This is a genomic window from Rhodococcus sp. DN22 (genome assembly GCF_036669995.1).
Classification (GTDB): Bacteria; Actinomycetota; Actinomycetes; order Mycobacteriales; family Mycobacteriaceae; genus Rhodococcus_F; species Rhodococcus_F erythropolis.
Genome location: NZ_CP133326.1, coordinates 1,299,017 through 1,356,687, shown reverse-complemented (window position 1 = coordinate 1,356,687; position 57,671 = coordinate 1,299,017). Strand labels below are relative to the sequence as shown.

Sequence of the window (57,671 nt, the reverse complement as noted above, 5' to 3'; positions counted from 1 at the left end):
ACCGAATGGCGAAGGCCACCACCCGTAATGCCGGCAGACCAACGCAATAAGCGGAACAACGGTGAATGCCAAAAGAATCGGCCCCGGTGGCTTGGACGACTCCGGAGGGTCAGCTACCAACCATTCACCCAGCGACTTCGGCCTTCTCATCACCCCACCGTATCTGCAGGTCATGGCAAACTCAGCTACACGGCGAATACCTTTGCAGTACAAGCACTCTCGTTCCACTCACAACAACCAACGCAGCGATCGGCACTCTCGGCGCAACCGACACAGATGGACAAACCTCACAATCCGCAGATTCAACGTGCCGATCATGCGACAATCGGACGGTGAACGAGACCGCGAGTGGAGTTTCGCACCCGTACCGATCGCGACTGTCGACCGTCGGCATCCTCTTCGCCGCCGGCCTGCTGTGGTCCACTCCCCTCTCCGCAGCCACGCCCACCGAAACCGGGCCGGCCAGTTGCGTACCATTCGGAACCGCCCAACTGCCACCCGGCGCACCCTCGGGAGGCGGACGAGTCGGGTTGGAAAACCTTCCGTTGTTCAACGGCACGGCGACCCCCTCTTCCATCGAGATTCGGACGCCAACAACTCAATTCAATCGATTCTGGGACTTTGCACTGGTCGACCACGACTTACTCGCTCGTCCGCGGGCACCCGGCGAACCAACGACCGAGCCATGGCGTTTCGTGCCGATGCCCGAATGCCTACGTGGACGACTGGTCGGGATATCACTGGACGACGACGAACTCGTCGTAGTCGACGACAACGGCTGGATTTACACGATGGACAACGCCTCCCAGGACCCGCTCGTGTGGAACTGGACTTCCGCGTGGGGTGCGCCCCTGTGGAGTGGTCCAGGCCGACAACTTCCGGGAGACCGGCCGAACGGGTGGGCGCTGAGCGTCTCGTCGCCTTGGGACAATCAAACTTTCACCGACATCGCGGGACGGATTCACTTCGTCGGACTCGCCAAGATGACGATGATCCCCACGCTGACCGCGGACGGCAGCCGAATAACCTACGCAGACCCGTGGCTGCCCAACGACGACAGCTACGAGATCGGCGGCCCCCTCGGCGGGCGATTCCAGGCGGACTCGCTGTCGGCGGCCGGATCAACCACTTTCGTGATGAACAAGTACGGCGACATGTACACCCGCACATTTGATTTCGATTCTTCGGGATCGGACTCGATCTTCTTCCGCTACACCTGGGAAGATCAGTCGGACAAGCCGTCGGCACCCAACCTCGTGGCCGAAACGCTGGACCGCAGCACCGCAGCGATCCAACTTCCGGCACCGGACTGGGTGCACCAGCCCAAGATTCCCGGTGAAGTCACATCCGCGATCAGTGTGCACTCACTCGGCCCCGGCCCGAACCGGCGGGAGTTGCGTGTCGAGGGCCGCCGCGGCGCCGAATCCGGTTTCTGGCACAAGGATCTCGTCGGGGATGCTTGGGAGTTCACGCCGACCGGCGCGTCCCTCCTCGGCACACTGATCGAAAACGCGCCGACAGACCGGTCGACGGATACCCTGTCCCCCGCTGCCCCCTGGCACTTGTCCACGACCTTGCCCGCCCGCGACGGCGCCATCGACGGTCAGACTCTGATCGACATCGGGTTTCCGTACTCTGTGGTGGATCCGCGCATGCTCGACGCGATCGGCCAGCACGCACAACCGTCCGGATACCGACTGGACGTGGACCATTTCGACCCGGTCGCCACCACCCGGACCGCGACCGTGACTGCATCGGATGGCACGGTTCTTCCGGTCGTCCTGCACACCGCCGACGGACTACGGATGACTCCCCGCGCATCCGGCCTCGATGCCGATCCGCGCCACCTCGTCGGGGCAATCGAGATCCCGTCGGACGCGTACGCGGATCGGGCATCGAACCCCGCTCTGGACGCGTTCGTGCAGGACTGGATGCGCGGAAACCACATTGCCGCGATCACGCTCAGCGCCACCGACCACGACTTGGTGATCCGCTAGCCGAAACCAGCGTCGTCCACCGTGTCGCCTCGATAAGCTCAGCAGAGGGTCGACACCACATCCCGCAAAAGGCCAGTTTCTCGAACCTCCTCCGATTTCGAATCAGGACGTTCCTACACCGGCCGATCCGATCACGGCCACTACTAGGCACAATCGGCACCACTAGATCTATCGCGTCCGTCAACGCCCAGACCGCTCCGGTCGTGCCGGTTGGCAAAGTGCGGGAGGCACATTGAACGATGCCTACCTCGTTGCAGCGGGCACCGGACTGCGATTCATCCTCGAAGATCGCGGCGAGTCCATTCTGAAAACGATCGCCGTTCCGGTCCCCGTCTCCGTCACAGCGATCGGTGACGCACGCAACGCCGTCGGATTCATGATCATCGAGCTCCCATTTCAAGAAACAGACCTGGAACGTGCCGTCGCAATCGTCGCGAAGCAAACTTCGGTCTCAAGCCGTCTCCACGTGCGGCAGGAACAACCTTTCCGCTCACGCTCGAGGCCGCGCTCGTCTAGCGCTGGCCACTTGGCCCGTTGGCGGGCAATGCCCGCGTCGGCTTCACGGCGGCGTGTTGCAACGACAACTTCTGGATCGGAATCCAGACAGATGCCGAGCTTCTCCCTCCAGCCGGCGAAATCGCCCACACCGTCGAGCGAACCATCGCTGAAATAGCAAGCCCTGCAGGCTGACTGTGCCGACAAGTGAAGTCCGGACGTCGGACCACACGCCACTGAGCGCAGGTCCGCACGCACGGCCGCACCTGCCGAGCACCGGAGTCCGAGCGCCCGGTCTAGCTACCACCCAGTAGTAATTTTGTGAGCCTTGACACATCGGCAACACACTCAATACTGTTCAGCGGACGATAGTCGTCTCTTATTCGGTCGACTCCAAATCTCCCGCAGACAAGGAACCGAGAACTGATGCGCAACAACCGAACCCGCAGTGGGCTTATCGCCGGAGGGCTCCATTGACCACACCGAACGTCCAGTCGGGTATTGCCACTGCGCCTCTCCAGGCCGGAGGACTAGCAGCGGTTGGGTTCCTCGCATTTTCGGAAGTCACCAGCGGAATGTTGCAGTCGTGGTATATACCGCTCATTCCCAAAATCGGGCAGAGGCTCGACGTCAACCCGGCACAACTCAACTGGGTCCTGGCGTCATACCTACTCTCCACCGTAATTTTCGTCCCATTGCTAGCCAAACTGGGCGACAGATACGGTCATCGTCGCATGGTTTTGATTGTGCTTGGCTCCGTAACCCTCGGAACGATCCTGACAGCAGCAGCTCCGTCCTTCGGAATCTTTCTGTTGGGCAGGGTAATTCAAGGATCCCTGGGAGCTCTACTTCCGCTGGAACTTGCAATTCTCCGAGAACGAGCGGGAGCTAATTCAGGCCGCGCAATCGGAATTCTCGTCGGGTGCCTTGGCGCCGGAGGAGCGGCAGGAACCCTTTTGGTCGGAATGCTCGGCACCAACGCCGACCTGACTCTGGTCCTCTTCGTACCCGCCGCACTCGCACTGGTAAGCCTTGCCACCATCGCGCTGTTCGTCCCCGAAACCTCCACCCGTGCAGCTGGGTCCATCGATTGGACAGGTGCAGCGCTGCTTGGCATCGGCCTCGCGATCTTCCTTGTCGGGATCAGCAACGGAAGCAAACTGGGGTGGACTTCTGCAACAACGCTCATGGCGATTGGTGGCGGCTTGGCGCTACTTGTCGCTTTCGTCGCGCTCGAGCAGAGAATCAGCGCCCCACTGGTCGATGTGAGCTTGTTGACCAAGGGCGGGGTGGGATTTCTGATGGGATTGACGGGACTATTCGGCTTACAATTTTACGGAGCGGCCACCGTCTCAGTACTGTTCTTCGCATCCAAACCCGAAGCCGTCGGGTACGGATTCGGTCTCGACTCAGTGGGCGTGGCGTTTGCTATCAGTCCGGTGCCGATTGCCCTGATGATTTCGTCGTCCCTCGCCGACAGCGTTTCGCGACGATTCGGAAATCGAACCACGCTACAGATGTCTTCCCTTTTGATTGCCATCTGGTTCGTTGGGCTGATTACATTTCGACACAATCTATCCGTTTTCATTTCGATGGGTGCTATTGGTGGTATCGGTGTCGGTTTTATCGCGGCACTCCTCCCCGCCCTCATCGTTTCTCGTGCACGTCCAGAAGACTCCGCAATCGCCGGCGCTCTGTACAACACCTCTCGAACGATGGCTGGGGCCGTCGCCGGCGCCACGTTCGCTGCAATCATGTCCAGCATGCTGATCAGCGGGTCGCAAATACCTAGCGAGAGTGCTTTCATAACGATCTGGGCCATCTGTATCGGTGTTTCCGTTCTGATCTTTGTTCTCGCCCCATTCCTCAACAAACTGGGCGGAAAGGCCTACCAGCCAGAGACTCCGGAGCAAATGATCAATCTTCCGGTCCGAGAATCATCATGATTCGGAACGAGAGCCTTTGGCCGCAGTTCCGAACAAGGGAGCACACTGAACCTCGCAACTACACCAGGCTAGACCGGAACTGACGAGATGCCCTAAGGAGATCGCCAGGTGGTGCGTGGCATGATGGAGTCATGCCACGCGCCGCCTCACAACCGTCTGGGCGCGGCCGCCCCATCGACCCCGACATAGAAACACGTCTTCTGTCCACCACTCTGGAATTGTACGGGGATCTAGGGTGGGCAAGATTGAATCTCGATCTCATTGCGCGACACGCCAAGGTTGGAAAAGCCGCCCTCTACCGGCGATGGCAAACCAAAGAACAGATAATGTCAGCCGCGTTGCGATTCAGTCAAAGATCTCTCGGTGACTTGGATACTGGAACACTGCGGGGGGACCTGGTGGCCGTCGGCCAAGAAACTGCAGAGCGGTTGTTCGGGAACCATGGCACAGTACGGATGCGGGCCATGATCGACGCCAAAGTCTTTCCAGAACTATTCGAAGGCGAAATCGCTGGGGTGCGCGCTGAAGGCATAACCGGCGGTCGCGAAATCATTTTCCGCGCGATTGAACGCGGAGAGATAGCGAAGGGAACTTCGCCAGCTCTGATACTTGATGCCGTCGCAGGAACGATCGAACACCATTATTTGATGACCCCGAATTCGAAACTCAAAGAGTTCGAAGCCGGAATCGATAAATATATCGAGTCGGTCGTCGATCTAGTCCTCGGGGGCGTCAAATCTCAAAGCAGTTCTGCTGACAGGTAGTCGCGCCTACGGTTCATCGTCCTGACTCACCACTGAACGAACGACTAGTTCATATCGCCGAAGTTACTGCCGCACAATGAAATTGAATGCACAAGATTGGTCGGACCGATCGAACACGGTCGGTACCACAGGAAAGAAGCGAGCCACAGTGGACATATCGGAGAACACTACCGCCACGTCACTGAGATGGTCAGTGAAAGATTCCTTACTGCAATATGTTCGAGCCCTGGGCGAGATTTCATACGCTTACGGCCTAGCCGAACAAGGTGACGAACTCCACTGGCCACTCGTCGCCGATCGCCACGACCCCGATGGGGCGCGAATTTCCCAGTACCGTGGTGAGATTCACCTCCGGGCCCACGACGGGCTTCTCGACATCGTCATTGCCGATCCCGAGGTTCGTATCAACGACAAACAGGGTCAACTAAGCGTCAGGACCACCCTCGACGGTTCGGACCACATCGTGATTGCGACCCTCGATGTTGTCGAGAGCCCAGCATCAACCGTGTGCGCCGAGGTCAGGGTTACCCCTGCAGGTTCGATGATGTTCGGCGCGAATTATCCTTCGGGTGCGAAGCTTTCGCCGTTGACTGTCGGGGTCGGACCACAGCGACCGTCACCCTGACGGCCGCGGCACTGCAATCGGCGGTCTAGGGCCAATACCCACAGATCGATACCAATGGGTCAATCGCGTCTGTCTTCCGGGATCAAGAACTCGATCTTCGCTCGCTCCCCGTCCGCATCGAAGTCGTTGTCGCGGTCTGAGACACGCGCGATCAGTTCCGTCAGTGCCGCATGGATCGTCGTGTACAGAAATGCACGCGGGTCGGACACCCCCATCACGTCGTCAGTGTTCATCTGTACCTGCGCCGTAGCGGTACGCCTGCCCAGAAACACACGTGGAAGCCGGATCCCGGTCGGATCGGTCACCACGGTGATGTCGCCACCAACGACAACAAACAGATCGAAGTCGTACTGCATCGCGATGCCCCTCAGCCGGTGTCTGAGCCGTGTCAATTCCTCGATGAAGTCGAGCGGCACCGACGGTCCACCGAATACTGTTCTGAACGTGACCCCGCGAGTCATCGATCTGCCCCCTTTACGAATCATCCATTTCAGGATCGAGGGCCATACCCTCTGTGTCCCCCACGCCGAGTGCTCGGGCATATCGACCGGCATACCGCTCCAGTGCGACTGCGGAATCGACCTCACCTGCCCATTGATCCGGAATCGCGGCGCCGTCACCCGTTGTTCGCGACACTCGCGCCTCGGAGAACTCGACAGCGGTCCGGGTGAAGGAACACCGCACAAAACTCGTGGCCGCCGAGAATCGTGAGCCGCCGAAAGTGCACTCCACGAAAGAGGTATCGGCGAACTGCGCACCAGGCAGGTCTGTGTCGTCGAATGCACATCGTTCGAACACAGTATTGGGCACGGAGCGGAGCCCGCGTGCTTTGGCTCCAGTGAAATCGCAATCGACCACCCTCGGTCCGAGCGCCAGACGCGAGAGCGTGGCACCCCGGAAACTGCACCATTCGAATCGGCGATTGAAACGGGGCTGTCCGGTCAGTGCCACGAAATCGAAACGGCAGTCGAATAATTCGGATTCGAAGGCGGAGATCGCACCCCGAGCGAAACTCAGATCAATCCGTTCCAACGTGAGATACCGGATGTCCAATCCACCGCTACCCGCTGTCAGGCCACGCACATCGATCAGCCCGCCATCGGTCTCCGCCCATGGGGAGACGAGAGTGTGGGGCGGCTTGACGATCCGCGACTGATCGAGCAGCTGCGCCCGTAAATTGTCGACGCCCTCATCTGACCAACGTCGACGTAGGGAGGTGATCGCGGACCGGTTCACGGGCTCAATAGTATCGGCAAGATCCCCCGCGATTGGCCGTGGCTGCCCAAGAAGCGAACCGCCACGCATCAGCACTTCGGTAGGAATCACTTCTCGGAGCGCGCAAACAGCCGGACCGTGAAATACACGGCCCGGCTGCAGCGCTCACACGCACCAACTGGAACTCGGAGTTAACTCGGGTACTGGAACCGGTCGTATACGAATCTTTGACTCATCCCAGGATCAGTATCGAATTATCCACTCTCACAGATTGATTACGTCGCCCACAAAGATCTGGTCGGGATCGGCGATCTGTGGATTGATGTCCCACAACTGCTGCCAGGTGAGACCTCGTTCTGCAGCGAGGTCGAACAATGTATCACCGGCCGCAACGACTACCTCTTCGCCAGACGCTGGAGCCTTCGACTCCGGAATGCTCTCTACCGGTGCAGATTCGGCTGCCTCAGAGTAGACGACGGGAACTGGTGCCGGTTCCGGTGTGGATTCGGGTGCTACTTCCGGTGCCGGCACGGGCGCGGGTGCGGGCACGATACTCGACCCGGTATCGCACGCCCCGATCGAACTCAGGAAGGACATGGGATCGACGGCGCCACCACTGTGAATGCGGAGGTGCAGATGTGGACCGGTGGAGCTACCGGTGTTACCCGTTGCCCCGATCTGGTCGCCTACCTCGACGTGCTGCCCCACACCGACCCAGGTTTCGGAGAGGTGGCCCATCTGAATCTGCTCGCCACTGTCCGCTTCCAACTGGATGTACGTTCCGTATCCACCCGGATCATTGGGTCCGGCAACAGAAATCGTGCCCGATGTCGGCGCGTGAAGCGCGGTGCCGACGTTGACAGCGAAGTCGACTCCGTCATGTCCCGCGTGGTACCCCTGCGAAAGTGATCCGCTTACCGGCCACTCCCAACTGCAACTCGCCGACCAGCCCTGCGCACCGGCGGTACCTGCATTGACAACTGCTCCGGCCCCCACAAGGGCGCCCAGTCCTGCAGTTACGGCGATGAATCGTTTTGTGCTGGAAGGCTTGTGTTTTCTGTGCTTACTCATATTTTCCTTGACTGATGTGCTCGGAGCCGGCGCAGGCTCTACCGCCAGACAGCACTCAGAACGTGCTGAGCTACGCGGTGCATCGCACCGAGACTCCGTTGGAGTGAAATTTTCGGATTGCGCCATGGAGAGAAGTACGGTGACCACTCTCGAACGCGATCGCGCGCATAGACCCGCAGGTCTGTATCTCCTGGTGACAGCACAGGAGATACGGGTTCTACATCGAGGCAGTGCCTGAATCGATCGTTGATCGAGGACTACGAATGCCGGACCGAACTGAGGGCATTTTGTTCGAAGATCGACAGGGTGGGTGTCTACCCGGATGGTCGGAAATGGGGTGGAACATGGAGATCCTTGCGTTGCGGATGAGGAATCACCTCATACGCTGTCGCTTCACGACGCTCCACGCCACGGTTGAATTACCTGGGTACGTACCTGTTTTCGCGCTTTCGACCCGACCGGTCGATATCAGGCGCCACTTCATTCCACGGCATCTGGTGAAAAAATCAGTGCCTCACATCACTTCTGGAGACGATACCGCGCCTCGGTCACCCGGCACGTCAGCGTTACCGAGATGGGACATACAGCTGGCATTGCTGCTACACGCCGAACGGGAGACCAGTGCACGTTCCGGCATCGGAAACGCGCGCTGATCTCCCGTCAGGTCGATCTACTAGCTAGTGCATCTACGGTTTGAGCTACTTCTCTGCTGCGTGATGGGCCGCGATGTATCCGTAAACCAGCCCCTGGCCGATCGTCGCGCCGGCGCCTGGGTAGGTGTGACCGAATGCGTTGGCCGCGGTATTGCCGATCGCGTACAGGCCGTCGATGACGCTGCCGTCCTCACGAAGCACGCGTGCATGCTCGTCCGCCTGCACACCGCCGCAGGTGCCCAGGTCGCTGAGCGTCATCTTCACCGCATAGAGGGCGCTCTTGTCGAGCTGGCGCAGATTCGGGTTCGGAGACACTGTCGGGTCGCCGTAGTACCGATCGTATGCGCTGCCGCCGCGACCGAACTCCGCATCGCTACCTGCAGCAGCGGCCTCGTTGAACTTCTGGAAGGACTCGGCAAACGCATCCTCGGGGAGACCGACCTTGCGGGCGAGTTCGGCCGGACTGCTCGCCTGGTGCGCGATGCCGGACTCGAAGAATGCCTGCGGAAGGGGCTGACGGGGGAAGATACCGCCTGCGAACACGTAGCTGTTGCGGTACTCCTGGTCGAAAACAAACCACATCGACTCGGCCGGATCGCCAGCCTTTTCCCGTTCGAGCACGCGCTGGCCGAACGACATGTAGTCCGTCGCCTCGTTCACGAATCGACGACCGGTCTGGTCGACGATGAAAGAGCCGGGCAGCGCACGCTCTGCGAGCATCACCATCGGCGGGCGGCCCTTGATGCTTGCCACCGCGGGGAACCACCAGGACTGATCCATCGATCCGATACCTGCACCGAGCTCTTGTGCTGCCTCGATCGCTTCGCCGGTGTTGCCCTCTGCGCCCAGGCTCTCATGCTCACCGAGGCTCTCCGACTGGTACTTGTGGCGCCACTCCATGTTGTGGTCGAACCCGCCGGCTGCCAGGACGACACCGCGCCGAGCGGTCACCGTCACTTCACGTCCGTCTTGCACCACAACTGCACCCGTTACGCGGCCGTCTTCGGTGATGAGCCGAACCAACGATGTTTCCGTCCACACCGGGATACCGGCCTGGACCACACCGGCGAACAGTCCGGCGGCGAGCGCCTGACCGCCCGCGATGTATTCACGCTTGAGGACGTACTTGCCGTAAACGCCTTGCGCCAGGCGGCGGATGATGCGGGGAAAAGCCTTGCTCGGCTTCTTCACCATCAGGTTCATCCACTTGTAATCCGCACCCGTCACCGGCATCGGCAGTCCGGCTTCCATCAAACCTGGGCGCAGGCGACCGCGTTCCGCTCCCAGTACCGACGCGTCGAACGGCAGGCACTCGCAGGTACGTCCGGCGGCGCTACCGCCCGGCAGTTCGGGGTGGTAATCGGAGTATTCCTTGGCCCAGAAGAACTTCATGGGCGTCGTGCGGTAGAGCATGTCGACAGTGGCCGCACCGTTGTCGACGAATGCTTCTCCTCGTTGGGCAGGGGCAGTATCACCGACCACCGAACGCACGTATGTCTTCGCTCGCTCAACGGTGTCGCCCGCACCGGCTTTCGCCAAGATCGGGTTGGCAGGCATCCAGAACGCACCACCGGACCGCGCCGTCGAACCGCCGACGTACTGCGTCTTCTCCACGATCAGCGTGGACAAGCCGAGTTCGTTCGCGGTGAGGGCGGCAGCCATGCCGGTACCGGACCCGATCACCAGTAGATCGACAACGATGTCCTTGGCTTGTGTCGCGGGGGGTGCCTGATTCTTAGCCATTGAACAAATCCCTTCACGTGGTTATCGACGTAGAACGCTAAGGCAGTCGCGGCGCAGAAGGTTCCGGATGCCCAGTCAGCGGGACATTGCGAGTGGATTGGCGAAAAACAGCTCCTGCCACGGTTCGGACGTTGTGGCCGTCTCAGCAGAACTACGCCTTGCCCTCGTCGACCTTTAGGCTGCTCTCGTGACGACAGACTCCGGCTTCGGCATCACTGACGAAGCGCTCGGCACCCTTGTCCGCGGGCACTACATCTTGTCCGACGGTGAGCGATTGGACGACGACTACTACAGCCTGACCTGCAACCTCGACGGGCGAGCCGTCGGATTTATCGCCCACTCACTCGAGCCTGACGCCGTACGCGGCATGCTTCCCCGCCTACGCCACGTCTTCGACCAGCACGAGGCTCTTCATCGTCTGGCTGTCGAAGCGATTGTCAACGAATTCAGCGAAGAAGCTCCGTCACGAGGCGAAGTGATCGATGCACTGCGCGATTTGGTGCTCGAGTCCGTCGAGGTCTTTCCCGACAACCACGTCGTCCTTGGTCTGACAGACTCGTGCGGTTTGCATTTCATGGACGGGTACTGGCCGGCGGTTCGTTTCAACGGCGACGATGGCGTCGTCGAGGTGACTGTCGAATCCTGACCGCGATCCTCGTCTCGGACTATCTGCTGATGTTCCTCGGCACCGATGAAGAATAATCATCTACATGAAATGGAACACCCCTACAGAGACCGGCTGGTTCGTGAACCTTGCCGAAGGTGGTTCGGCCGTATCGATATTCGATCCGTCGGGGAGCGTCCAAGGCGAACTGATTCCCGCACCCGACGACGAATTGGAGAGCGTTTCCGGCGGGCGGAAGAGGAAATCGTCAACAGCCGAGCAGGATCGACCAAGGCTCGCATTCCGCAAGGGCCGACCTGCATCACTTCGATTGTCCGACGGAACGATCGGGACTCTGATCGACCAGAGACCCAAGGCCATGCGCCGCAAGAACAAGCTGTGCGAAGTCGATATCGCGGGCAGAAGATACCTCTTCGTTCATTCATCGGGCCGAAAGGCAACAGCCCGACGTGACGGAATCGCATTGGCTCACATGGAACGTGGGCGATGGTCCGGTAGAAGTATCGTCACCAGAAGAACCCTCACAGCAACGGACACCCTTGACGAATGTGTCCTGACACTGTTTCAGAAGGTAGTGACACCTGGACGTACCGGTGCCTTCGATCAGGTACTGACCGACCTCAGCAACATATGACGTACGCCACATTCGGTGGATCTCAACCGCACTCGAGATACTAACTTTCAACTCTTAGGTCCACGGACATGCCTTGGACACAATGAGTTTCACATCTCGGATCGGAAGGCTGAAGCCAGATCATGGTCAATGTCGACGCTTTGAACACGCTCGCCCAGCGATTGTCGCCGGGTGCGATGATCACAGATCCAGATCTACTCCAGTCCTATCGTCAGGACTGGAGTTTCGATCCCGCAGCCGGCACTCCGATCGCCGTCGTACGTGCTTCGACGACGGCAGATGTCCAGGAGACCTTGCGCTTCGCCAACAGTCACAATGTCCCGGTCATTCCACGGGGCGCCGGCACGAGCGTCGTCGGCGGATCCACCGCCGTCGACGGCGCTATCACCCTCAGCCTCGAGCGAATGAAATCTATTCGAGTGGACGTCTCGTCACGAACCGCGATCGTCGAACCAGGGGCAATCACCAATGACGTCAAGGCTGTTGCCGCACGCGAAGGTTTGTACTATCCACCAGACCCGTCGTCTTATGAAATCTGTTCCATCGGCGGTAATGCCGCCACCAACGCAGGCGGACCGTGCTGCATAAAATACGGCGTCACCAGTGATTACATCCTGGGTATGACGGTTGTGCTGCCTGATGGATCCGTCGCCGAACTGGGCGGAAAACGGATCAAAGACACCCCAGGGCTTGCATTGACCAAGCTATTCGTCGGCAGTGAAGGAACGCTCGGTGTGATAACCGAACTGTCGCTGCGACTCATCCCTCAGCCTCCGACTCCCCACACATTGGTGGCCTTCTTTCCACTCATGGCCGACGCAGTTGCCGCTGCCCGAGATATCACAAGTTCAATACGCCCTTCAGAACTCGAAATCCTCGACAACGCAGCCATCAAGGTGGCGGAAGAATTCCTCAACATGGAACTGGACACCGATGCGGGAGCACTCCTGATCGGGCGATCCGACGCCGGTAACGGCGCAGAGACAGAGATGAAATTGATGAGCACTCTCTGCGAAAAGCATCGAGCCACAGCTACATACGCTACCGACGACCCTCACGAAGGCGAACTGTTCATCCGCCCCCGCTATGCCGTTTACGAAGCCTTCGAGCGGAAAGGTGTGGTCATCGGCGACGACGTCGCGGTACCCATCGACAGACTCCCCGAGCTCACCGACGGTATAGCCGACATCGCGAAGCGCTACAGCACCACCATCGTCAGCTACACCCACGCAGCCGACGAGCTCACGCACCCAGTCCTCAACTACCCCATCGGAGACGTGGCCGCCGCTGAATCCGCCTCCGCGGCGCGACAAGAAATCTATCAACTCGTGAGCACTCTGGGCGGATTCGCAGCAACAGAATATGGTGTAGGACAAGATAAGCGAGATCGCTTGTCGAACTCGCTCGATCCCGTCGTCAGCAAACTGAACAGGACCATCAAGAACGCTGTCGACCCCAACAACATCTTGAATCCGCGCGTTCTGATCCCCTCGAGCGGTTCGACGGACGGCATCTGAGGCCGCTACAGGTATCGAATAGCGACGAGTACCTGAATTCTCCTGTGCAACCGGATATGGTGAGGCTGTCGTCTTCAATGCGGCGGTGCAAGAAGGGAAGTTACGACCAAGACGTTATGTCGGGGAATAAGCAAATCGCCTGGATATGGCTGGAGGCCTCCGTGATGAATCTCGTTCGCCGACTGAGCGTCTGCACATCCGTCGTGATCACGTCGGCTCTGACGTCGGTAGCGCTCGCATCCGCTGCGGTGACCATTCCATTCCAGATCAACCCTGCGCCGTACGGCAACCCGAACGGCAGCTTCGACGCGCCGGCAGTCCGCTGCGTAGCTGTAGTCGGCGAACTACCCGGCACGGTGACGATCACCGGAGGCAAGGAAGACCGCTGGGGATGCCTGCTCTCATCCGAAGTGCGCTGGCTGAACCTTTCGACCGGGGCCTCCGGCTCCGCTCGTCTCTCGGACGGCCTGAACGGAGTCCCGGCAGGGGCGATCGTGCAGACCGGGACCGGTCAAGTCGCTGTCGCCGTGATGTCTGTGGCCGGATCCATCATCACCCCAGGTGTCGCATCGTTCTACGTGCCGTAGCACCAGAACTCCGCATCGCGGACGCGGTGGGGCCTAAGGTCCTGTTTACCGACCCGTCATCCCGGTTAGCCTGAAAAGACGCTACCGAGAGGACTCTCATGACCTCGTCAGTGCACGCAACGATCGCAGTGGATCTGGATTTGATCGACCTGTACAAAGACCTCCACGGCAACCCGGAACTTGGATTTCACGAGCATCGAACATCCAGTCTGGTGGAAGGACATTTGACAGCACTGGGATTCGACACGACTACCGGCGTCGGGACAACCGGAGTCGTCGGAGTCCTGAAGAACGGAGCGGGCCCCACAGCGCTGCTGCGTGCGGACATGGACGCCCTCCCGGTTCGGGAAGAAACCGGATTGGACTACGCCAGCACCGTGACAACGACCGACGACCAGGGGAAGACCGTCTCGGTCAGCCACGCGTGCGGCCATGACCTGCATACGACCTGCTTACTCGGTGCAGCCCGGATCCTCTCGCAGGACACGACGACCTGGTCCGGCACTCTTGTCCTCGTCTTCCAACCGGCGGAGGAACTTGGCGCGGGTGCGCAAGCCATGGTCGACGACGGACTGTTCGAGCGATTCCCGAAGCCCGACATCGTTCTCGGCCAACACGTATCGCCGCTACCGGCAGGCACGATCGCCGGGCACGCCGGCCCCTCGTATGCGGGATCGGACTCACTTCGTGTGAGACTGGTCGGAAAGGGCGCCCACGGATCTATGCCGGAGAACTCGGTCGATCCCGTGGTCATGGCGGCCGAAACCGTGTTGCGTTTGCAAACTGTCATCTCACGCGAGGTCCCGAGTACTGCAACAGCTGTCCTCACCGTCGGCTCCATCCATGCTGGAGATGCCGCCAACGTCATTCCCGGCGAAGCAGAACTGCAACTCAACATCCGCAGCTACGACGCAGTTGTGCGTCAGCGCATCCTGGACAGCGTCGACCGCATCGTCCAGGGCGAAGCGGCCACCGCCGGCGCACCCACCCCACCGACCATCACCGAGACGGAGCACTTTCCGATCGTCGTCAATGACCCGGCGGCGCTGGACAAGACACTTGATGCGTTTGCCGAATGGTTGGGGACGAACAAGATTCTCGATCCCGGCGCAGGAGCAGGTAGTGAAGACGTCGGCATTCTCGCGACCAGTGCCGGTGCGCCACTCTCATACTGGTTGTTGGGCGGTACCGACCCTTCACTGTTCACGACAGGTGACATGACCGATCCGGCTTTGCGAACCGTGCCGTCGAACCACTCCCCGCACTACGCTCCCGTGATCGAGCCGACCCTGACCATCGGTGTGAACGCCTTGGTCGTCGCGGCCAGGACGTGGCTCCCAACTCCCTAGGGTGTTGCGGGTCCGCAATCGATCGACCGTCCATACGATCAAGGCTGCAAACGCATAGGCGCCGCCGAGAATACTTGCAGCGCCCCACCCTGCCGCGTCGAAAACCATAGTGGTGGAAACCGCTCCAGCCGCGCTGCCCAACGAATAGAACACCATGTAACTACCGATGGTCCGCCCGGCCGATTCCGGTTCATCCGCGACGATCAGGTTCTGGCTCGAGACATGAACAGCCTGCACGGCGAAGTCCAACGCAACAACACCGACTACGAGTAACACCAGCGAGTGCGTCGCCTGCGCGTTGAAAACCCACGACAGCAAGAGAACGACCAGCGACGCCCCGGTGACGCGTTGCGCTTTGCCTTGATCGGCCCAACGTCCGGCACCGACCGCGCCCAATGCTCCGACCAATCCGGCGATTCCGAAGAGCCCGATCTGTGTGGTCGACAATCGCCACGGCTCCTCGCTCAGTGGTAATGCCATACCGCTCCAGAGCGCACCGAAGGACGCGAACAGGAACAGGGTGATCAGAGCCCTCGTGCGAAATAGTCGGTTCGTAAGAGTCAATGTCACGACCGATCCCATGGCACGCGCGTACGAACCCCGATCCGAGTGCGAACGAAGGTCTTTCGGCAGCATCGTCAACGCGAGCGCCGCGATGAGGACCGAAATCAAGGTGGATCCGGCGTAGACCACCCGCCAGCCTGCCAGATCCGCAACTGCGCCGGCGACAGTTCGAGCGAGGATGATGCCGACGACAACGCCGCTGGTGATCACACCGATGTTTGCGCCGCGCTCATCTGGGTCGCTGATTGCCGCAGCGTAGGCGACTACGACTTGAACGACGACCGAGAAGGTGCCTGCGACGGCCATCCCGATCAGCAGTTGCAGATTCGTGGCTGCCAGAGCAACAAGCATCGTTCCTGTTGCAGCAGAGACGATCTGGATTGCGATCAATTTCTTGCGATTCACGAGATCGCTCAGTGGCACCAACACGATCAACCCCACCACGTAACCGAGTTGGGCGAGTGCCACGACGAAGCCGAGGCCGGCCGGAGCAATGGAAAGATCTGAACCGATTTGCCCGAGGAGCGGCTGTGCGTAGTAGATATTGGCTACCGAGACCCCGCAGAGCACCGCGAGCAACAGGCGAAGTCCACGAGGCATTTTGAACTTGTCCCGTGCGTTCTCGACAGCATGACGTGCAGTCACTTCCACCTCAATTTGGTTGCGTTTTGATACCATTTGGAGGCTACGTCAATACAGTTTCAAAACGCAACCAACGAGGACCCGATGCCTGATCGCACACAATGGACGGACCCGCACTGCCCGACAGCCCGAGCGGCCGACATCATCGGCGACAGATGGTCGCTGTTGATCGTGCGAGACGCCTTCGACGGGTCGTCGAGATTCAGTCAGTTTCAGCGAAACCTGGGCATCGCAAAGAATATCTTGACGGACAGGCTGAAAACCCTTGTCGAGCAAGGAATTTTCGAAGTCCGACCGAACGAACAAGGGACCCGCAACGAGTACATCCTGACCGGACGCGGTATGGATCTGTTCATCGTGATCACGAGCCTGCGGCAATGGGGAGAGCGCCACGCCTTCGATGACGGTGAGCCACACTCGATCTTGATCGACGACACCACGGGCGATCCGGTGCCCAGGCTTCGACTGATCAACGCACGGAATATCGACCTGGACCCGGCAAGTACACATGTGGAGAAGGTCGAGGAAGGTTGACCCGCAACTCGCCAGATCGGTAGATGGGCGCACAGGATTCGAAGTTCGCGCATACTCCGATCATGACTGTCGATCTCGAGTTTTCCTGGCCGCAGTTTCTCTGGATTGCATTCATCTTCGTCGGCGTACCCACAACTATCGGCGCAAGCATCATCTGGACAATCTGGCGTTCGGAACGAACTGGCGTGGAGCACTCCACGACCGCCCTCGACGCCGGGCGCACGGGATCGGGCCCACTCGGACTGTGGCGTACCGGCCTGTTGGCCTTTGCGCTGGGCCTTCTGTCTTGTGTGGGCTGGCTCAGCTGGTCAGCCGACTACAAAGGCGGATTCCGCGGCCCCGGCCTGCCTGCCCCGACGCAGTTTCCTCCCTGGCAGGTGTTTGCCTGCGGATTAACGGTGATCCTCGCGTGTTTCGTTTCCGCACATCGGTCGCGATGGATGAAGGCAGGCGGCCTGACTGCAGCTGCCGGCACGGCTGCGGGATTCACCACAGCATTCAGTATCGACGCCAGTACTGATGTCACCGGACAGGCAGGCGTCGGCGTCGCACTGTCCACGATCGGATGGGGCCTCACCCTTACCGCACTGATGCTTCTGCGCGGCAAGTGGTCGCGACGAGAATGAATCATTGCCGGATCATCCATCCAACGAGTAAAGAATTCGATAAGCGAACCTAACACGTCTTGAAATTCATTAACAAGAAAATCGATTCCAGATACACGATCGCCTAATTGCCTGATTGCCGAACCTCCACGAGATCCTCGAAAAATATGAGACAGAAGCCTTATCGCTTCCGTGCCAACCCTTTGACGCATGCGGATCATAATATGCTTCGGACATCACGCGGAAGTGCACACAAGTCTGTGACTCACGGCATTATCCGATTTATCACGGGAAATCGTGATAAATCATCACCGTCACTGAACTGCAACAACGCCTTAAGTTACAGATTCAACTAGTTCCAAACCATAGGGTTTCTTCCTTTTTCTCGGCGTCTCGATTCCGTAATGCTTGACATCGAATTGTCTTTCGTTCTCAATGAGCGATGTCAACTGACGATGATGCATCTCAGTGCATCAACGCAGTAATTCCGCTATCGAATCCAGTGAAGGGACCAGCCGCGAAATGACGGTTGCCGAGAGCTTGAAAGATAGGAATCTGTACTCCAACCTCAGGCGTGCTGCTGATTTGAGCAACCCATTCTGGGATCGCGCAGTCAGTGAGGGCCTGGCCGATATCACCGCCGATCGCGTCGCAGGTTTCGAACACCGGACGATCCAAGGATACGAATTCGAGAACTTCTCCACGTACTCGTATCTGGGGCTCGACACCGACGACCGAATTCGTTCGGGTGCGATCGCCGCTCTCGAGCGCGAACGAACGTTGAACAGTTCCATCTCGCGGATGAGAGTCCACTCCAGCCTTCTCGACGACACAGAGGCCGCGTTGAGCGAACTGCTTGACGCACATGTGCTCACCCTCGGATCCGCCGCAAACGCTGCGTGGAGTTTGCTCCCCCTCGTTGCGTCCGGGTTGCTCACCGGCGGTGAACCTCCCCTCATGGTGTTCGACAAGAACGCACACTTCTGCCTCAATGCCATGAAGGCGAGCGTCGCCGACGAAACGACGATCGTGACCATTCGGCACGACGACGTCGATGAACTCGAAAGTCTTTGCCGAACAAATTCTCAGGTGGCATACGTGGCGGACACCGTCTACAGCACAGGCGGGAAGGCGCCGCTGAACGAGCTGTTTGCATTACAGGCCAAATACGGACTGATTCTCGTTCTCGACGAGGCGCACAGCACCTCGGTCATCGGACACAACGGGCGTGGCGCGGTCCTGGATCTCATCGGCAGCCTCAATGATCGAACATTCTTGCTGACATCACTGAACAAGGGATTCGGTGCTTCCGGCGGCGCGATCGCACTCGGTCGGAACGGGGGCAGTCGAAATCGTGATCTCGCACTTCGCTACGGCGGCCCGTTGACGTGGTCGCAGCGTGTGAACGTAGCCGGGCTGGGTGCTATTGCGGCGTCCGTGGAGCTCCACCGCAGCGGAGAGGTCGACAAGCGGCAGCGGCAACTCCGCACGGTTGTCGAACTGTTCGATTCGCTCGTCGACACGCCGGCATCGGGCGATGGACTCCCGATCCGCTTCGTCACGCTCCACGAGGAAGAACAAACCATCACCGCAGCACAGAAACTGCTGGCTAGCGGTTTCTACACATCGGCGGTCTTCTTCCCTGTCATCGGCCGGGGCAAAGCCGGGCTGAGACTGATGCTTCGGGCGGACCTTCCACATGCAACGATCGAGCGCTTCGCCGACGTCCTACGAAGAGTCACGGAATGAGCGACGACCGCACTGTCGCAGTGACACCTCTGGCTTGTGCCGTCGTGTTGACAGCACAAATGGCCACGACCATCTACCTCCCTTCACTGCCGAAGATCGCGACGGATCTGGGCATCGAAGATTCCGTGGTGAAGTGGTCTGTGACACTCTTCGTGATCAGTGCCGCACTTCCGGTGGTCGTGTGGGGGCGGTTGGCAGATCGACTCGGACGCAGGACGGCACTGTTGTCCAGCTTGGTATTGTTCGTGATCGCCTGCGTTGCATTGGCTTTGGTCCAGAGCGCCGCCGTACTACTGATCGGCCGGATCGTTCAAGGCATCGGAGCAGGGGGTGCGGCCATCATCGTGCGAATGATGGTGAAGGACAAGTTCACCGGTTCGGAGTTGGCTAGTCGATTGTCGCTGTTGTCGATGGCATTTGTGGTGGCACTGGGCGGTGGCCAACTGATCGGCGGCGCTCTCGCGTCGTTCACCTCGTGGCGAACCGGCTTCGGCGTGCTCGGAGTACTCGGAGCAGCACTCGCTGCGGTGGCACTGAGGACCGAGAACACCACAGTCCGCGACAACAACGAACGCGTTGTTCGGTGGAATGCCATAGTCCTGACACCCCAGTTCTACAAACCAGCCATTGCGGGGGGCCTGGGTTTCGGCGCGATAGTCCTGGTGCAGCAATCGAGTCCCTTCCTGTTCAGCGATCGATTCGACTTGCAACCGTGGGCATTCGGAGCCTTCGGAATCCTCTACGGAACCGCCTACTTCAGCGGCGCGTTTTACGTCAATCGAAGGGCCACAACCGTCGGTTCAGAGAAGTTGATGCGTCGAGGTGCGCTGTGCATGCTGCTTGCCGGCCTCGTCCTCATGCTCTGCTGGTATCCCCCACTCGGTTCCACGCCGTTGCTCGCGGTCTTCCTGCTCGGATACATCGCACTGACATTTGGGCAATCACTTCTCTTCCCGAACTCGGCAGCATCAGCAGTGACGCATTTTGCTGAAGGCGGAGCCATCGCCGTCGCGTACTGCGGACTCGTACAGCAGGGGATTGCCGGCATCGCCTCTGTAGTCGGACCTCTCGCATCCGATGAACGCGTGTGGTCGGCAATCGTCGCACTGATCACTGCAGCAGCGACTGCGCTCGTATTCTCCCTCCGCACGGCTTCCTCCGAACCGACAGTAGGTACGTCCCATGCCCGTCATTGAACGCACCGCACAACTCGACCCCGGTACCCGCGAGCAGAACTTACTGGCATACAAGGAAATTCGCGAGCGAGTTGCGGACGCGCAACACTTGTCCGTTCACGGGGCACCCGAGCGGTCGGTCGCCAAGCACCGGGCTCGCGGCAAATTGCCCGCTCGCGAACGCATCGATGCTCTTCTCGACGTGCAGTCCCCGTTCTTCGAGATCGGACAACTGGCCGGATTCGAGGTGTACGACGAGCAACTCCCGTCGGCTGGTCTGGTCACGGGCGTAGGGCTCATCCGCGGCTCACTCTGCGCCATCTTCGCGAACGACGCCACCGTCAAGGGCGGCACCTACTACCCTCTGACCGTCAAGAAGCAACTGCGATTGCAATCCGTCGCTCGTCGGCTGAGGCTGCCATGTGTCTATCTCGTCGATTCCGGAGGTGTTTTCCTTCCGATGCAGGACGAGATCTTCCCCGACGAGCACCATTTCGGCGAGATGTTCAAGAACATCGCCGAAATGTCGGCGGACGGCATCGTTCAGATCGCAGCGGTCATGGGTTCCTGCACGGCTGGAGGTGCATACATCCCAGCGATGTGCGACGAGACCGTCATCGTCCGCGGTACCGGCACCGTCTATCTGGGCGGCCCTCAGTTGGTCAAGGCTGCAACCGGTGTCGACGTCGAACCGCAAGAGCTCGGCGGCGCCGACGTGCACGGGGTGATCAGCGGCGTCGTCGATCACATCGCCAACGACGACATCGAGGCTCTGAGCATGATCGCCGACATCGTCGCCCGCGGTGATCGACGGGAGGTACGGGCGCCGTCACGATCTCCGCGACCACCTCTTCACTCCCCCGAATCGCTCGACACGGTGATCCCGGCTTCCTCGAAAACCCCGATCGTCGCGCGCGACGTTCTGGCCCACCTGCTCGATGCCAGCGAATTAGTCGAGTACCGAGCGAATTACGGCCGAACCATCGTCTGCGGAACCGGCCACATCGAGGGGTACACCGTCGGGGTCATCATGAACGACGGTGTGCTCTTTTCGGAGGACTCCCTCAAGGCCGCGAACTTCGTCGAACTGTGCTCACAACGAGACATCCCATTGTTGTTCCTGCACAACGTCAACGGATTCATGGTCGGGAAGCAGTACGAAGCGGAAGGTATCGCCAAACACGGAGCGAAACTGGTCAATGCCGTTGCCTGCGCCAGGGTTCCCAAGCTCAGCATCGTCATCGGCGGAAGCTACGGGGCGGGAAACCTCGCGATGTGCGGACGCTCGATAGGTCCTGACTTCATGGCCGTGTGGCCGAACGCGAAGACCACCGTGGTCGGTTCCGAGCAAGCAGCGTCGGTGATGGCATTGATGAAGATCGAATCTGCGCGCACACGCGGAACTCCGCTCACGGAAGAGGAAATCGAGGAAATCAAACGGCCGATACGCGAAGGTTACGACCGGCAGGGCGAGTCGGTGTACGTCGCATCCAGGCTATGGGTGGACGCGATCGTCGACCCGGTCGACACGCGATCCTGGGTTTCACTCGCGCTGTCCATGCTTCCCCGCAATCACGGAACTACGCGCTTCGGCGTCTTCAGGATGTGAGAACATGACTCGACTTCTCATCGCCAATCGGGGCGAAATCGTCACGCGCATCGCGCGCACGGCCCGTCGTCTCGGCATGTCGGTAGTGACGATCTCCTCCCCCGTCGATTCACACGCACAGTGGCATCGCCTCGCCGATCACACCGTGCTTCTGGACGGAGACATCCCCTCGGAGTCCTACACCAATTCGGATCAAATCATTGCGGCCGCGCTGGCCGCGGATTGCGACGCCGTGCACCCGGGTTACGGATTTCTCTCCGAAGACTCCGATTTCGCTGAAGCCGTCGTCGCTGCAGGTCTGACATTCGTCGGTCCTGCCGCTGAATCCATCGCTCTACTCGGAGACAAGGCAAGAGCGAAGAAGGCCGCCGCTGACGCCGGCATCCCGACTCTCACCGCGTGGGGCGAGGCAAGCGCCGATCCCGATACCGTCCTCGGTCACGTTCGATCTCTCGACGTGCCGGTGCTGCTGAAACCGGTGTTCGGGGGCGGCGGCAAGGGGATGGTTCGACTACATCCGGGTGATGACGCACGAGAGGTCATCACCTCTGCAATCGGTTTGAACGAAAGGAACTTCGGCCGCGGCGACCTGATGATCGAAACGCTGGTGGAGCGTCCGCGTCACATCGAAGTTCAGGTCCTCTTCGATTCCTTCGGTACAGGAGTTCACTTCTTCACCCGTGAATGCTCCCTACAGCGTCGCAACCAGAAGATCATCGAGCAGGCACCGGCAAGTTCTGTCACCGAATCGGTCCTGGGAGCCATGCAGCACGACGCTCTGCGACTACTCGGAGGCGTCGGCTACGTGAATGCAGCAACCGTCGAATTTCTGGTTGACGCCGAAAACCGCTACTACTTCCTCGAAGTCAACACGCGCCTGCAAGTCGAACACACGGTCACCGAGGAAGTGACCGGCGTCGATCTCGTCGAACTGCAACTCGACATCGCCCTCGGCGCCCGTTTGCCGTTACAGCAGCGCGATATCGCGCTGCGGGGTTTCGCGGTGCAAGCCAGAATCTACGCAGAGGATCCGTCGAACGGATTTCGGCCCGCACCTTCACATTCTGTGGACGTAGCCTGGCCGTCGACGGTTCGCATCGACAGTGCTTTCGAGGGTGCCGGCAGCATTCCGCCGTTCTACGATCCGATGATCGCAAAGGTCATAGCAAGCGGTCCGACGCGGTCAACCGCACTGGAATCACTGGACCGAGCTTTGGCCGACTCCAGTTACTTCGGTGGAACCTCGAATATCGGTTTCCTCCGACTTCTCTTGGCGACACCGGCTGTGCGCGCGGATGACATTCACACTTCCTTCGTCGACGAGCACCTCCCTCGGTTGATCCCGGATTCTGCAGAGCTCCAGGCCACCGCCGCTGCTGTTGCGATGGTGTGGACTTCCGTCGAGGAACAATCGCCGGTCACCGGGTCGTCATGGACCGGCCCCCACGGACTACATCGAGAGACATTGCGCAAGGTGGGATCCGACCCGATCGGACGCGAACTCATTGCCGACGGCCGCGTCGTGCCGACCACGGTCATCTCACAACGAAGCAACCACTGGATTGTCGCCGCCGACGGCCGGAACATTTCGGTGGTCGTCAGGGGCGGAACCGACGAAGTGACACTCAGCCTGGTCGCCGATGGTTTGACAACCACCGCTGGACGCCTCGGAGTCGGCACCGGTACATGGGTGTGCGTTGGTGGCTGGACCGTGAAGGTAATCGAGAAAGTCTATACAGCAAAGGATTCCGATCTCAGTGACGGAGAGATCACATCGAAGATGCCGGGAACCGTGCTGGCAGTGCTGCAGACTGGAACGCGGGTGTCGGAAGGTGATGTCGTCGCGGTCGTAGAAGCAATGAAGATGGAGACTGCCCTTCGTGCTTCCTCACCCGGAATCGTCTCGGCGGTGACAGTAACGGTGGGAGATGTCATCGATGCCGGACAAGTGCTGGCAGCCGTGGCGCCATGAGTAAAGATTGCCACGATCTTATCTCTTTCTTGACTGAAGCAATTGTTACACAATATCTTTCATGTCAGAAGCAGGGGGAATCGAGCGTCGCGCAGTCATTGTTTCCGCAACCGAACTCCGCGAACTCATTCGTTCCGATCGGACGCTCGTCGTCGTCAACGTGGTACGAGACAACAGCGAGGGCGGAGCCGGAATCATTACTGCGCCGCAGTCCATCACATTGTCGATCAACAACTTTCAAAGCAGTGGCGGCGGGACTGAAGGGAATCGACCGCTGCCAGATCTCGACGCATTCGGAAGAACACTGAACGATCTGAAAGTACCCGCCGATGCTCACATCGTGGTCTACAGTTCGGACAGCCCCCTGCTTGCGGCCCGCGCGTGGTTCACGCTTCGCTGGGCGGGACGTTCAGTGCGGTACTTGGACGGCGGATCGTCCGCATGGGCTTCATCCCGAAAACCCATATCGACAAACGATTCGATGCCCGTACCACCTTCCACCGCTAGCACGACACTCGCCGACGCAGAAGGCGCCCTGCGCGCGGCATCGGCCGGCAGATTGCTCGACGCCCGAGGATCGAGCAGTTTCCGCGCCGGCCACATCCCCGGATCTATCTCAGCGCCGGCAACTGACCTACTCGACGACAACGGCTTCCTACTTCCCGACCGCGAGTTACGAGAATACTTCCACCAGTTCGGAATAGAGCGTGGTGGCACCGTCGTGTCCTATTGCGGCGGCGGAGTTGCCGCGTCGCACAACGCACTGGTGCTTGCAGCGGTCGGCATCAGCTCCGCGGTCTACGTCGCGTCGTGGTCGGGGTGGAGCGCCGACCCCGAACGACCCGTCTCCACTGACATCCATCACACACCAAGGAATCCGGACCAGCGATGACACGACAGATGATCCTCGGCGCCTACATGGTGTTTCCGAGTATGCACAGTGCCGGAATGTGGCGACATTCGTACTCGGAGAATGCCTTCGAGGACAGAGCGCTCTACGAGCGATACGCGCAAGCCGCGGAACGAGCGAAATTCGACCTGATACTGATACCTGAGCGTGTGCACTACGTCGACGGCCACACCAAATACGGTCTGCTGACCGGCTTTCAACATGATCCGACGCAGTTGGCTGCAGTGGTGGCCGGCGCAACAAATCGTATCGGTCTCGGCGTAACCCTTTCGGCAAGCTTCAACAGCCCGTACAACCTGGCGAGAACTCTGGGCAGCCTCGACATACTCAGCGGTGGGCGCGCGGCCTGGAACATCGTGATGACGGCGCCCGGTCCGGCAAACGACAACTTTCCCGAAGTCGATCGGCTTCCGAGAGAAGAACTGTACGAGCGCGGCGACGAGGTTCTCGAAGCGACCACCGCACTCTGGTCATCGTGGGACGGCGACGCCGTATTGGCCGATCGCGACAGCGGAATCTACGCAGACACAAGCAAGATTCACGCGGCCGACTACAAGGGCAAATACTTGTCGGTGCAGGGTCCACTCACCTTGCCACAATCACCTCAGGGCCGCCCGGTCTTCATCCAGGCAGGTGAATCGGCGCGAGGGCGCGAGTTCGGTGGGCGGTGGGCAGATCTGGTCTTTGCGATCGACCCGTTGGAGGAAGATCTTCGAGCGAAGCGCCAGGCAATTCGCGGCTACGCGGAAGAGGCTGGACGCGACCCCGATTCGGTGCGCCTCGTCGCCGCCGTGCAACCGATAGTCGGCGAGACGACGAGCATCGCGAAGGAACGGCAGGAGTATCTGCGATCCCTGATCCATCCGGATGCAGCAATCGAGTGGGTCTCCCACTCCGCCGGACTCGATCTGTCGCAGTTCGATCCGACAACTCCGATCAACGACGTCGTCGATCAGGGAAAAGGTCCGTCGCGTCGTCTGGCGCGGCTGATCGACGCCCAGGATCTCACTATCGCCGAAGCCGCACAGTTGTTCGCGCGTAACGATCTCACTCCCGAGATTGTCGGCTCGCCGCAAGAGGTAGCGGACGAGTTGACACATCTCTTCGAATCGGGAGCAGCTGACGGTTTCATCCTGACGGCTACCCACTTCCCCCGGGGGCTCGACGACTTCGCCAGTTCCGTTGTGCCACTTCTGCAAGATCGGGGCGTGTTCCGGCGCGAATACACCGGAACGACCTTGCGGTCCAACATCTTCGATTCCACTCGCACTTCCACACGATGAACGGAACTCAGTCCATGACGACGTCGCGGCTTTCATCCACACCGATCCGAGTCGCCATCCTGGCGTCGACGCTTGCAGTTGCGGCTGGTTGCAGCACTGCAACACCATCTGCCAGCGCGGACTCCGAGCCCGCGTCCGGGGGCGATCTGACCTTTGCCATCAATACGTTTCCACCGTGCATCGACAAGACCCTGAACGGTCAAACCGCTACGGCGTTCCATCCCCTCTACGACAAACTCGTCGACCAGAATCTCGACACCGGGGAGATCGTTCCTTGGTTGGCGACGTCCTGGGAGGTCCAGAACGACGGTCGACGATTCGTCTTCACTCTCCAGGACGGAGTTACCTTCAGCAACGGCGAACGTCTGGATGCACAGGTCGTGGCAGATAACTTCGAGAGCCAGAAAAGACTGGGAGACAGCGGTTTCGCAACCACTGCGAAATCTCATCTCGCGACCTTCATCGGGGCCGAGGTACTCGACCCCTCGACCGTCGCACTCGATTTCTCGGAACCATCGGCAGGATTCCTTCAAGCCGCCCGCTCCGACACGCTCGCCATCATCGCACCGGAATCCTTGAAGAAGACGCCCGAAGAACGCTGCGCCCAGGGCGTTATCGCTTCAGGTCCATTCGTACAGAAAGAACTGGAGACCAACGCGAAGGTCGTACTCGCCCGTCGGGACGGGTACCACTGGGGATCCTCACTCAACAAGAACAAGGGAGAGGCATATCTGGATTCGATCACCTTTTTGGTGGTCCCCGAATCCTCGGTGCGAATCGGCGGTTTGACGTCAGGACAACTGGACGCCGCGATCGACATTCCGAGCACAGACGTCGACCGCGCACAAAGCGCCGGACTCACTGTCATCCCGTCCATTGCTGCCGGCATCAACGACTCGCTCTTGCTCAACCCCACGTTCGCGCCGGTACTTGCGGACCTGAACGTGCGGCGCGCCTTGGTGAAGGGCATCGATACCCAACAGATCATCGATACCACCTACACACCGAGTGACGAGAAAGCACGCAGCATCCTGTCTGTGAAAGCGCCCGGCTACACCGATCTCTCGTCCGGGTACACCTATGATCGGTCGGGTGCGAAGTCACTGCTGGACGCCAGTGGATGGACAGTCGGCGGTGACGGATTCCGAACCAAGGATGGTGAGAAACTGACCGTGGAATTGGCCTACCGCAACCACCTCCCACAATCGCAGTTCGAACTGATCCAATCTCAGCTGCGCGACATCGGAGTCGCGGTGAACTTGCAACCTCGCTCGACTGCCGAGGACAACGCCGCGAGAACCGACGGCACGTGGGAATCGATCTACTTCCAGAGCTTGCGCGCCGACGGTGACGTACTGCTGGTGTTCAGTCCCACTCTCGGCTCGACCAAAGGCATCGCCTCGACTCCCGAGCTGAATGCGTTGCTGGTCAAACAATCTCAGACCGTTGACATCGATGCGAGAAACGAAGTGTTGAAGGAGATTCAGGAGCTGATTGCCGATCAGGCACTGGCGATCCCGTTGCACGCCTCTTCGTTGATCTACGCGACGACTCCCGCGGTTCACGACCTGCGCATCCAAGCCGATCTCTACTCGGTGGACTTCGTGGATGCGTGGAAGAGCTAGTTCACACTTCCTCAACTCGACAACCTGCTTCGACAAACCCTTTTCTCGGAAGGAACCCGATGTTCACCCGTCCTCGCACCGCGACACTTCTGATCTCTGCCCTGGCCACAGTTGCCCTCCTTGGCACCGCTTGCGGAAGCCCAGATGAAGAATCGACCGAGCAACATTCCGGTGCAACAACATCCGGTATCAACTTGTCGGCCGAGCAGAACCGCATCAGTACCGACAAGGTTGATTCGATCGCAGCGAAGGTCCCTCAGGAGTTCCGCGACCGAGGCACGATCCGAATCACCGGCAACGCTGGAACCGCGCCGCCGTTGCGCTTCTATGCCGACGACGACAAGACGGTCATCGGTTCCGAGACCGACTTCGCGTATTTGATTGCAGAGGTGCTCGGGTTGAAAATCGACCTTCAGGTCGCGGATTGGGCCCAGAATTCAGTGCGGATCGATTCGGGAGATGCAGATGCGTTCATCTCCAACGTGACGGTCACCGAAGAGCGTAAAGAGAAGTACGACTTCGCGACGTACCGCCTCGATACTCTCGCATTCGAAGTCAGAAAGGACAAGAATCTCTCACTCGAGAAGCCGGAAGACATCGCCGGACTGAAGATCGGAGTCGGCGCTGCCACCAATCAGGAGGCATTGCTTGTGAAGTGGAACGAGGACAACGTCGCGGCCGGGCGTGCTCCCGCTGAAATCACCGTGTACCAGAAGACCACTGACTACTACCTGCCGCTGTCTTCCGGTCGAATCGATGCTTACTTCGGCCCCAACCCGTCATCGCAGTTTCACGCTGCACAGACTGGCGAGAACGAAGTGATCGGTCAGTTCTCCGGGGCCGGTGAGGCCGCGTTGGGCCAGATCGGTGTACTGGTCAAGAAAGACAACGGCTTGGTACAACCGATCAGCGAAGCGATAGATCATCTCATCGAAAACGGCACATACGAGCAAGTTCTCGAGCGGTGGAAGATCACCAACGAGGCAGTCGACAAGTCGCTGGTCAATCCCCCTGGCCTCCCGAAGACGAACAAATAGGAGAACACCACTGGTGGAGTAAAAGCCGAGTCAGGCCGAAGGACCGGCATCGACGTCGGTAGTTCCCAGCCGTGCGAACTGCGCCGGGTCACGTCGTTCGAGTCGGGAGCCGAGTAGCCAGCCGACAGCCAAGCTGACCGGTGTGACGGCAACGAGCACCACGTTCACTGCCGTGCCGGCGGCAGTGATCAGCTCCATCTGATCAACGATCAAATACGTTGCGTAGACCAACATCAGGAGAGCGGATGCGGGCGCGATCAAGACTCTCCACACCGAATGCCCACGGCGATCTTTCCAGAAGAATGCGATGACAGCCGCGGCCGCCATGACCTGAAGCACGACGATGCCGACAATGCCTGGCGAGTTCACCCACAGCAGGAGTTCGAGGTACGGGTCTGCGCCGATGATCACGAACACGACGATCACCACCATCGCGAGGAAACTCTGGACTGCGCTGGCAACGTAGGGCGACTTGTAGACCGGATGTAGTTTGCCCAACGCTCGGGGCAGCACGCGTTCACGCGAGAGCGCAAAGACGTAGCGGGTGATCGCGTTGTGGAACGCGAGCAGACTGGCGAGAATGCTCGTGATGATCAACAGTTCCATCAAGGTGCTCGCCCAACCGCCGACGTACTGCTCGATCGCGTTGAAGTACATGCCGGCGGGATCGGAAGCAGCAAGCGCGAGAGCCTGATCCGGGCCGTACGCCTGAATGATGATCCACACCATGAATGCGTAGAAGAGTCCGAGGAACGCGACGGCAATGTACGTTGCCCGCGGAACCGTCCGAGCGGGATCTTTAGCTTCCTCCCGATACAGGGCGGTGGCTTCGAATCCGATGAACGCAGCGAAGGCCAGAGTCAACACCCCGCCGAGGCCTGGACTGAAAACATTGGAAGGAGCAAAGGATTCGACATCGATTCCGACGGCTCCGCCTTGAAAGAGGACCGCTCCTGCGAGCAGAACCAGAATCCCTGTCTCCGCGGTCAGCAAAAGGATCAAAAATCGCGCCCCGAGGTGTACCGATCGAGATCCGAGGAACCACACCAATCCAACACCCAACAGCGACCACAATCCCCACGGCAGATCTACCCCGACCAGGTCCGCCATAGTGGTTTGGGCGAAATATCCTAGAGCCCCGAAGATTCCGATCTCGAGAGCGTTGTAGGACACCAACGCGAGTACTGCTGCGGCGAGCCCCCAGCGAGGCCCGAGTCCAACTGAAATGTAGGCGTAGAAGGCGCCTGCATTGTGGATGTACTTGCTCATCGCAGTGAAACCGATTGCGAACACTCCCAACGCGAGCCCCGCCAAGATGTATCCGCCCGGAGCCCCGATGCCTGCAATGTTCAAGGCCAGCGGCGCGACCCCTGCCATCACCAGCAATGGAGCCGCGGCGGCCACGACGAAGAAGACGATCCCGGCAGTGCCCAGGACGCCTCCTTGCAGCTGCACGGTGGGCGAGGTTTCAGATTTCTTCATGAGGCACTTCTCCAGTGAAGGAAGGGGCATGACGAGGAGAAAACAGGAACGGGAATCACCGACCGGATTAATCGAATCAGTTTCGATTATGATAGATCCTTGTGACCGGCGCCACAAGGGCATAATCGAATCAACTTCGATTAGAGAGGTGGGACCGTGGGTAGACCTCGTATCGCACGCCTGGACCGCGAACGGATCGCAAAGGCTGCACTGGAACTAGTCGACCGCGACGGCGACTTCACGATGCCTGACCTGGCGAAACACCTGAATGTTCAAGTCTCGTCGATCTATCACCACGCCAAGGGCCGCGCCGCGGTCGTAGACCTGGTTCGTGATCGCGTCGTACGTGAAATCGACGGGTCGTCGTTTGAGCGCTTGCCATGGGACGAAGCGTTCTCCGAGTGGGCGAGGTCGTATCGAGCCGCGTTCAGTCGCCACCCCACTTCCATCCGCCTCCTCGCCACGGAGACGGTGCGCGACCCCACGTCACTGTCGGTGTACCGCGCTCCCGCTGCGGGTCTGTGCGAGGCGGGATTCCCGGACGACCACATCTTGGCCGTCATCACTGCATCGGAGAATTTTCTGCTCGGAGCGGCACTGGATGCGGCCGCACCGGAGGTCATGATCGAAGCGGACGCGACAACACCCGACGACGCCCTGACTCGGGCACTTGCCGCGGCACCGAGGGGACCGGCCAGGGCCGAGCAAGCCTTCGAACTCGGCTGGACGGCATTGCTTTCAGGTTTTCGACGCCTCTTGCATGAGGTGCACGAGTAGCCGTCGCGAATCCGGCCGGGAGGTCAATGAACGCGCTTACCCGCCAACCAGGTTCGGGACACGACCAGGTCACTGAGCTCCTTGGACGAAGCAAGGTGGCGGGGATCGACGGGCAGCTGGATCATGTCGGCTCGCATGCCCGGAAGGAGGCGACCCCACGAGTTCTCTTCGAACCCTTGATAGGCGATACCGGCCGAATATGTCGCGAGGGCCCAGTCGAGGCCGACGCGTTCACGAGGCAGCCATCCTTCGCTCGGAACTCCTGCAGACGTCTGGCGGTGAATTGCGGTGGCAATTCCCTTGATCGGTTCGTGGGCCGTGATGGGCCAATCGCTGCCGAATGCCACTCGCGCGCCTCGCTCGGCGAGACTTCCGATGCGATATTGCAGCTCACCGCGGTCGACGCCGATACGCGGAATGGTCAGTTCCGTCATCAGAGGATCGAGCTGAGCCCAGAGCGGCTGGAAATTGGCAATCACGCCCAATGATTCGAACCGGTCGAGGTCGTCGCCGTCAACCAATTGCAGATGCGCGATCGTGGCGCGCCGATCACGCGGGCCATTACAGCGATCGACGTATTCGATCGCGTCGAGCGCCATGCGTACACCTGCATCACCGATGGCATGGATATGGATCTGAAAGCCCAACCGGTCCACTTCAGCTGCAACCCGACCGAGTTCATCCGTCGTCCAGTTACTGATTCCGTGCGAATGCGGGCAGTCCGAGTACGGCGCAAGGAGCGCTGCCGTGCCCGCCTCGATGACACCGTCGGCGAAGAATTTCACCGTTTCGGCTCTGACTGTGTCACCGCCCCGTTCTGCAACTTTCTGCCGAGCCTCGACAAACGCCGGTAGGTCGGCTTTCCAGCTCTCAGGTGTTGCTCGGAAGGCAAGATTCACTCGCGTCGACAGGCGCCCGCTTTCAGCGGTGGCCAACCAGATCTCGACATCGTCCAACTCGGTCCATGCATCCTGAACCCAAGTGATACCCGCTGCCGCAAGCATTTCCGATGCCGCAGCAAGCGAATCGACTCCGTCGTGAAGTGTCACTTCGGGAAGAAGAGCCAGTACCGGGTTGATCGCTCCCCATTCACGCAGCGTCCCCAGCAACTCGCCGTCAGCTGTTCGCACAATTTCCCCGCCGACCGGATCCGGGGTATCGCGCGTCAGACCGGCGCTCCGAAGCGCGGCGCTGTTGACCCACGCGGTGTGATAGTCCATCGTGCGCAAGACGACCGGCCTGTCCCGCACTACATCGTCGAGCCAGTGGGCGTCGAACAGTCCGCCCGGCGCCAGAGTGGGAGAGACGCCCTCTCCGAAGATGCACTCGGCGTCCGGATTCGCGTCCGCCCAGCGACGCACTTCCCGCACCACCTCGTCGATGCTGTCGCAATCACGAATCTTGGCGCCGCGCATTTCCAGGCCAGCCATCAACGGGTGAACATGGCCGTCGCCGAACGACGGTAGAAGCGCTCCCCCTGCCAAGTCGACAACTTCCGTACGGGCCGACTCCAACGCCCTGGCCGCATCCCCCAAAGCAACAACTCTGCCGCCTGCAACGGCCAATGCGTCACTGACACCGCGGGCCGAGTCCCCCGTACGAATCGTGCCTCCGACGAACAGAAGTTCGGCCTCCACTTCCAGCACCTCCGCAATTAATCGAATTTGATTCGATTAATCTAGACCGCGTTTGTACCGCCGTCAATAGCGGTTCAGTCGTTGCGAATTGAAGGATCTCCGGCGCTGTTCAGCCCGAAAGCTCAGTATCGCGAATAGTGCTACATCTCCTCACGATCGGCAGCGCAGATGCACTTTCGATCGAGACCGCGGTCGGCTGTCACTGCGCAGAACCGAACGCCGAGCGGATCGTGGGATTCCATACTGTGCTGACACGCAGGGCAGATGGACGGCGTTTTCTGATCCGCGTCTGTCGACTCGGCTTGCCCTGGTGCATTCGACACATCGGACGGGTTCGACGCCATACAGGCGCTCCAGTTCTCGGCCGTTCGACCACAGACCGGGTTGGCGTCGAGGACGACATGGCTTGACCGCGCATATACGAATGACCCTCGACGTACCCCCACGCTACTCGCTTCGGCGCACCGGTTTGTACCAATTTCTGCCACGCGACAATCACCGTCGAGCAGGATAGAACTACAGCACGCACCATTTCCGTGCAGCGTTCGAATCCGTGCAGCATCCGAAGCGAAAGGGCTTCTTGTGAACACTTTCCAACGTGTATCCGCCGCCGTCAACGTAGTGGTCCAACCACTGATCGGCGCTCCGATCGTGGGCAAATTACTCGGCCGTTCAATGACCGTCATCACCTACGTCGGCCGCAAATCGGGACGTACCTTCAGCGCGCCCGTGTCCTACAAAAGAAAAGGCGACCGTGTGACGATCGGAGTTGCCATGCCGGACAAGAAAATCTGGTGGCGCAATTTCTATCCGGAACAAGGCCCCATCGTTCTCCAACTGGACGGTATCGATCGTCCTGGCGAAGCCCTCGCACATCGAAAAGGCAAGGGAGTTTACGTTTCGGTCGAACTCGCACCTACGGACTGAAACGATCGAAACGGCACCGGCGCAATCACATTCACTTCACACTGATCGCCTAGCCGTACCTCGGTGATCCATATCTCGTCGCGATCGGGACCTTTGACTCTGTGCAATCGACACTCGGTCTCGCACCGTTCGACGCGGGTTTTTTGTCGACCGTTTGACGAACAACCCGTCCTTGCCAGTACATTACCGTCCGGTAACATCGATGGCAGGCGCGAGCTGGAAGAGGTGACCACCGTGACGATCGGCATCTATCTGGTCGACGACCACGAGATCGTCCGTCGTGGATTGGCAGACCTGTTGAATCAGGTATCGGGATTCAACGTTGTGGGCGAGGCGTCGTGTGTTCGCGAAGCTTCGGACGGAATACCCGAATGCCGACCCGACGTGGTCGTCATGGACGTCAGACTTCCCGACGGCAACGGTGTGGAACTGTGCCGGGAACTGGCGTCGACCTGTCCGGAAGCGGCCACGTTGATGCTCACGTCGTACTCCGACGACGACGCCCTACTCGACGCCCTGATCGCCGGCGCACGCGGATTCGTCCTCAAGAACATCCGCGGCCACGACCTGGTATCCGCGATCCGTACGGTCGCCACCGGCAAATCGCTGTTGAACACTCAGGCGGTGATCGGTTTGGTCCGGCGCATCCGATCCGAGCAGGAGTCGGGCACTGCGGCAGCACTGTTGACCGATCAGGAACTGTTGATCTTCGAGTTGATCGGCAAGGGGCTGAGCAATCGAGAGATCAGCACGCACGCGGAACTTTCGGAGAAAACAGTCAAGAACTATGTCTCACGCATCCTCGAAAAATTAGGTCTCGAACGTCGAACGCAGGCTGCAGTTCTGGCGACCAAGCTTCGTGCGGGCACTGCTTACCCGGATCCATCGGGACAGGCGACCACACACCTACTGACGCCGTCCGGTTCACCATTCTCCGCCACTACAGGCACACACCATGCCAGGTAGCCGCGACGCGCTCATGCTCAGCCTTTTCGGCGACATCGCCGGAAGCGCAGAGCTGACTGCCCTCAACCCGACTGCAATTCCCAAGCTGCTCAGTGCCGTATTGACAGTCGGGTCCACCCTCCAACTCGACGAAACGCTGCAACAGATAGTCGACGTCGCAAGACATGTGCTCGAAGCGGACTACGGTGCACTCGGCGTGAAGTCTCCGGACGGCCGCTTGTCGCGCTTCATCCATTCCGGTTTGAATCAGGGGCAGGTTGCCAAGATCGGGCATCTTCCCGAAGGTCACGGACTGCTGGGCCTGGTCGTTCAAGAACCTTGTCCGGTTCGAACCGACCGAATCGCCTCACACCCGTCCTCGGCGGGGTTTCCAACCAATCACCCACCGATGGACACGTTTCTCGGTGTTCCGATCTTCGTCAGGGGCGAGGTGTTCGGCAGCATCTACCTCGCGGACAGCTCGGAACGGGCTGCATTCGACGACCGTGACGAGGCCGTACTCCAGATTCTGGCAAACGCTGCGAGCATCGCCATCGACAATGCGCGTCTGTTCGAGGAATCCCAAACGCGGGAAGCGTGGCTCAAGGCCGTCGCCGCTGTAAACGCACGCCTGCTCAGTGGAGGATCTCGCGACGAGACACTCGCCGAACTGGTTCGCACGACGCGCCGTCTCACCGACGGCAATCTGGTGTGCATAGTTCGCTACGACCTCGGCGAAGGGCCGGGTGTTCACGTCGCAGAATCCCAGACTCGCGGGATGACCGTCTCGGACGGCACAGTTCTCGATCTTTCCGGAACCGTGATCGACGAAGCTGCCCGCAGCCGGCGAACGATTTCCGCCCCCAGTGCCAGTGCTGTTCCGGCACTGCATGTTTCCAGCGAGGAATCCGTCGTCGCACTCCCATTGTCGGGAACCTCGTTCGGCGGCGGCGTCCTCTTCGCGTCACGCCGCAGCGATCGTCCGTGGGGCGTCGATGAGATCGAGCAGCTGACGGCAATGGCCGACATCGCCGCTGTCACTGTCGAATTCGCCGAACAGCAACGAAAAGAGCGACTGGTCGACGTCCTCGAAGATCGAGACCGAATCGCGCGTGATCTTCACGACCACGTCATTCAGCAGTTGTTCGCCACCGGATTGAGTTTGCAGGGGGCATTGCAACGTCCCGGCGACGAGGAAACCATTCGCACGGTGTTGGACAACTCCGTTGATCAACTCGATCGAACGGTCCGCGAAATCCGCACCGCAGTCTTCGACCTCCACACGAGTGAGATGTCGACTCCCACAAGCCTGCGACGCCGATTACTCGACGCCGTCAACGGTCTGTCCGGTCACTCGTCGATCACTCCCAGCGTCACTTTCGAGGGGACCATCGACAGTTCCGTCCCGGCTCGACTCGCCCCGCACGCCGAAGCCGTTGTGCGAGAAGGGTTGAGCAATGCTCTGCGGCACGCCCATGCCAACGCCATCGACGTCACCATCCGGGCAACGGAAGATCTTGTCATCAGCATCGTCGACGACGGTGTGGGAATCGACCAGGCAACCAGAATCCACGGTCTCGACAACCTGGCGACCCGCGCTCGTCAGTGCGGCGGCTCGAGCAACATCACCAGCGAGAACGGCGTCACCGAATTAGTGTGGCGAGTTCCGCTGAGCCCCAGGCGAAGTCCGTTGTCAATCCAGCACCGTTGAGCGTCAGAGCGGATCCAGTTGGGCCTTGAGCAGGCAGAACTCGTTACCTTCTGGATCGGCCAGGACATGCCATTGTTCCTGCCCCGTCTGGCCGATGTCGGCCGGCCGCGCACCAAGACCCAATAGGCGTTCCAGTTCGGCTTCCTGATCGCGGTCGGTGGCGTTGACGTCGATATGCAGGCGGGGCTTACCCTTCTCCGGTTCGTCTCTGCGACTGAGGATGATCGTCGGCTGCGGACCGCCGAACCCTTCGCGCGGGCCGATCTCCAGAGAACCGTCGTGCATTCGATCGAGCACGACGAAGTCCAGGACCTCGCACCAGAACCGCCCCAGAACCTCAGGATCCCGGCAACCGAGCACCAATTCACTGATACGACATGCCATGACAACTCGCTTTCCATCCGCAAGGACAATTGTCTTTCGACCGTACCGGACCACGTGATCTACGCCATGCCGCCCTGTCCGATCCTCGGGACCTTTTCCCCTCGTCCGAGGTCGTGGCCGCCGCGATCATTGCGTTTATGTTCCACAGTCCCAAGAATTCTCGGTATTTCGTCACGTCGATGCGCACAGGCGGCCGTCGTGGTTGATCTCGCGCCCCGGCCGGTCGACGAGGTCGATATCCACGTCGGCGCAACTCCCCGGACCGCTCCGAAGGGTTCGAAACTGGTCGAGATCCTGAGGACCACCGATCACAAGATGATCGGGCTGATGTACATCGTGACATCGTTTGCCTTCTTCCTGATCGGCGGACTGATGGCGCTGCTCATGCGCATGGAATTGACTGTCCCGGGAATGCAATTCCTGTCAAACGAGCAGTACAACCAGTTGTTCACCATGCACGGCACGATCATGCTCTTGCTGTACGCGACCCCGGTCTTCTTCGGATTCGCCAACTACCTCATGCCGCTGCAGATCGGCTCGCCGGACGTGTGTTTCCCGCGGCTCAATGCGTTCAGCTACTGGTTGTATCTCTTCGGCGGCCTGATCGCCTCCGCCGGGTTCGTAACACCCGGTGGTGCAGCAGATTTCGGCTGGACCGCTTACGTGCCACTCACCAGCGAACTCCACTCCCCCGGTATGGGTGCCGACCTGTGGATCATCGGGCTTACTCTCGGCGGCGTCGGCACCATCCTCGGCGCAGTCAACATCGTTTCGACGATCGTCTGCCTGCGGGCCCCCGGGATGACGATGTTCCGCATGCCGATCTTCACGTGGAATGCGCTGGTCGCCAGCATGCTGATCCTCCTCGTTTTTCCGCTGCTCGCTGCTGCCTTGATCGGGCTGTGGGTGGACCGGCACCTGGGAGCGCATTTGTTCGACCCCGCGACAGGTGGAGTCATGTTGTGGCAGCACCTGTTCTGGTTCTTCGGCCATCCCGAGGTCTACATTCTGGCGCTTCCGTTCTTTGGCATAGTCTCCGAGATCTTCCCTGTCTTCAGCCGCAAGCCGATCTTCGGATACACCGGATTGGTCTACGCAACACTGGGAATTGCAGCTCTGTCGATCGCTGTGTGGGCGCACCACATGTACGCAACCGGCGCCGTTCTCCTCCCCTACTTCTCGTTCATGACCTTCCTCATCGCAGTTCCCACCGGAGTCAAGTTCTTCAACTGGATCGGCACGATGTGGAAGGGGCAGTTGACTTTCGAGTCGCCGATGCTGTTCTCCGTCGGCTTCCTGGTCACATTCCTGTTCGGCGGACTCTCCGGCGTAATTCTCGCAAGCCCGCCCCTGGACTTTCATGTCACCGACTCGTACTTTGTTGTCGCGCATTTCCACTACGTCCTCTTCGGAACAATCGCGTTCGCGACATACGCCGGAATCTATTTCTGGTTCCCGAAAATGACCGGCCGGATGTTGGACGAGAAGCTCGCCAAGATTCACTTCTGGTTGACACTGATCGGCTTTCACGCGACATTTCTCGTCCAGCATTGGCTCGGCGCTCAGGGTATGCCTCGGCGGTACGCGGATTACCTGCCGTCGGACAATTTCACTCTTCTCAACACGATCTCGACCGTCGGCGCGTTTGTGCTCGGAGCCTCGACGATTCCGTTCATCTGGAACGTTTTCAAGAGCTATCGGTACGGACGGATCGTGACGGTCGACGATCCCTGGGGATTCGGAAACTCACTCGAATGGGCGACGTCCTGCCCTCCACCACGACACAACTTCACCGAACTCCCCCGAATCCGCAGTGAGCGGCCGGCATTCGAACTGCACTACCCCCACATGGTCGAGAGGATGCGCGACGAGGCGCACGTCGGACTGCTTGGTCACAAGCCGGTTTCCACGGTAAGCACAGAGGTGAAACGACATGAATGACGGCACGAAGTATCGAGCTTGGGCAGAAAGTCAGCAGGTTGAACGCCGAGCGAAACCCGGCCATCTCCTGATGCCGTTGCTCGTCCTCATGTTCGCAGTCACGACGCTCGTGTGGTTGCCCCTGACAACTGCCGCTTGCTCGATAGTGGTTGCAGGATTGCTGTTCGGCACTGTCCTGCAAGCCAGTTCGCATTCAACAGAACCTTCGACAGACATAACGCGAGGAGCTCGGAATGACCTCCCAACTTTCGACTGACGTCTTCACCTCGGAGTGGTCCGCAGACGGAGCGGTCGTCGTGTGCATCGATGGATCCCCGCTGCGCACCGACGTGATCACGTGGGCGGCCGAGTTCGCGCATCGCCACAGTCTCAGGATGCGAATAGTTTTCGTAGCTCCGAACACCGCAGATCCGAACACCGGCGATCCGAATACCTCGGCATCACCGACGGGCCTGTTCATGGAAGCCATTCAGATCGCAGAGTCGGTGTCGCCAGATCTTCGGATCCGGACCGATCTGATCTCCGGGGAGAACACCGCAATCCTCACCGCGTTGACGTCCGAGGCCGCCTTGATCGTCAACCCCTTGATCGTCACTCAACAGGACGATCTCACTGCACCCGTCCCGGCATGTTCATTCGCAACAGTCGGAACTTCGTGTGAAAGCCAGGCTACGGCTGATCTTCCCGTTGTCGTCGGTTTGGACGGAAGCGCCTACAGCGAAAGCGCTTTGGCCATTGCATTCAAGGAAGCCGAGGCGGCGAGCACCGAACTGGTCGTCGTGCACGCCGCCCCGCCCGAGGCCGAGCTGAGTCGAAACTTCGCAGCCGGGCACGCGCCCCAGCATTCGACGCCGCTGACGTGGCAACTGTCAGGTTGGGCCACGCTCTACCCAGGCGTCACCATCCGACAGATCGAGTTCGACGGCCCCTCGGTTGCCATTCTGGAACAACTCTCCACCGAGGCACGGCTTCTCGTCGTGGGCCGGCGCGGCCGAGGTTCGTTCGACGACACCGCTCTCGGCACCACGAGCAGTGCAATGATTCGAAAAGCTCACTGCCCGGTCATCGTTGCGAGCGAAGCCTGAATTGGATCCTCGCTCGGTCAGAACCCGTAACTGTGGATGGGTGCGAGCTGACCGGCGTGGTGGGCTTCGATCACGAAACGCTCGTGGTCGACCAACTTCTCCGGGAGTTCGTCAACCGGCCACCACCGCAGATCTGCAGATTTCAACGGCTCCATCCGGCGTGGTTCACCCGACCACGTGCGGCATTCGTAGAAGAAGTCCACTCGATGATCCACCGGGTCGACCCCTTCCGCATGTCGGCGATGCAACACGGTGAGTGGCTTCAGTTCCGAGGAAAGCAGCTCCACGCCAAGTTCTTCCGCGGCCTCCCTGACAGCCGCATCGAGTGCCGACTCCCCCAGTTCGACGTGTCCCGCAGCAGCGTGAGCCCAGTATCCGTCCATGAAACCGGTGCCCTCACGCAACTGCAACAGCACCTCCGGCCGTTGCGCCGGGTTGCTTCGACGAAACATCACGTACACCGCTGGTACCAGCGCAAATTGATCGGCCACATGACCACGCTATCGTGCGGGAAACGGCGGCGCCCCGCGAGAACAAAGCTCGCGGGGCGCCGTCGGCTAATCTGCTGAATCAGTTGACGTCGAACCTGTCGAGGTCCATCACCTTGGTCCAGGCGGCAGCGAAGTCCTCGGCGAACTTCTGCTTCGCGTCTTCGCTGGCGTACACCTCGGAGAGTGCGCGCAGTTGCGAATTCGATCCGAAAACAAGGTCGACCGCAGTTGCCGTGTACTTCGGATCTCCAGTCGCCCGATCAACCCCGTCGTAGACGTTCTCATCCGTCTTCGACGGCTTCCACTCGGTACCCATGTCGAGAAGGTTGACGAAGAAATCGTTGGTCAACGTCTCGGGACGGTCGGTGAACACCCCGTGGCCGGTCTTGCCGAAGTTCGCGTTCAGCGCGCGAAGTCCGCCGACCAGAACTGTCACCTCGGGCGGGGTCAGCGACAGCATGTACGCGCGGTCGACCAACAGAATCTCTGCCGGAATCTTCTCCCCTCCCTTGAGGTAGTTCCGGAATCCGTCGGCCCGGGGTTCGAGTACGTCGAACGAGTCGATGTCTGTCTGCTCCTGAGTTGCATCCGTACGTCCCGGCGTAAACGAGACCGTGATGTCTTGTCCGGCGTTCTTCGCGGCCTGCTCGACTGCCGCTGTACCACCCAGAACGATCAGGTCGGCGAGTGAAACCTTGGCTCCACCAGCCTGGTTGAATTCCTGCTGAACTCGCTCGATGGTCTGAAGCACCGCGGAGAGGGCTGCGGGCTCGTTGACTTCCCAGTTCTTCTGCGGCTCCAGGCGAATTCGAGCACCGTTGGCGCCGCCGCGCATGTCAGTGCTGCGGAAGCTCGCAGCCGACGCCCACGCGGTCGACACCAACTGTGAGACGGACAGCCCGGAATCGAGAAGTCGACTCTTGAGGATCGCGATGTCCGCGTCCCCGATCAGTTGATCATCGGCCGAGGGAACCGGGTCCTGCCACAACTGCGGTTCGGGAACCCACGGTCCCAGGTAACGCGTGACCGGTCCCATGTCGCGATGCAGGAGCTTGTACCAAGCCTTGGCGAACTCTTCAGCGAATTCTTCGGGATGATCGAGCCAACGCCGTGTGATTTTCTCGTACGTCGGATCCAGGCGTAGGGAGAGGTCGGTGGTCAGCATCGTCGGAGTACGTCCGGCCGTCGAATCGAACGGATCCGGGATCGTGCCGGCCCCCGCGCCATCCTTCGGGATCCACTGCCACGCACCCGCCGGGCTCTTGGTCAGCTCCCAGTCGTATCCGTACAGAATCTCCAGGAAAGTGTTGTCCCACTTCGTCGGAGTGGGAGTCCACACGACCTCGAGACCACTGGTGATCGCGTCCTTACCCACGCCCGTACCGAAGGCGCTCTTCCAGCCCAGTCCCTGTTGCTCGACGGGTGCGCCTTCCGGTTCGGGTCCGACGAGGTCGGCCGGACCGGCACCGTGTGTCTTGCCGAAGGTGTGGCCGCCGGCGATCAGCGCGGCCGTTTCCACGTCGTTCATCGCCATGCGAGCGAAGGTTTCTCGGATGTCGCGGGCGGCCGCTACCGGGTCCGGTTGTCCGTTGGGTCCTTCGGGATTGACGTAGATCAGGCCCATCTGAACTGCGCCGAGCGGTCCGGACAGCTCACGGTCTCCGCTGTAGCGCTCGTCGCCGAGCCAGGTGTCCTCAGGACCCCAGTAGATCTCCTCGGGCTCCCAGATGTCTTCTCGGCCGAAGCCGAAGCCGAAGGTCTTGAACCCCATCGACTCCAGAGCGCAGTTTCCTGCGAACACCAGCAGGTCGGCCCAGGAAACCTGCTTTCCATACTTCTGCTTGACCGGCCAGAGCAGGCGACGTGCCTTGTCGAGGCTGGCGTTGTCCGGCCAACTGTTGAGCGGGGCGAAACGCTGAGCGCCCTGACCGCCACCGCCGCGGCCGTCTGCGATGCGATAGGTGCCGGCAGCATGCCAGCTCATACGCACGAAGAGTCCGCCGTAGTGTCCGTAGTCGGCCGGCCACCAATCCTGCGACGCCGTCATCAGCGCGATGACGTCGCGCTTGAGCGCCTCGACATCGAGTTTGGCGAATTCCTGGGCGTAGTCGAAGTCGGCACCCATTGGATTCGACTTCGACGAATGTGAATGCAAGACAGAGAGATCCGGCTGATTCGGCCACCAGTCCCGGTTGGTTCTCGGACGATTCCCGGTCGGTGTCGGAGACGGGATCGCGGGGTTTTCACTTTCGCTGGTGCTCGCGGTGTTTCCATCGTGAGCAACCGGGCAACTATCGGACACGGTAATCCCTCCATGAGCGAGTAGAACGGACTTCGATCACGGGTGTGATCGCAAACTCTGAGTTGTCGAACAGTCGGCACACAGGCCCCAGTAGATGACCTCAGCTTCATCGAGGACGAAGCCGTTGTGCGCCGACGGCGTCAAGCACGGTGCCTCTCCGACTGCACAGTCGACATCTGCAACGGCCCCACAGGACCGGCAGACGACGTGATGGTGGTTGTCACCGACGCGAGACTCGTACAGCGCCACCGATCCGGACGGTTGGATCCGCCTGATCAGCCCGGCGTCGGTGAGAGCGTGCAACACGTCGTAGACCGCCTGCCGCGACACCCCCGGCAGAACAGCCCGCACAGCATCGAAGACAGTCTCGGTGGCTGCGTGTGGGCGTGCATGCACAACCTCGAGCACCGTGACCCTGGGACGAGTCACGCGAAGCTCAGCGTTACGCAGTTGGGCTGCATAATCCGGCGTCGAAGGCACCTTTCCACTATTGCGCAATCTTCTGGACTGAACCCAGACTTTCGCGAAAATCCTCGCCTACGCGGATTTGCCGACCGATTCGTCAGCGCTCCGAACAGGAGGGACGGGCCCGGGAATCATGGGAGATGAACTGGGGGTATGTCTTGTTGTGCCAGTCGCAGTTCAGCGGCGGCGATGACGCCGGGGAAGTAGTAGTGCCCCTCCGGCGACTGAACAAGAGATGCAGCGTCGATACCGTCGACTTCCCATACGTCAACCGCGCCGCCGGTGTTGTTCATTCTGACAAACCAGTCCCGTTCGCCCTCGTCGCTGGCGAGGAAGCATCCCTCCTGCTCTGCTCGTAGACTTCCTGCGATTCCGCGAGCGGAGCCCATTCGGCGCCAGTCCAATCCATACCGCTGGATCGACGCACGGTTCAAGGCGGAGGTGACGTGGTAGCGGGTCGACATCGTCCAAAGGTAACAATCTTCCGTTTGTTCCAACTACGGTGAAGGGGAGAATCCGCCGAGGTCAGGAGTGATCGTGCCCAAATTGGAGATCAAGAGGAAGTCACAACTCTCACGGCAGGAAGTCGCCGACCGACTCATCGCCCTCGGCCAGGCCCTCGCCAGTGGATCGGAAGTGGAACTGGGGTCGGGTGGGGACTCGATCGAAATCAGTGTTCCGGAACAGGTTCGGTGGGAACTCGAGATCGAAGTCGACGGCAACGAGGTCGAGATAGAAATCGAGATACACTGGCGCGACGACCCTCAGGAAGAATCAGAAGAGAAGTCTCCGCCGCCCACCAAAGCAGTTCGTCGCAGCCGACCGCGCAAGAGCACTGCCAAATAGGCCAACCCGGATGCGGTTGTCAGGCAATTACGGAGACGCCGACACCTCGAGAGACACAACGCGCAGCAGTGCTCGGAGATCACTTTCGATCCGTCGAAACAGTTGATACACAACGATGAAGCCCGCGATCCCGCCCAGACACAGCGCACGGACGGTTGCGTTGAGTTCCTCGCCGGCCCCGGAACCGACAAAACTGAGTCCCGCGATTCCCACCAGCGGAACCGACGCCGCGACTGCGAGGTAACGCGTGCTGCTCCGACCCAACGAGCGAATATCGCGCCCGTCGTCGCTTCGTAACTCGCCGTGTGACAACAAGATCGGATACAGACATCGAACCGAGTAGTACGTCAGGATGAAGAACGGATACGCGACTGCGACGGCGCCGCACACTGCCAGCGACGACATCAGGTGCACGTATGCTCGTTGCGGAATACCTCCGGCGGCAATCTGCAACGCAACTGGATATGCGATACCGGCCAGGACCCACAGACCGAATGCGATCACCACCGCGCGGTGTCCGACGTTCAGCGTCGCGGTACGGGCTTTGTTCAAGACCTCCGCGCTGTACGTCTGACCGTGACGCAGTCCGTGAGGCACAGTGAGCGCAAGCCGGCACCAATACAGGATCGCCGCGGCACCGAGTGAGAACGCGGCCACCCCGATGACCAGATGAACCTGCTCGAGGTGCTGCTGAGCCTGCGGCGAGAGTCCCGAGATGATCAGCATCTTGTTGTAGTAGTAGTTGTAGCCCGCCGCCAGGAGATTCGGAATTCCGATCGCGGCCAGAAGAATCGGCAGTGCCCACTTCCACAACGTCGAACGCGGGCTCCCTTCCGGTGGGTCCACCAGGTTCCGGGCAGACCGGTCCAGACACAGTGCGAACTGACGGGCAAGCTTTCGTCCGCCAGACCACCTTCCGTCTCTCTCGGGCGAAAGAGACTTCACCAGTACTCGGCGCAGCGCCGGCGGGCAGTCGTCCGGTAACCGGGCCTCGGCCGCGGGATCCACTCCACGCCGACGTGCCTCGAGCGCCTTCTTGGGCGACGGTGGGTTCTCCCCCGTGCCGTCGTCCGTGAAAGGCCTACTCCCGGTGAGGAGTTCCCACAGCATCACACCGAGTGCATAGATGTCACTACGGGTGTCGAGTGTGCCGGGAGACCCCACGGCACAGGCCTCCAACTGCTCTGGAGACATGTAGGCGAGCGAGCCTCCGACAAAACAGGCAGCGTCCTCGGTCGAGACCTCCTCGCTCGAACTGACGTTGAAGTCAGCGAGTTTGGGAATGCCTTCGACACTGAGAAGTACGTTCGCCGGCTTGATGTCCCGATGTAGTACGCCGTGCTCACGCGCGTACTCGAGGGCGTCGGCCAGTCTCATTCCCATCCAGGCCACGGTCTCCGGCCACGACATCGCTGCGATCTCGTTACGTAAACTCGTCTCGCTCGGTTTCATCTCCCCCTTCTTCGCCAGGGTCTGATCGATGGCGTCGAGAAGTAGTTGTCCGGACCGCTGAGCCTGCGGTGTCACGCGGACAAGTTTGACCACGTCGAGCAAGGTCCCGCCTGGCACGTATTCCATGAACAGAACTCGCAGTGCGCGTTCCTCGAGCAGCCGTTGATCGAAGACGCGAACGATGTTGGGATGGTCGAGTTGGGCGAGAGTCTGCGGCTCGACCCCGACGTTGCGCGAGATTTTCAACGCAACCCACCGCTGCATCGACAGTTGCCGTGCCAGGAACACTCGGGCGAATGCACCGTGCCCGAGTTCCAACACCAGTTCGAAATCATCGAGGCGCTGCCCGATCTCGAACTCGTCGAAACCCGAGAGCCCCAACATCATCACGTCTTCGCGGCCGGCCATCGAATCACGGTCGAACAACCGCTCGAAACCCTCTGCCTGCAAAGGGAACTCGCTGAGGTACTCGGCCGCTACGACGTCCTCCCCGCCCTGCTTCCGCAGCCGGAACTCCTCGTACAGAAGCTCGGCCGGTAGTGGCTCTTCGAGCAATTCCGGGTACTCGGCGCAATACTCCGTGAGTCGTTTCGGACCGTCATTCTTCAGCCAGCGGTACTCCATGTCGATTCCGACCAGTTCGATCAGCGCGCCCCGACGAATCTTGGCTGGATCGGGCAGATATTCACTCAGGTCGGACGGGGTTCGTCCCGCCTCCCAGTCCCCGACCAGGCGCCCGAGACCGTCGGCATCGTTCGATTCACCGAGCACTACCGGCAGTGCGGACAGGCGCAACTCGGTGACGGTGCCCCGTTCGGTCAGGGGCCCGCTCGCGACCGTCGCGTCACTGGCCTGCGCACCACGTTCATTCATGAGTTCTGCTCCGCACCTCGAGCACGATGAATCGAGGCGACTCATTTCAGCGTAACCCCGGCGGTACCTCTGACCCCAGCGAATCTATTCGGCGTGAACTGCCGACTTCGTGCCGATACGAACGAGTTCTTCGCGGTCACCGATCTTGACGCGTGGACGTCCGTGCTCGACACCAAGGTCCTTCTCGGCGGCGTCGATACGAAGCCATCCTTCCCAATCGACGGGAAACAGATCGCCGGCCGCGAGGACCTCCTCGATCCGGCTGCGATCTACCCGACGCCCGCCGAACGAATCAAGTTGGCGCAGCATCGTTTCGACTGTTTGGCGAGCGTCGGGCCGCGCCGCACCGATCAGCCCCGCGGCACCGCGCTTCATCCAACCGGTCACGAACAAGCCCGCGATCGGTAGACCGCTCTCGTCGACCACCGCGCCGCTCCGGTGCGAAACTATGCCGCGCCCGTGATCGAAGGGCACCCCGGCAAGTGGCGTGCCGAGGAATCCGATTGCCCGGTACACAGCTTGAACCGGATAGTCGGTACAGACACCCGAGGCGGTGACGTGACCGTAGCCGTCGGGGTCAGTCCGTTCGACGCGGAGTGCCTCGACTTTCCCGTTACCGAGAATCTCCACGGGCTGTCGGTAGAAGTGCAGGTGAACTCGACGCTGGGCAGTTCGGTCGGCAGGCGCAGTGTCCGCGAAACTACGGAGTGTCTCGACTGCCAGTCGGGTGTGCACCAACTGTTTTGTCATCCGCTCGATATGCCGGTCCGGCGCGACATCGGCAGCATCGACGACAACATCTACGCCGGGTAGTTCACCGAGAGCGCGCAACTCGTTCGGGGAGAATCGAGCGTCGGCGGGTCCGCGCCGGACAAAGATGTGTACTTCACGAACGCGACTGCCGGCGATCCCTTCCCGAACTTCGTCGGAGACGTCCGTGGCCTGCAGCGGTTGCGCCTCGGCGAGGAGCATCCGCGTGACATCGAGCGCGACGTTGCCGCCGCCGATCACTGCCACCGACTCGGCGTGCATGGGCCAATGTTGGGGGGCGTCGGGGTGATCGTTGTACCAACCGACAAAATCGGCGGCCCCGAATGAACCGGGAAGCTCGACGCCTGGAATGTCGAGTAGTGCATCCCGCGGCGCACCGGTTGCAATGATCACCGCGTCGTAGGAAGAACGTAGGTCCTCTACGGAAAGGTCCTTTCCGATCTCTACGTTGCAGAACAGCCGGAAGTCACTGGCGACCAGCACGGTGTGCAGAGAATCGACGAACTTTTCGGACTCGGCGTGCCCTGGGGCGAGACCGTAGCGCACGAGTCCGTACGGCGTCGGTAGACGCTCGAACATGTCTATCTTGGTGCCAGGAGCCAGTTCAGCGAGAGCGCCGGCAGCGTGGATTCCCGCCGGCCCCGCTCCGACGATCGCGACCCCTGAGCGGTGGTGAGAAAATCCGGGGCGCCGGCGGGGATACCGCTGAACCTCTAGCGTTGATCATGCCCCGAGGCTAGGACCTCAACTGCGCTGGAGATCAAGTCCGCTTTTCAGTAGCCCGCTTTTCAGTAGCCCGCTTTTCAGTAACCCGCTTTTCAGTAGCCCTGCTCGGCCGGCTTGTGCTCGGTTGTGTAGCGGTAGAAGTCCGCTAGTTGGAGTTCACCGGCCGCTGCCTCGTCGACGACGACTGTCACGTGCGGATGCAACTGAAGTACCGATGCCGGGCAGAACGCCGACACCGGACCTTCAATCGCAGCCCGGACCGCGGGGGCTTTGCGCGCCCCCTCCGCAATCAGCACAAGATGCTTTGCATCACTGATGGTTCCGAGACCCTGCGTGATCACGTGATGCGGCACATCGGCTGGGTCTGCGAAGAACCGCGCGTTGTCGGCGCGGGTCCTTTCGGTCAAGGTCTTCACTCGGGTACGCGATGTGAGTGAGGAGGACGGCTCGTTGAAGCCGATGTGCCCGTTGAGACCGATGCCGAGAATCTGCACGTCGATGGGACCGTTGTCGACGATGGCAGCGTCGTAACGCCGTGCAGCTTCACTGGGATCGTCGGCTCCGCCATCGGGGCTGAACACTCGCGCATTGTCGATGTCGAGGTGATCGACGAGTTCCGTGCGGATGGTGTGCGCGTAGGACTGCGGCTGATCGGGCGTGAGACCTACGTACTCGTCGAGAAGATACGCGCTCATCGCCGCGAACGACACTCCCGATTCTCGATGCCGCTTGATCAGCTCCCGATACGTGTGCAGCGGTGACGATCCCGTCGCGAGGCCGAGCGTCCGGGCTCCGTTTTCGATTGCGCCGCAAACGATGTCGGCAGCGATTCGCCCGCCGTCTTCCGGACTGGGAACTATGACGATTTCCATTCAGGCTTCCTCTCTGCTCTTGCCGGCTCCGACGATGGCTTCGCGTACGGAACCCGAAGCGCGATCCAACAATTGGGATGCTTCGGCGAAGTCACATTCGGCCAACAACATGACGACCGCTGCCTTCACATGACCGTCGGCATTCTCGATGGTCTCCGAAGCGATCTCGGTATCCACTCCGGTTGCTGCCGCGACGATCCGGTTTGCACGATCGACCAGTTTGGCGTTGGTAGGCCGAAGGTCGACCATCAGGTTGTGAAACGCCTTGCCGGAACGGACCATGCTTGCCGTCGAAAGCATGTTGCACACCATCTTCTGTGCAGTCCCGGCCTTGAGCCTCGTCGATCCGGTGAGGATCTCGGGGCCGGTCTCCACTTCGATGGCCACTCCGGCGTGCGAACTCATTGCCGCATTTCGGTTGCACGAGACTGCCACTGTTGCGGCGCCGAGTGCGCGGGCATGATCAAGTCCCCCGATGACATAGGGAGTACGACCACTCGCCGCCAGACCCACCACGACGTCCGTGGCGTTCAACGAGATTGCGTCGAGGTCGGCCCCAGCCGCTCGCGGATCGTCCTCTGCTCCCTCGACGGCGTTGAGAAACGCTCCCGGGCCACCGGCGATGATGCCGATGACCTCACCTGGATCGGTCCCGAAAGTCGGAGGGCATTCCACTGCGTCGAGCACTCCCAGACGCCCACTGGTCCCAGCTCCCAGGTAGATCAGCCGACCACCTTGTGCCCGAGCGGTGACGATCGAATCGACTGCGGCTTCGATGGCCGGTAACACCGCCGCGACCGCGTCGGCCACGATTGCGTCCTGCTGGTTCATCACCGTCAGCAGATCCGACACCGACATGACGTCGAGATCGCGGGTGAGAGGGTTCGGTCTCTCGGTAGACAGCATGTCCAATTGCATTGTGGCGAGTCCTCCTCGATCAAATTTCACTACGACGACTCCTCGTCAGTAATCACAGCGACGACTCCTCGTCAGTGACGCTTCGAAGCAATGGCATCATGACTTCGTTGCAGCGCAGACAGGGCGCTCGGCAGCGAGTGCGCGACCATCGCAAAAATTGTGTCGACTACCAACAACTGGCCGGTGCGGCTTGCCATTGCTGCCGACCGGAAACCGAATTCTCTACCGGCAGTGAGTAGAACGTGGTGTGACTGCACAGCGAGCGTCGACCGCGCCCCGCCGGTGATCGCGGCCGTCGACGCCCCGGTACGACGGGCAAGGGCAAGCGGTTCGACCACATCAGAAGTCTCGCCGGAATGCGAGATTCCCACTGCTATGTCGTCCGGTCCGAGCAAACTGGCGCTGACCATCGCCGCGTCTCGGTCGAGATGAACCCGGCAGTTGACGTCGATCCGCGAGAGCTTCAACGTGAGGTCTTGCGCGACGATGCCTGACGCGCCGATGCCGTACACCTCGACCCGGCGGGCGGATCGAATCCGCGACACCACTGCTTCGAGTGCAACAGGGTCAGTCAATTGTGCTGTGCCCTTGAGTTGTTCGGATTCGAACTCGGCGAGTTTGGCCATGACTTCACTGGCAGAGTCGGCGGCAACGATGTCCACACCGAGTGGAATCGAATCACTTGACGCGGAACCGCTGATGGCCGCCAATGCCAGACGAAGCTGGGGATACCCCTCGAAGCCGAGCCTTTTGGCTGTGCGGACCACTGTCGCCGTGCTTGTCGACGCTCGTTCGGCAAGATCGTTGACCGTCAGTGTGGACGCCAGGCTGGGGTCGGCTTCGATGATTTCGGCGATCCGCAGCTCGGCAGGTGAGAGGCTGCTCAGTGATGCGCGAATACGAGCAAGCAGGTCGACGGACGCCGGAGCACTCCGGTCCAAAGTCATAACGCCTCGATTCGCATCGTTTTCGGAGCTGACGGCACCGATGTGATTCTAGGCAGGCCACGGCTTCCTGGCGTCAAAGATCCGAGCACACTTGCGTGACGCGCACCGGTGCACGAAGCAATACTGCCGGGCAATCCGTGTGCGGTGAGGAAGCCGAGAACCGCGAAAGCCAATGCTTCCTTGATGTCGGAGGTGACTCCGAGTTCGTCCGAAGAGACAAGCGCGATGTCGCCCAGTTCGTCACGGAGCATCGCCATCAACGTCGGGTTCTTGGTGCCACCACCTGACACCACCACTTCGGAGGCCGCGAGTGCTTTGACGGAATCGGCGACGGTCCGGGCCGTCAGTGCAGTCAGAGTCGCGACGATGTCTGCCAGAGACAACGACTCGTAGCCCCGCAGAGCGGCGAGCAGATAGTCCCGATGAAACAATTCTTTGCCCGTGCTCTTGGGAGCGGGCTGCGTGTAATACGGTTCGCTCAGTAGATGTGCGAGCAGATCGACGTTCGGCGTGCCGGCTGCACCCAGAGCGCCACCGAGGTCGAACCACTGCTCCCCCGCAGTGAATTCGCTTACCGCCGCGTCGATCAGCGCATTTGCCGGGCCGGTGTCGAAGGCAATCGGTACTGCGGGACCATCTGCCGTCGTACCGCCGCCACCCGGAGCAGTAACGTTGGCGATGCCACCGAGATTGAGCGCGACGGAACCCGAAGTTCTTCCGTTGAGCCACAATACGTCGAACGCGCTGACCAATGGTGCACCCTGTCCACCCGTCGCCACGTCGCGAGAGCGCAGGTCCGACACGACGGTGCATCCGGTCTTCTCGGCTATCCAGGCCGGCTGCCCGAGTTGGAGAGTGCCCTTTACTTGCGCTCCTTCGACCCAGTGGAACATCGTCTGCCCATGTGAGGAGATCAATTCCGCACTGCCGCCACACAGTTCCGCGTTCGCCCGCGCAGCCACGGCCGCGAATGCCTGCCCGATCTCGGTGTCGAGTTGGCAGATCTGACCGACAGTGGTGGACGCAGGCGGTACCGCAGCGGCCACCGCTGCCCGCAACTCACCGGAATATGGTTCGCTGACCATCCCCAGTGGGGTCAGCACAAGAGTGTCCCCGTCGATCCGGATATCTGCTGCGGCAGCATCGATAGCGTCGTACGAAGTACCGGACATCAGGCCGATGACTCTCATGAAATTTCCCTTACTCGGATCGTTTCGGCATTCGGGCAAGCTGCGGTCAGTCGACGAGTGCCCGCTTGTGGGCATTTCCTCGCAAGGTACTCAAAGCGATCGCGCTGACGGCGCACGTTGCCATCACGAAGTAGGCCGGAATATCGAGATTGGAAGTTTCCTTGATCAGCCATGTGATTATCAGACCGGCGCAGCCCGAAAAGACCGCGTTGGACAGGGAGTATGCGAGTCCCAATCCGGTGTACCGGACCGAGGTGGGGAACATCTCGGAGAGCATGGCGGGTCCGGGTCCGGCGACAAGTCCCACTGCGGCGCCGGCGGCAAACACTGCAAATCCCTTGGCGGTCAGAGACGTCTGCTCGTTCTGCAGGACGTTGAGCAGCGGCAACGCAAGGACCAAGATCAAAACGGTGCCGGTGAGCATGACCGCGCGTCTCCCGATGCGATCACTGAGCCCGCCCGCGAGCGGAATCGTCACCGCGAAGCCGGCATTGGCAAGTACCGAAGCAACCAGTGCCTGATGGAATGTCGCGTTGAGTGAACTCTGAAGATAAGTCGGCATCACGACGAGGAACGTGTAACCCGCCGCAGACCAGCCCATCAACCGACCGATGCCGAGCAGGATCGCCCTGGCGGTCTCGCCGACGGTCGGCTGCGCTACCGGCGTCGCCGCATCAACTGTCGGTTCGGACTGGACTGCGCGGGCACGCTCGAACGACGGCGTTTCTTCGAGTCGGAGCCTGAGCCACAGGGCAACCAGGCCCATCGGAAGTGCAAGGAGGAACGGGATGCGCCAGCCCCAGTCGTTGAGCTGACCGGAGTCGAGAACTGTCGCGAGGAGCGCCGCGATTCCGGCACCGGCGAGCAATCCGAGCGCGACCGTGAACGACTGCCACGACCCGTACAGTCCGCGTCGTCCCGGGGGCGCAAACTCGGTCATCACCGACACCGCGCCGCCGAACTCGCCTCCGGCCGACAGTCCCTGGAGGACCCGAAGAACCGTCAAGAGCAGCGGTGCCAGAATTCCGACGCTCTCGTAGGTGGGGAGCACACCGATCAGGGTCGTCGCACCCGACATCAGCAGAAGAACGATCACCAAGGTGGGGCGCCGGCCGATGCGGTCACCGAGTCGGCCGAACAGCGCAGCCCCCACTGGGCGGAAGAAGAAGGCCAGCGCAAACGACGCGTAGGTCTTGATCAGGCTTTCGAGGTCGCCGGAGCCGTCGGCGCTGAAGAAGTTCGACGCGATGATCGTCGCGAAGAACCCGTACACACCGAACTCGTACCACTCGATGAAATTTCCGACGGAGCCGGCGACGAGCGCCCTGCGCCGTTTGAGCTGCGCACCATCGTTCCGTGTCTGCACTGTGATGCCCATGCCGTCCTCCGTTGACGAAACCCGAATATGCAACAAAGTTTCATCTGAACGGAGTAGAAATGTCAAGAAGTTTCACAATTGGGTTTTCGTGGGTCCCCGAATCCCTACGCTCCTGCGAACGTGAATGCCTCCGCCCGTTCGAACTGGTCGGTGGAGTCTCCGGAGTAGACCGTGCTCTCGTTCGGGCCCAGCCCGAGCTTGCGGACGGGCGTCCCCTCCCCGAGATCCATCGACGCCACATCCACCCAGAACGTATTCGGGGTCATCGCAGACTCGAAGAAATAGAGCGCGCGTTTGTGATCGACCACCGTACGCCAGCGGGTCGACGAGATGTTGGGCTCGTCTGGAGTCGAAATACCCAGCGGCACCGAGACATTGCGAATGACACTGAACGTCGACGCCAACGCGGACCGCGGATCGTCCGTCTGCGGTATCGCATCCACGTAGAACGACGCGCGGGCGAATCTGTCAGCGGCACGGTTCGTTCCGGGCAGCATCACAGTCCCGTTGATCTGCTTCCAGTACTCGTTGACCGCGAGTTGCTGATCGAAGATCGGAGAATTTGTCATCACCTGGTACTCACGGCTGTGATGAATAGTCGCGCGTCCACCGACGTATTCGATGATCGCACTGTCTCCCTTGGCATCCGAGAGTGACATGTGAAGGGTAGCGAGACGGTCTTCACCGGGAACAGCAGCAGTCACGACGGTGAACGGTTCCGCTGCCAACACCTCGACTGCTTCCTGAACTGTCGCAAAACAATCCAGAACATACTGCGCCCACGCTGCGATGGACAGACCCGGAGTCGAGCCGTCGTATGCCGGGTACTCGGACTCGACCAACCACAAGAGATTTGCAGACAGTCCTGCCTCGTTGACCCCATCGGTTGTGCACATGTCGTAGGCCGTTGCGACAACACTTCCGTATTTCGACGTCCACTGAATCGAGTTCGGACCCGCGCAACCCTCTCGCGTCATGCCCCGCGGAAATGCCCAGAGATTAGTTCCGAGATCAACCTTCCAATCCATCGATCGAGCAGTGATCACAGTGTCGTTGGGCCCCAAGTAGACCAAGCGTGTACACATCGAAAACTATCCCTTCCTCACGGCGTGACGATATTGAAACTGGGATCGAAGGTATCCAGCAACCCTCCCAATGTCTCCAGCGCCGTTTCGTCTCCGGTGAGCGTAATCTTCCCGGCTTTGGCAAGTTCCGCAGCCGCGCCCGGTTGCAGAAGTGCGCCGATCAGTGCAGCTTTCGGCCCGGACACCGTCAGTTGTGTGTTCGACGCCGCTCCCCGGCGGGCATTGAGGACGCCGCGCCTGACCCAGGCCGTCCAGGTCTCGTCGTCGTGATCGGTGAACACGAAATCGATGTGGAGGTCGACGTCAGTTGCCTTGTCTCCGATGAGATGCACTGCTACGAAGTCGAACAAGATATCGATGGGCATCGCGAGGACGCTGTCTTCGCTCGCAGTGATGTACGGCGGGGGTTGCGAGCCCTCACGCAATTCCAACGCTGCCGAAAGGTAGATACCTCGCCACTGAGGCCCCTCGGCTTGATACCCCATCTGCTCGTAGACGTCAGCCTGAAGGTTCTTCGCCTCGGTGTTCTCCGGTTGAGCGAACACCAACTTGTGCAGGATCTCTGCCGCCCACCGGTAGTCTGCGGCGTCGAATGCTCGCTTACCCTCATCCAGGATCTTCTGCGCCCCAAGGAGATCGACGAACCTCTTCGCCGACTCGACCGGTGGATGTGGATGAAGCGTCACCGGATCGCCGTCCCACATTCCCAGTTCCTTGGTGTACACGGCACGCACGTCATGATGCAGAGTTCCGTGGTACCCGCGGTTGTGCCACTTGCGGCCGAGCTCCTCGGGTAGCTCGATCACCTCGGCGGCTTCGAGCGGCGTGTATCCCTTGTTCGCCAGCCGGAGCGCCTGGTCGTGAATGTATTTGTAGGTATCCCTTTGTGATTCGATGAAGCCAACGAGGTTCTCGTTGCCCCACACCGGCCAGGTGTGCGGTCCGTAGTGAACCGCCGCGTCGTCGCCCCACCGTTCCAAAGTCTCGTCCAGGTATCGCGCGAAATTGCGGGCATCGCGGGTACGCGCACCGCGCAGGGTCTGGATGTTGTGGAGTGAATGATTGGCGTTCTCCGCACACGTCAGTGCAGCGAGTTCGGGGATCCAGATGTGCATCTCCTCCGGAGCCTCGGTATCGGGTGCATAGAGAAATTCGAACTCCAGACCCGCAATTTCTCGCTTCGTTCCGGTTTCGGTGATGCCGTCGGTGGGGGAAATATACGAGATCTGAGGGCCTTTGGTGCTGAGCACGCCGATCCCGCACGAGACCGCCCCTTTCGGACCGAGGTCGAGCAATCCGCCGAAGGCATAGAACGACCGCCTCGCCATGGCATTGCCGGCGACAACATTCTCGCCGATTGCGAACTTGTCGAACGATGCGATCGTGCCCGGCGCGATGATCGGCACCTTTCCCGATGCAACGTCCTCGACGTCGATAATGCCTTTGACTCCGCCGTAGTGGTCGATATGGGTGTGCGTGTAGATGATCGCTGCAACCGGCTTGTCGCTGACGTGCTCGCGAATCATCTTCATGCCCTGGCGCGCTGATTCGACTCCCGCCATGCAGTCGATGATGATCAGGCCTTCGTCACCCTCGACGACCGTCAGGTTTGCGATGTCGTTGTTTCTCACCTGGTAGAGGCGATCCGTCACCTGGTAGAGCCCACCCCGGCGAATTACCTGACTCTGGCGCCACAAACTGGGATTGACGGTGTCCGGCGTCGGAACGTCGTCACCGATGTACGCCAATGCCTCGGGGTCGAAGACCACATGCCCGTCGTCGCCGAGAACATTGCCAGGCAACGGTGCGATCAAGCCACGATCCGCGTCGACAAAATCTTGCCGGTCATCCATGGCGTACCGCGTGACCGCTTCGCGGTTCACCGCCACGGTGGCCGGTGTTGCGTCCTTAGGTGTCTGGCACATGGCTCTCCCCGCTCGGATACGACGATCAGATACCCCATAATCTCTATCCGGCGGCAGCGGCGTTGGAATCACCCGCGCAGGGTGAACTCACGCTCCTCACCCCTTCGTCTTCTCGGAACCTCCCGACGCCAGGGCGATGACAAGAACCACGAGCCCACAGGCGACAACAAGGATCCAACCCGCTCTCGATGCCTCGGCGATGTCTGATTGTGCGCTGCCTGCGATCATGCCGCCGGCCAGCGCCACACCGAGAGCAGCGCCGAACTGCCTTGCACTGGAGGTGATCCCGCCGGCAAGGCCTGCCTGCGATCTCGGTAGTCCGTTGACGGCGGTGTTGGTGATCGGAGCATTCGAGAAACCGAAGCCGATACCGAGGAACAGGTACGCGACGAGCAACGTCGAAGTGCCTGTGCTGTTGTCGAGAGAGACCAGGCACAGTCCGCCGAGCGCGGTGAAGCTTCCGGCGATCAGCAACGGCGATCGTGCACCGAAGCGCCCGACGAGAATCCCCGACAACGGCGCACAGATGGTTGCCGCGACTGCCATCGGTAGTGTCATCGCGCCCGCTGCGGCGGGAGTCATTTCACGCGCCTGTTGAAGGTAGAAGGTGCCCAGAAGCAGCGTCGCGTTGAGAGCCACGAACACCACGATCGCGCCGAGGACTGCCGCGGTGAACGGCCGGTGCCGAAACAGCGAGGGGTCCATGAGCGGCTCGCTCTTTCTCGATTCGACGCGGACGAACGCTGCCAGCGCGGCAGCGACGGCGACGTAACCCGCGATTGCACCGGAGGCCAGCCACCCGATTCGTGGGCCTTCGATGAGCAGAGCCACGGATCCGCCCACGACGACCATCAGAAGCACCTGCCCCGGTAAGTCGAGACGTCGAGGTTGTTCAGCCCGGGACTGCGGTACGAACACCGCGGTCAGCACGAGAACGACTGCGATGACGGGCACGTTGATCCAGAAAACGGATCGCCAGCCGAAGCTCTCGATGAGGACTCCGCCGACTATCGGTCCTGCTGCCATGCTCAGACCGAAGACCGCAGCCCACACGCCGATCGCCTTGGCTCGCTCCTTCGGGTCTGTCATCACGTTGACGACGATCGCCAGGGCCACCGGACTGAGCATCGACCCACCGACTCCCTGCGCGATCCTCGCCGCAATCAGAACTCCCACCGACGGGGCCAGCGCGCAGACGATCGACGCCACCCCGAAAACGACCAGTCCGATCTGGAAGATCCGCCTTCTACCAAACCTGTCGGCCAGGGCGCCGGACGAGATCAGCAAGCTCGCCAAGACGAGTGTGTACGCGTTGACGATCCATTCGAGACCAACGGTTCCGACGCCGAATCCCTCCCCGATCGCGGGGAGAGCGACGTTGACGATGGTCGTGTCCAACCCGACGACGAACAAGCTCGTGCAGCAGATGGCCAGAATGCCCCACCGGCGGCGTGCGTCAAGTCCGATCACTTGCGGTTCGTCGATCCCGCTCGAAGGTTTCATCTCGGACTCCATCTCTCGACGTGTTCTGCCGTGCTCGCCAGTCGAAAGGATCGTCGCAACCCGGCCCGCGAAGCCGGTAAGAAATTTGCAGAAACTGCAAAGATGAGCGCAT

The 57,671-nt window shown here is 60.5% G+C and carries 50 protein-coding genes and 1 pseudogene (2 of these 51 running past the window's edge); 27 read left to right on the top strand and 24 right to left on the bottom strand.

Going from position 1 to position 57,671, the window contains the following annotated elements; translation table 11 throughout:
* Positions 1 to 150: the beginning of a hypothetical protein gene (locus RA302_RS06190; RefSeq protein ID WP_031331749.1), read on the bottom strand. Its footprint begins 468 nt before the window's first position; 150 of the gene's 618 nt are visible here — the first part of the coding sequence; the start codon lies at positions 148 to 150; its stop codon lies beyond the left edge, outside the window.
* 182 nt (positions 151 to 332) lie between these two features.
* Between RA302_RS06190 and RA302_RS06185 the strand changes: the two genes are divergently transcribed.
* From RA302_RS06185 to RA302_RS06170, 4 genes are all read left to right on the top strand, one after another.
* On the top strand, positions 333 to 1,997 hold the full coding sequence (locus RA302_RS06185; RefSeq protein WP_338479754.1) for a hypothetical protein: 1,665 nt from the start codon (positions 333 to 335) through the stop codon (positions 1,995 to 1,997).
* A 968-nt stretch (positions 1,998 to 2,965) separates the two neighbouring features.
* Positions 2,966 to 4,438: an MFS transporter gene (locus tag RA302_RS06180; RefSeq protein ID WP_049941038.1), complete on the top strand. Its 1,473-nt coding sequence runs from the start codon at positions 2,966 to 2,968 to the stop codon at positions 4,436 to 4,438.
* 131 nt (positions 4,439 to 4,569) lie between these two features.
* Complete coding sequence (locus RA302_RS06175; protein WP_024488222.1) at positions 4,570 to 5,202, top strand: TetR/AcrR family transcriptional regulator; 633 nt, start codon at positions 4,570 to 4,572, stop codon at positions 5,200 to 5,202.
* Positions 5,203 to 5,278: 76 nt separating this feature from the next.
* Entirely contained in the window at positions 5,279 to 5,827 is a 549-nt protein-coding gene (locus RA302_RS06170) for an HtaA domain-containing protein (protein ID WP_046378083.1), read from the top strand.
* Between the two features lie 59 nt (positions 5,828 to 5,886).
* Here RA302_RS06170 and RA302_RS06165 read toward each other — a convergent pair whose 3' ends face one another.
* The 4 genes from RA302_RS06165 to RA302_RS06150 form a co-directional block, all read right to left on the bottom strand.
* Entirely contained in the window at positions 5,887 to 6,288 is a 402-nt protein-coding gene (locus RA302_RS06165; RefSeq protein ID WP_060938284.1) for a hypothetical protein, read from the bottom strand.
* Between the two features lie 13 nt (positions 6,289 to 6,301).
* The gene (locus tag RA302_RS06160; RefSeq protein WP_338479749.1) at positions 6,302 to 7,063 is read right to left on the bottom strand and encodes a pentapeptide repeat-containing protein; all 762 of its coding nucleotides are present in this window, start codon (positions 7,061 to 7,063) and stop codon (positions 6,302 to 6,304) included.
* A 243-nt stretch (positions 7,064 to 7,306) separates the two neighbouring features.
* Positions 7,307 to 8,113, bottom strand: coding sequence for a peptidoglycan DD-metalloendopeptidase family protein (locus RA302_RS06155; protein WP_338479747.1), 807 nt, complete (start codon positions 8,111 to 8,113; stop codon positions 7,307 to 7,309).
* A gap of 698 nt (positions 8,114 to 8,811) precedes the next feature.
* Positions 8,812 to 10,509 carry a 3-ketosteroid-delta-1-dehydrogenase gene (locus tag RA302_RS06150; protein ID WP_020906521.1) on the bottom strand — a complete coding sequence of 566 codons (1,698 nt, stop codon included), beginning with the start codon at positions 10,507 to 10,509 and terminating at the stop codon, positions 8,812 to 8,814.
* 187 nt (positions 10,510 to 10,696) lie between these two features.
* Here RA302_RS06150 and RA302_RS06145 point away from each other — a divergent pair, with 187 nt between their 5' ends.
* The 5 genes from RA302_RS06145 (at position 10,697) to RA302_RS06125 (ending at position 15,221) form a co-directional block, all read left to right on the top strand.
* The gene (locus RA302_RS06145) at positions 10,697 to 11,155 is read left to right on the top strand and encodes a hypothetical protein (RefSeq protein ID WP_051720826.1); all 459 of its coding nucleotides are present in this window, start codon (positions 10,697 to 10,699) and stop codon (positions 11,153 to 11,155) included.
* Between the two features lie 64 nt (positions 11,156 to 11,219).
* Complete coding sequence (locus tag RA302_RS06140) at positions 11,220 to 11,768, top strand: hypothetical protein (RefSeq protein WP_019747508.1); 549 nt, start codon at positions 11,220 to 11,222, stop codon at positions 11,766 to 11,768.
* A gap of 122 nt (positions 11,769 to 11,890) precedes the next feature.
* Positions 11,891 to 13,285, top strand: coding sequence for an FAD-binding oxidoreductase (locus RA302_RS06135; RefSeq protein WP_338479746.1), 1,395 nt, complete (start codon positions 11,891 to 11,893; stop codon positions 13,283 to 13,285).
* A 164-nt stretch (positions 13,286 to 13,449) separates the two neighbouring features.
* Positions 13,450 to 13,872, top strand: a complete 423-nt coding sequence (locus tag RA302_RS06130) for a hypothetical protein (protein WP_041814715.1) — start codon at positions 13,450 to 13,452, stop codon at positions 13,870 to 13,872.
* A gap of 98 nt (positions 13,873 to 13,970) precedes the next feature.
* The gene (locus RA302_RS06125; protein ID WP_142005992.1) at positions 13,971 to 15,221 is read left to right on the top strand and encodes an amidohydrolase; all 1,251 of its coding nucleotides are present in this window, start codon (positions 13,971 to 13,973) and stop codon (positions 15,219 to 15,221) included.
* 9 nt (positions 15,222 to 15,230) lie between these two features.
* On the opposite strand, the pseudogene RA302_RS06120 reads toward RA302_RS06125, so the two are convergent.
* Positions 15,231 to 16,385 (bottom strand): annotated as a pseudogene (locus tag RA302_RS06120) (MFS transporter); the annotation flags it as partial.
* Between the two features lie 126 nt (positions 16,386 to 16,511).
* On the opposite strand from RA302_RS06120, the gene RA302_RS06115 reads away from it, so the two are divergent.
* The 10 genes from RA302_RS06115 (at position 16,512) to RA302_RS06070 (ending at position 28,926) form a co-directional block, all read left to right on the top strand.
* On the top strand, positions 16,512 to 16,961 hold the full coding sequence (locus RA302_RS06115; RefSeq protein WP_046379802.1) for a helix-turn-helix domain-containing protein: 450 nt from the start codon (positions 16,512 to 16,514) through the stop codon (positions 16,959 to 16,961).
* A gap of 23 nt (positions 16,962 to 16,984) precedes the next feature.
* Entirely contained in the window at positions 16,985 to 17,587 is a 603-nt protein-coding gene (locus RA302_RS06110) for a hypothetical protein (RefSeq protein ID WP_166501947.1), read from the top strand.
* A 501-nt stretch (positions 17,588 to 18,088) separates the two neighbouring features.
* Entirely contained in the window at positions 18,089 to 19,315 is a 1,227-nt protein-coding gene (locus tag RA302_RS06105) for an aminotransferase class I/II-fold pyridoxal phosphate-dependent enzyme (RefSeq protein ID WP_020968692.1), read from the top strand.
* The gene (locus tag RA302_RS06100; protein WP_166501946.1) at positions 19,312 to 20,511 is read left to right on the top strand and encodes an MFS transporter; all 1,200 of its coding nucleotides are present in this window, start codon (positions 19,312 to 19,314) and stop codon (positions 20,509 to 20,511) included. Before RA302_RS06105 ends, RA302_RS06100 begins: the two co-directional genes overlap by 4 nt.
* A complete protein-coding gene (locus tag RA302_RS06095; protein WP_020968690.1) occupies positions 20,498 to 22,099 on the top strand; it encodes a carboxyl transferase domain-containing protein in 1,602 nt (533 codons plus the stop codon). The genes RA302_RS06100 and RA302_RS06095 overlap by 14 nt, the downstream gene beginning before the upstream one ends.
* Before the next feature lie 4 nt (positions 22,100 to 22,103).
* Positions 22,104 to 24,071 carry a biotin carboxylase N-terminal domain-containing protein gene (locus RA302_RS06090; RefSeq protein ID WP_238054145.1) on the top strand — a complete coding sequence of 656 codons (1,968 nt, stop codon included), beginning with the start codon at positions 22,104 to 22,106 and terminating at the stop codon, positions 24,069 to 24,071.
* 61 nt (positions 24,072 to 24,132) lie between these two features.
* Positions 24,133 to 24,963, top strand: a complete 831-nt coding sequence (locus RA302_RS06085) for a rhodanese-like domain-containing protein (protein WP_030535906.1) — start codon at positions 24,133 to 24,135, stop codon at positions 24,961 to 24,963.
* The gene (locus RA302_RS06080; protein ID WP_166501945.1) at positions 24,960 to 26,264 is read left to right on the top strand and encodes an NtaA/DmoA family FMN-dependent monooxygenase; all 1,305 of its coding nucleotides are present in this window, start codon (positions 24,960 to 24,962) and stop codon (positions 26,262 to 26,264) included. The genes RA302_RS06085 and RA302_RS06080 overlap by 4 nt, the downstream gene beginning before the upstream one ends.
* A gap of 14 nt (positions 26,265 to 26,278) precedes the next feature.
* Positions 26,279 to 27,889 carry an ABC transporter substrate-binding protein gene (locus tag RA302_RS06075; protein WP_238054144.1) on the top strand — a complete coding sequence of 537 codons (1,611 nt, stop codon included), beginning with the start codon at positions 26,279 to 26,281 and terminating at the stop codon, positions 27,887 to 27,889.
* A 59-nt stretch (positions 27,890 to 27,948) separates the two neighbouring features.
* On the top strand, positions 27,949 to 28,926 hold the full coding sequence (locus RA302_RS06070; protein WP_020968685.1) for an ABC transporter substrate-binding protein: 978 nt from the start codon (positions 27,949 to 27,951) through the stop codon (positions 28,924 to 28,926).
* Between the two features lie 30 nt (positions 28,927 to 28,956).
* Here the strand turns inward: RA302_RS06070 and RA302_RS06065 are convergent, their stop codons facing one another.
* A complete protein-coding gene (locus tag RA302_RS06065) occupies positions 28,957 to 30,408 on the bottom strand; it encodes an APC family permease (RefSeq protein ID WP_046378074.1) in 1,452 nt (483 codons plus the stop codon).
* Between the two features lie 156 nt (positions 30,409 to 30,564).
* Between RA302_RS06065 and RA302_RS06060 the strand changes: the two genes are divergently transcribed.
* Positions 30,565 to 31,185: a TetR/AcrR family transcriptional regulator C-terminal domain-containing protein gene (locus tag RA302_RS06060; protein ID WP_029254655.1), complete on the top strand. Its 621-nt coding sequence runs from the start codon at positions 30,565 to 30,567 to the stop codon at positions 31,183 to 31,185.
* Between the two features lie 23 nt (positions 31,186 to 31,208).
* Here RA302_RS06060 and RA302_RS06055 read toward each other — a convergent pair whose 3' ends face one another.
* Both RA302_RS06055 and RA302_RS06050 read right to left on the bottom strand, forming a co-directional pair.
* Entirely contained in the window at positions 31,209 to 32,822 is a 1,614-nt protein-coding gene (locus RA302_RS06055) for an amidohydrolase (RefSeq protein WP_166501943.1), read from the bottom strand.
* Positions 32,823 to 32,962: 140 nt separating this feature from the next.
* A complete protein-coding gene (locus RA302_RS06050) occupies positions 32,963 to 33,166 on the bottom strand; it encodes an RGCVC family protein (protein WP_166501942.1) in 204 nt (67 codons plus the stop codon).
* Between the two features lie 238 nt (positions 33,167 to 33,404).
* On the opposite strand from RA302_RS06050, the gene RA302_RS06045 reads away from it, so the two are divergent.
* The 3 genes from RA302_RS06045 (at position 33,405) to RA302_RS06035 (ending at position 36,405) form a co-directional block, all read left to right on the top strand.
* Positions 33,405 to 33,749: a nitroreductase/quinone reductase family protein gene (locus RA302_RS06045; protein ID WP_166501941.1), complete on the top strand. Its 345-nt coding sequence runs from the start codon at positions 33,405 to 33,407 to the stop codon at positions 33,747 to 33,749.
* 234 nt (positions 33,750 to 33,983) lie between these two features.
* Entirely contained in the window at positions 33,984 to 34,715 is a 732-nt protein-coding gene (locus tag RA302_RS06040) for a response regulator transcription factor (RefSeq protein ID WP_166501940.1), read from the top strand.
* On the top strand, positions 34,705 to 36,405 hold the full coding sequence (locus tag RA302_RS06035) for a GAF domain-containing sensor histidine kinase (RefSeq protein WP_238054143.1): 1,701 nt from the start codon (positions 34,705 to 34,707) through the stop codon (positions 36,403 to 36,405). Before RA302_RS06040 ends, RA302_RS06035 begins: the two co-directional genes overlap by 11 nt.
* A gap of 3 nt (positions 36,406 to 36,408) precedes the next feature.
* Here RA302_RS06035 and RA302_RS06030 read toward each other — a convergent pair whose 3' ends face one another.
* Entirely contained in the window at positions 36,409 to 36,789 is a 381-nt protein-coding gene (locus RA302_RS06030) for a VOC family protein (RefSeq protein ID WP_020906510.1), read from the bottom strand.
* Between the two features lie 198 nt (positions 36,790 to 36,987).
* Here RA302_RS06030 and ctaD point away from each other — a divergent pair, with 198 nt between their 5' ends.
* A complete protein-coding gene (gene ctaD, locus RA302_RS06025; RefSeq protein WP_020906509.1) occupies positions 36,988 to 38,730 on the top strand; it encodes a cytochrome c oxidase subunit I in 1,743 nt (580 codons plus the stop codon).
* A 233-nt stretch (positions 38,731 to 38,963) separates the two neighbouring features.
* Positions 38,964 to 39,815 (top strand): universal stress protein, encoded by an 852-nt coding sequence (locus RA302_RS06020; RefSeq protein WP_166501939.1) that lies wholly within the window; start codon positions 38,964 to 38,966, stop codon positions 39,813 to 39,815.
* A gap of 17 nt (positions 39,816 to 39,832) precedes the next feature.
* On the opposite strand, the gene RA302_RS06015 is transcribed toward RA302_RS06020, so the two are convergent.
* The 4 genes from RA302_RS06015 to RA302_RS06000 all read right to left on the bottom strand — a co-directional run bounded on the left by RA302_RS06015 (position 39,833) and on the right by RA302_RS06000 (position 43,537).
* Positions 39,833 to 40,306, bottom strand: a complete 474-nt coding sequence (locus RA302_RS06015) for an NUDIX domain-containing protein (RefSeq protein WP_020906507.1) — start codon at positions 40,304 to 40,306, stop codon at positions 39,833 to 39,835.
* A gap of 79 nt (positions 40,307 to 40,385) precedes the next feature.
* A complete protein-coding gene (gene katG / locus RA302_RS06010) occupies positions 40,386 to 42,608 on the bottom strand; it encodes a catalase/peroxidase HPI (RefSeq protein ID WP_238054142.1) in 2,223 nt (740 codons plus the stop codon).
* 36 nt (positions 42,609 to 42,644) lie between these two features.
* Positions 42,645 to 43,088: a Fur family transcriptional regulator gene (locus RA302_RS06005; protein WP_019747524.1), complete on the bottom strand. Its 444-nt coding sequence runs from the start codon at positions 43,086 to 43,088 to the stop codon at positions 42,645 to 42,647.
* Positions 43,089 to 43,204: 116 nt separating this feature from the next.
* Positions 43,205 to 43,537 (bottom strand): hypothetical protein, encoded by a 333-nt coding sequence (locus tag RA302_RS06000; protein WP_060938297.1) that lies wholly within the window; start codon positions 43,535 to 43,537, stop codon positions 43,205 to 43,207.
* A gap of 73 nt (positions 43,538 to 43,610) precedes the next feature.
* Between RA302_RS06000 and RA302_RS05995 the strand changes: the two genes are divergently transcribed.
* Positions 43,611 to 43,919 (top strand): amphi-Trp domain-containing protein, encoded by a 309-nt coding sequence (locus RA302_RS05995; RefSeq protein WP_024487387.1) that lies wholly within the window; start codon positions 43,611 to 43,613, stop codon positions 43,917 to 43,919.
* 27 nt (positions 43,920 to 43,946) lie between these two features.
* Here the strand turns inward: RA302_RS05995 and RA302_RS05990 are convergent, their stop codons facing one another.
* The 10 genes from RA302_RS05990 to RA302_RS05945 form a co-directional block, all read right to left on the bottom strand.
* Positions 43,947 to 46,244, bottom strand: a complete 2,298-nt coding sequence (locus RA302_RS05990; RefSeq protein WP_166501938.1) for a serine/threonine-protein kinase — start codon at positions 46,242 to 46,244, stop codon at positions 43,947 to 43,949.
* 84 nt (positions 46,245 to 46,328) lie between these two features.
* Positions 46,329 to 47,618, bottom strand: a complete 1,290-nt coding sequence (locus tag RA302_RS05985; protein WP_238054163.1) for an FAD-dependent oxidoreductase — start codon at positions 47,616 to 47,618, stop codon at positions 46,329 to 46,331.
* A gap of 215 nt (positions 47,619 to 47,833) precedes the next feature.
* The gene (nagB, locus tag RA302_RS05980) at positions 47,834 to 48,613 is read right to left on the bottom strand and encodes a glucosamine-6-phosphate deaminase (RefSeq protein ID WP_166501937.1); all 780 of its coding nucleotides are present in this window, start codon (positions 48,611 to 48,613) and stop codon (positions 47,834 to 47,836) included.
* Positions 48,614 to 49,531, bottom strand: coding sequence for an N-acetylmuramic acid 6-phosphate etherase (gene murQ, locus RA302_RS05975; RefSeq protein WP_166501936.1), 918 nt, complete (start codon positions 49,529 to 49,531; stop codon positions 48,614 to 48,616).
* Positions 49,532 to 49,602: 71 nt separating this feature from the next.
* Positions 49,603 to 50,478 carry a MurR/RpiR family transcriptional regulator gene (locus RA302_RS05970; RefSeq protein WP_019747531.1) on the bottom strand — a complete coding sequence of 292 codons (876 nt, stop codon included), beginning with the start codon at positions 50,476 to 50,478 and terminating at the stop codon, positions 49,603 to 49,605.
* The gene (locus RA302_RS05965; protein WP_166501935.1) at positions 50,475 to 51,668 is read right to left on the bottom strand and encodes an anhydro-N-acetylmuramic acid kinase; all 1,194 of its coding nucleotides are present in this window, start codon (positions 51,666 to 51,668) and stop codon (positions 50,475 to 50,477) included. Before RA302_RS05965 ends, RA302_RS05970 begins: the two co-directional genes overlap by 4 nt.
* Before the next feature lie 46 nt (positions 51,669 to 51,714).
* Complete coding sequence (locus RA302_RS05960; RefSeq protein WP_166501934.1) at positions 51,715 to 53,046, bottom strand: MFS transporter; 1,332 nt, start codon at positions 53,044 to 53,046, stop codon at positions 51,715 to 51,717.
* A 104-nt stretch (positions 53,047 to 53,150) separates the two neighbouring features.
* Complete coding sequence (locus RA302_RS05955; RefSeq protein ID WP_166501933.1) at positions 53,151 to 54,131, bottom strand: linear amide C-N hydrolase; 981 nt, start codon at positions 54,129 to 54,131, stop codon at positions 53,151 to 53,153.
* A 17-nt stretch (positions 54,132 to 54,148) separates the two neighbouring features.
* Entirely contained in the window at positions 54,149 to 56,056 is a 1,908-nt protein-coding gene (locus tag RA302_RS05950; protein WP_166501932.1) for an alkyl sulfatase dimerization domain-containing protein, read from the bottom strand.
* 96 nt (positions 56,057 to 56,152) lie between these two features.
* Positions 56,153 to 57,559: an MFS transporter gene (locus RA302_RS05945; RefSeq protein WP_166501931.1), complete on the bottom strand. Its 1,407-nt coding sequence runs from the start codon at positions 57,557 to 57,559 to the stop codon at positions 56,153 to 56,155.
* Positions 57,560 to 57,669: 110 nt separating this feature from the next.
* On the opposite strand from RA302_RS05945, the gene RA302_RS05940 reads away from it, so the two are divergent.
* Positions 57,670 to 57,671, top strand: partial view of an XRE family transcriptional regulator gene (locus tag RA302_RS05940; RefSeq protein ID WP_019747537.1) — a 2-nt sliver only. The gene runs 601 nt beyond the window's last position; just 2 of its 603 coding nucleotides fall inside the window; the start codon is cut by the window's right edge — 2 of its three bases fall inside, at positions 57,670 to 57,671; its stop codon lies off the right edge, out of view.

Bases quoted from the DNA above. Each gene is read 5' to 3' on its own strand.
- RA302_RS06065 (WP_046378074.1), bottom strand. From the start codon at position 30,408: ATGAAGAAATCTGAAACCTCGCCCACCGTGCAGCTGCAAGGAGGCGTC.
- RA302_RS06155 (WP_338479747.1), bottom strand. From the start codon at position 8,113: ATGAGTAAGCACAGAAAACACAAGCCTTCCAGCACAAAACGATTCATC.
- RA302_RS06130 (WP_041814715.1), top strand. From the start codon at position 13,450: ATGAATCTCGTTCGCCGACTGAGCGTCTGCACATCCGTCGTGATCACG.
- RA302_RS06140 (WP_019747508.1), top strand. From the start codon at position 11,220: ATGAAATGGAACACCCCTACAGAGACCGGCTGGTTCGTGAACCTTGCC.
- RA302_RS06050 (WP_166501942.1), bottom strand. From the start codon at position 33,166: ATGGCGTCGAACCCGTCCGATGTGTCGAATGCACCAGGGCAAGCCGAG.
- RA302_RS06080 (WP_166501945.1), top strand. From the start codon at position 24,960: ATGACACGACAGATGATCCTCGGCGCCTACATGGTGTTTCCGAGTATG.
- RA302_RS06135 (WP_338479746.1), top strand. From the start codon at position 11,891: ATGGTCAATGTCGACGCTTTGAACACGCTCGCCCAGCGATTGTCGCCG.
- RA302_RS06105 (WP_020968692.1), top strand. From the start codon at position 18,089: ATGACGGTTGCCGAGAGCTTGAAAGATAGGAATCTGTACTCCAACCTC.
- RA302_RS05950 (WP_166501932.1), bottom strand. From the start codon at position 56,056: ATGTGCCAGACACCTAAGGACGCAACACCGGCCACCGTGGCGGTGAAC.
- RA302_RS06030 (WP_020906510.1), bottom strand. From the start codon at position 36,789: ATGGCATGTCGTATCAGTGAATTGGTGCTCGGTTGCCGGGATCCTGAG.
- RA302_RS06000 (WP_060938297.1), bottom strand. From the start codon at position 43,537: ATGTCGACCCGCTACCACGTCACCTCCGCCTTGAACCGTGCGTCGATC.
- RA302_RS06150 (WP_020906521.1), bottom strand. From the start codon at position 10,509: ATGGCTAAGAATCAGGCACCCCCCGCGACACAAGCCAAGGACATCGTT.
- RA302_RS06175 (WP_024488222.1), top strand. From the start codon at position 4,570: ATGCCACGCGCCGCCTCACAACCGTCTGGGCGCGGCCGCCCCATCGAC.
- nagB (WP_166501937.1), bottom strand. From the start codon at position 48,613: ATGGAAATCGTCATAGTTCCCAGTCCGGAAGACGGCGGGCGAATCGCT.
- RA302_RS06095 (WP_020968690.1), top strand. From the start codon at position 20,498: ATGCCCGTCATTGAACGCACCGCACAACTCGACCCCGGTACCCGCGAG.
- RA302_RS05990 (WP_166501938.1), bottom strand. From the start codon at position 46,244: ATGAATGAACGTGGTGCGCAGGCCAGTGACGCGACGGTCGCGAGCGGG.
- RA302_RS06110 (WP_166501947.1), top strand. From the start codon at position 16,985: ATGGGCGCACAGGATTCGAAGTTCGCGCATACTCCGATCATGACTGTC.
- RA302_RS06170 (WP_046378083.1), top strand. From the start codon at position 5,279: ATGAAATTGAATGCACAAGATTGGTCGGACCGATCGAACACGGTCGGT.
- murQ (WP_166501936.1), bottom strand. From the start codon at position 49,531: ATGCAATTGGACATGCTGTCTACCGAGAGACCGAACCCTCTCACCCGC.
- RA302_RS06090 (WP_238054145.1), top strand. From the start codon at position 22,104: ATGACTCGACTTCTCATCGCCAATCGGGGCGAAATCGTCACGCGCATC.
- RA302_RS06035 (WP_238054143.1), top strand. From the start codon at position 34,705: ATGCCAGGTAGCCGCGACGCGCTCATGCTCAGCCTTTTCGGCGACATC.
- RA302_RS06075 (WP_238054144.1), top strand. From the start codon at position 26,279: ATGACGACGTCGCGGCTTTCATCCACACCGATCCGAGTCGCCATCCTG.
- RA302_RS06125 (WP_142005992.1), top strand. From the start codon at position 13,971: ATGACCTCGTCAGTGCACGCAACGATCGCAGTGGATCTGGATTTGATC.
- RA302_RS06070 (WP_020968685.1), top strand. From the start codon at position 27,949: ATGTTCACCCGTCCTCGCACCGCGACACTTCTGATCTCTGCCCTGGCC.
- RA302_RS05945 (WP_166501931.1), bottom strand. From the start codon at position 57,559: ATGAAACCTTCGAGCGGGATCGACGAACCGCAAGTGATCGGACTTGAC.
- RA302_RS05960 (WP_166501934.1), bottom strand. From the start codon at position 53,046: ATGGGCATCACAGTGCAGACACGGAACGATGGTGCGCAGCTCAAACGG.
- RA302_RS06115 (WP_046379802.1), top strand. From the start codon at position 16,512: ATGCCTGATCGCACACAATGGACGGACCCGCACTGCCCGACAGCCCGA.
- RA302_RS05965 (WP_166501935.1), bottom strand. From the start codon at position 51,668: ATGAGAGTCATCGGCCTGATGTCCGGTACTTCGTACGACGCTATCGAT.
- RA302_RS06165 (WP_060938284.1), bottom strand. From the start codon at position 6,288: ATGACTCGCGGGGTCACGTTCAGAACAGTATTCGGTGGACCGTCGGTG.
- RA302_RS06020 (WP_166501939.1), top strand. From the start codon at position 38,964: ATGACCTCCCAACTTTCGACTGACGTCTTCACCTCGGAGTGGTCCGCA.
- RA302_RS05970 (WP_019747531.1), bottom strand. From the start codon at position 50,478: ATGACTTTGGACCGGAGTGCTCCGGCGTCCGTCGACCTGCTTGCTCGT.
- RA302_RS06100 (WP_166501946.1), top strand. From the start codon at position 19,312: ATGAGCGACGACCGCACTGTCGCAGTGACACCTCTGGCTTGTGCCGTC.
- RA302_RS06085 (WP_030535906.1), top strand. From the start codon at position 24,133: ATGTCAGAAGCAGGGGGAATCGAGCGTCGCGCAGTCATTGTTTCCGCA.
- RA302_RS05955 (WP_166501933.1), bottom strand. From the start codon at position 54,131: ATGTGTACACGCTTGGTCTACTTGGGGCCCAACGACACTGTGATCACT.